55 protein-coding genes (2 of these 55 running past the window's edge) are annotated in these 56093 nt (G+C 71.0%); 43 read left to right on the forward strand and 12 right to left on the reverse strand.

Annotated features, from left to right (window positions below):
* Window positions 1-368: the beginning of a helix-turn-helix domain-containing protein gene (locus AB0B90_RS23545; protein WP_350945469.1), read on the reverse strand. 610 nt of this gene lie to the left of the window's left edge; 368 of the gene's 978 nt are visible here — the first part of the coding sequence; the start codon lies at window positions 366-368; the stop codon falls past the left edge of the window.
* A 96-nt stretch (window positions 369-464) separates the two neighbouring features.
* Between AB0B90_RS23545 and AB0B90_RS23550 the strand changes: the two genes are divergently transcribed.
* Window positions 465-1298, forward strand: coding sequence for a dienelactone hydrolase family protein (locus AB0B90_RS23550; RefSeq protein WP_362924763.1), 834 nt, complete (start codon window positions 465-467; stop codon window positions 1296-1298).
* Window positions 1299-1359: 61 nt separating this feature from the next.
* Here the strand turns inward: AB0B90_RS23550 and AB0B90_RS23555 are convergent, their stop codons facing one another.
* Window positions 1360-2313: a zinc-binding dehydrogenase gene (locus tag AB0B90_RS23555; RefSeq protein WP_362924765.1), complete on the reverse strand. Its 954-nt coding sequence runs from the start codon at window positions 2311-2313 to the stop codon at window positions 1360-1362.
* A gap of 227 nt (window positions 2314-2540) precedes the next feature.
* Here AB0B90_RS23555 and AB0B90_RS23560 point away from each other — a divergent pair, with 227 nt between their 5' ends.
* Window positions 2541-3938: a penicillin-binding transpeptidase domain-containing protein gene (locus tag AB0B90_RS23560; RefSeq protein WP_350945466.1), complete on the forward strand. Its 1398-nt coding sequence runs from the start codon at window positions 2541-2543 to the stop codon at window positions 3936-3938.
* 80 nt (window positions 3939-4018) lie between these two features.
* Here AB0B90_RS23560 and AB0B90_RS23565 read toward each other — a convergent pair whose 3' ends face one another.
* On the reverse strand, window positions 4019-4591 hold the full coding sequence (locus AB0B90_RS23565; RefSeq protein WP_350945465.1) for a dihydrofolate reductase family protein: 573 nt from the start codon (window positions 4589-4591) through the stop codon (window positions 4019-4021).
* A 72-nt stretch (window positions 4592-4663) separates the two neighbouring features.
* On the opposite strand from AB0B90_RS23565, the gene AB0B90_RS23570 reads away from it, so the two are divergent.
* The 4 genes from AB0B90_RS23570 (at window position 4664) to AB0B90_RS23585 (ending at window position 9316) form a co-directional block, all read left to right on the forward strand.
* Window positions 4664-5236 (forward strand): TetR family transcriptional regulator, encoded by a 573-nt coding sequence (locus AB0B90_RS23570; RefSeq protein WP_350945464.1) that lies wholly within the window; start codon window positions 4664-4666, stop codon window positions 5234-5236.
* Between the two features lie 239 nt (window positions 5237-5475).
* Window positions 5476-6807: an AAA family ATPase gene (locus tag AB0B90_RS23575; protein ID WP_362924768.1), complete on the forward strand. Its 1332-nt coding sequence runs from the start codon at window positions 5476-5478 to the stop codon at window positions 6805-6807.
* Window positions 6804-8012, forward strand: a complete 1209-nt coding sequence (locus AB0B90_RS23580; protein ID WP_350945462.1) for a tetratricopeptide repeat protein — start codon at window positions 6804-6806, stop codon at window positions 8010-8012. The genes AB0B90_RS23575 and AB0B90_RS23580 overlap by 4 nt, the downstream gene beginning before the upstream one ends.
* A gap of 164 nt (window positions 8013-8176) precedes the next feature.
* Window positions 8177-9316, forward strand: coding sequence for an NAD(P)/FAD-dependent oxidoreductase (locus tag AB0B90_RS23585; RefSeq protein ID WP_362924771.1), 1140 nt, complete (start codon window positions 8177-8179; stop codon window positions 9314-9316).
* Window positions 9317-9488: 172 nt separating this feature from the next.
* On the opposite strand, the gene AB0B90_RS23590 is transcribed toward AB0B90_RS23585, so the two are convergent.
* Entirely contained in the window at window positions 9489-10364 is an 876-nt protein-coding gene (locus AB0B90_RS23590; RefSeq protein ID WP_350945458.1) for a class I SAM-dependent methyltransferase, read from the reverse strand.
* A gap of 169 nt (window positions 10365-10533) precedes the next feature.
* On the opposite strand from AB0B90_RS23590, the gene AB0B90_RS23595 reads away from it, so the two are divergent.
* Window positions 10534-11487, forward strand: a complete 954-nt coding sequence (locus tag AB0B90_RS23595) for a LysR family transcriptional regulator (RefSeq protein WP_362924773.1) — start codon at window positions 10534-10536, stop codon at window positions 11485-11487.
* A 118-nt stretch (window positions 11488-11605) separates the two neighbouring features.
* The gene (locus AB0B90_RS23600) at window positions 11606-11980 is read left to right on the forward strand and encodes a VOC family protein (RefSeq protein WP_362903663.1); all 375 of its coding nucleotides are present in this window, start codon (window positions 11606-11608) and stop codon (window positions 11978-11980) included.
* Window positions 11981-12028: 48 nt separating this feature from the next.
* Here the strand turns inward: AB0B90_RS23600 and AB0B90_RS23605 are convergent, their stop codons facing one another.
* Window positions 12029-12829, reverse strand: coding sequence for a neutral zinc metallopeptidase (locus AB0B90_RS23605; RefSeq protein WP_362924775.1), 801 nt, complete (start codon window positions 12827-12829; stop codon window positions 12029-12031).
* Between the two features lie 236 nt (window positions 12830-13065).
* Here AB0B90_RS23605 and AB0B90_RS23610 point away from each other — a divergent pair, with 236 nt between their 5' ends.
* Together AB0B90_RS23610 and AB0B90_RS23615 are read left to right on the forward strand one after the other, a co-directional pair.
* Entirely contained in the window at window positions 13066-13242 is a 177-nt protein-coding gene (locus tag AB0B90_RS23610; protein WP_362924777.1) for a hypothetical protein, read from the forward strand.
* A 144-nt stretch (window positions 13243-13386) separates the two neighbouring features.
* Window positions 13387-14937 carry an amidohydrolase family protein gene (locus tag AB0B90_RS23615; RefSeq protein ID WP_362924779.1) on the forward strand — a complete coding sequence of 517 codons (1551 nt, stop codon included), beginning with the start codon at window positions 13387-13389 and terminating at the stop codon, window positions 14935-14937.
* 61 nt (window positions 14938-14998) lie between these two features.
* On the opposite strand, the gene AB0B90_RS23620 is transcribed toward AB0B90_RS23615, so the two are convergent.
* Window positions 14999-15931: a TetR/AcrR family transcriptional regulator C-terminal domain-containing protein gene (locus AB0B90_RS23620; protein WP_350945450.1), complete on the reverse strand. Its 933-nt coding sequence runs from the start codon at window positions 15929-15931 to the stop codon at window positions 14999-15001.
* A gap of 193 nt (window positions 15932-16124) precedes the next feature.
* Here AB0B90_RS23620 and AB0B90_RS23625 point away from each other — a divergent pair, with 193 nt between their 5' ends.
* Window positions 16125-16979, forward strand: a complete 855-nt coding sequence (locus tag AB0B90_RS23625; RefSeq protein ID WP_350945449.1) for an alpha/beta hydrolase — start codon at window positions 16125-16127, stop codon at window positions 16977-16979.
* A 130-nt stretch (window positions 16980-17109) separates the two neighbouring features.
* Here AB0B90_RS23625 and AB0B90_RS23630 read toward each other — a convergent pair whose 3' ends face one another.
* The 5 genes from AB0B90_RS23630 to AB0B90_RS23650 form a co-directional block, all read right to left on the reverse strand.
* Window positions 17110-17655 carry a MarR family transcriptional regulator gene (locus AB0B90_RS23630; RefSeq protein WP_350945448.1) on the reverse strand — a complete coding sequence of 182 codons (546 nt, stop codon included), beginning with the start codon at window positions 17653-17655 and terminating at the stop codon, window positions 17110-17112.
* Window positions 17656-17995: 340 nt separating this feature from the next.
* Window positions 17996-18325 (reverse strand): hypothetical protein, encoded by a 330-nt coding sequence (locus tag AB0B90_RS23635; protein ID WP_350945447.1) that lies wholly within the window; start codon window positions 18323-18325, stop codon window positions 17996-17998.
* The gene (locus tag AB0B90_RS23640) at window positions 18318-19661 is read right to left on the reverse strand and encodes an MFS transporter (RefSeq protein ID WP_350945446.1); all 1344 of its coding nucleotides are present in this window, start codon (window positions 19659-19661) and stop codon (window positions 18318-18320) included. Before AB0B90_RS23640 ends, AB0B90_RS23635 begins: the two co-directional genes overlap by 8 nt.
* 369 nt (window positions 19662-20030) lie before the next feature.
* On the reverse strand, window positions 20031-20879 hold the full coding sequence (locus AB0B90_RS23645; RefSeq protein WP_350945445.1) for an SDR family oxidoreductase: 849 nt from the start codon (window positions 20877-20879) through the stop codon (window positions 20031-20033).
* Window positions 20880-21204: 325 nt separating this feature from the next.
* Complete coding sequence (locus AB0B90_RS23650; RefSeq protein WP_350945444.1) at window positions 21205-21939, reverse strand: FadR/GntR family transcriptional regulator; 735 nt, start codon at window positions 21937-21939, stop codon at window positions 21205-21207.
* Between the two features lie 231 nt (window positions 21940-22170).
* Between AB0B90_RS23650 and AB0B90_RS23655 the strand changes: the two genes are divergently transcribed.
* The 16 genes from AB0B90_RS23655 (at window position 22171) to AB0B90_RS23730 (ending at window position 37901) form a co-directional block, all read left to right on the forward strand.
* Window positions 22171-22932: an SDR family oxidoreductase gene (locus AB0B90_RS23655; RefSeq protein WP_362924783.1), complete on the forward strand. Its 762-nt coding sequence runs from the start codon at window positions 22171-22173 to the stop codon at window positions 22930-22932.
* A 35-nt stretch (window positions 22933-22967) separates the two neighbouring features.
* Window positions 22968-24662, forward strand: coding sequence for an AMP-binding protein (locus AB0B90_RS23660; RefSeq protein ID WP_362924785.1), 1695 nt, complete (start codon window positions 22968-22970; stop codon window positions 24660-24662).
* A complete protein-coding gene (locus tag AB0B90_RS23665) occupies window positions 24659-25354 on the forward strand; it encodes a hypothetical protein (RefSeq protein WP_362924787.1) in 696 nt (231 codons plus the stop codon). Before AB0B90_RS23660 ends, AB0B90_RS23665 begins: the two co-directional genes overlap by 4 nt.
* Window positions 25347-25772: a MaoC family dehydratase gene (locus tag AB0B90_RS23670; RefSeq protein WP_350945440.1), complete on the forward strand. Its 426-nt coding sequence runs from the start codon at window positions 25347-25349 to the stop codon at window positions 25770-25772. The genes AB0B90_RS23665 and AB0B90_RS23670 overlap by 8 nt, the downstream gene beginning before the upstream one ends.
* Before the next feature lie 61 nt (window positions 25773-25833).
* Entirely contained in the window at window positions 25834-27084 is a 1251-nt protein-coding gene (locus AB0B90_RS23675) for a CoA transferase (protein ID WP_362924790.1), read from the forward strand.
* The gene (locus AB0B90_RS23680) at window positions 27081-27893 is read left to right on the forward strand and encodes an enoyl-CoA hydratase-related protein (RefSeq protein ID WP_362924792.1); all 813 of its coding nucleotides are present in this window, start codon (window positions 27081-27083) and stop codon (window positions 27891-27893) included. The genes AB0B90_RS23675 and AB0B90_RS23680 overlap by 4 nt, the downstream gene beginning before the upstream one ends.
* Window positions 27890-29122: an acyl-CoA dehydrogenase family protein gene (locus AB0B90_RS23685; protein ID WP_350945437.1), complete on the forward strand. Its 1233-nt coding sequence runs from the start codon at window positions 27890-27892 to the stop codon at window positions 29120-29122. Before AB0B90_RS23680 ends, AB0B90_RS23685 begins: the two co-directional genes overlap by 4 nt.
* Window positions 29119-29871 (forward strand): glucose 1-dehydrogenase, encoded by a 753-nt coding sequence (locus AB0B90_RS23690; RefSeq protein ID WP_362903696.1) that lies wholly within the window; start codon window positions 29119-29121, stop codon window positions 29869-29871. Before AB0B90_RS23685 ends, AB0B90_RS23690 begins: the two co-directional genes overlap by 4 nt.
* A 97-nt stretch (window positions 29872-29968) precedes the next feature.
* The gene (locus AB0B90_RS23695; RefSeq protein ID WP_350945435.1) at window positions 29969-30847 is read left to right on the forward strand and encodes a 3-hydroxyacyl-CoA dehydrogenase family protein; all 879 of its coding nucleotides are present in this window, start codon (window positions 29969-29971) and stop codon (window positions 30845-30847) included.
* Window positions 30848-30859: 12 nt separating this feature from the next.
* On the forward strand, window positions 30860-31729 hold the full coding sequence (locus AB0B90_RS23700) for a 3-hydroxyacyl-CoA dehydrogenase family protein (protein ID WP_362924794.1): 870 nt from the start codon (window positions 30860-30862) through the stop codon (window positions 31727-31729).
* Window positions 31726-32511: an enoyl-CoA hydratase-related protein gene (locus tag AB0B90_RS23705; protein WP_350945433.1), complete on the forward strand. Its 786-nt coding sequence runs from the start codon at window positions 31726-31728 to the stop codon at window positions 32509-32511. Before AB0B90_RS23700 ends, AB0B90_RS23705 begins: the two co-directional genes overlap by 4 nt.
* Before the next feature lie 49 nt (window positions 32512-32560).
* Window positions 32561-33679, forward strand: coding sequence for an acyl-CoA dehydrogenase family protein (locus AB0B90_RS23710; protein ID WP_362924796.1), 1119 nt, complete (start codon window positions 32561-32563; stop codon window positions 33677-33679).
* 44 nt (window positions 33680-33723) lie between these two features.
* Window positions 33724-34821, forward strand: a complete 1098-nt coding sequence (locus AB0B90_RS23715; RefSeq protein ID WP_350945431.1) for a CaiB/BaiF CoA-transferase family protein — start codon at window positions 33724-33726, stop codon at window positions 34819-34821.
* A gap of 26 nt (window positions 34822-34847) precedes the next feature.
* Complete coding sequence (locus AB0B90_RS23720; RefSeq protein ID WP_350945430.1) at window positions 34848-35831, forward strand: NADPH:quinone oxidoreductase family protein; 984 nt, start codon at window positions 34848-34850, stop codon at window positions 35829-35831.
* Between the two features lie 19 nt (window positions 35832-35850).
* Window positions 35851-37050, forward strand: a complete 1200-nt coding sequence (locus AB0B90_RS23725) for a thiolase family protein (protein ID WP_362924799.1) — start codon at window positions 35851-35853, stop codon at window positions 37048-37050.
* On the forward strand, window positions 37047-37901 hold the full coding sequence (locus tag AB0B90_RS23730) for a 3-hydroxyacyl-CoA dehydrogenase family protein (protein WP_350945428.1): 855 nt from the start codon (window positions 37047-37049) through the stop codon (window positions 37899-37901). Before AB0B90_RS23725 ends, AB0B90_RS23730 begins: the two co-directional genes overlap by 4 nt.
* Before the next feature lie 102 nt (window positions 37902-38003).
* Here the strand turns inward: AB0B90_RS23730 and AB0B90_RS23735 are convergent, their stop codons facing one another.
* The gene (locus AB0B90_RS23735; RefSeq protein WP_362924801.1) at window positions 38004-38666 is read right to left on the reverse strand and encodes an SDR family NAD(P)-dependent oxidoreductase; all 663 of its coding nucleotides are present in this window, start codon (window positions 38664-38666) and stop codon (window positions 38004-38006) included.
* A gap of 64 nt (window positions 38667-38730) precedes the next feature.
* Here AB0B90_RS23735 and AB0B90_RS23740 point away from each other — a divergent pair, with 64 nt between their 5' ends.
* From AB0B90_RS23740 to AB0B90_RS23815, 16 genes are all read left to right on the forward strand, one after another.
* Window positions 38731-39540 carry an IclR family transcriptional regulator gene (locus AB0B90_RS23740; protein ID WP_350945426.1) on the forward strand — a complete coding sequence of 270 codons (810 nt, stop codon included), beginning with the start codon at window positions 38731-38733 and terminating at the stop codon, window positions 39538-39540.
* A gap of 521 nt (window positions 39541-40061) precedes the next feature.
* Window positions 40062-40901 carry an ABC transporter permease gene (locus AB0B90_RS23745; protein WP_350945425.1) on the forward strand — a complete coding sequence of 280 codons (840 nt, stop codon included), beginning with the start codon at window positions 40062-40064 and terminating at the stop codon, window positions 40899-40901.
* 15 nt (window positions 40902-40916) lie between these two features.
* Window positions 40917-41969, forward strand: coding sequence for an ABC transporter substrate-binding protein (locus AB0B90_RS23750; RefSeq protein ID WP_350945424.1), 1053 nt, complete (start codon window positions 40917-40919; stop codon window positions 41967-41969).
* A gap of 13 nt (window positions 41970-41982) precedes the next feature.
* The gene (locus AB0B90_RS23755) at window positions 41983-43461 is read left to right on the forward strand and encodes an FAD-dependent oxidoreductase (RefSeq protein WP_362924804.1); all 1479 of its coding nucleotides are present in this window, start codon (window positions 41983-41985) and stop codon (window positions 43459-43461) included.
* Complete coding sequence (locus AB0B90_RS23760) at window positions 43461-44231, forward strand: hypothetical protein (protein WP_350945422.1); 771 nt, start codon at window positions 43461-43463, stop codon at window positions 44229-44231. Before AB0B90_RS23755 ends, AB0B90_RS23760 begins: the two co-directional genes overlap by 1 nt.
* Window positions 44221-45030, forward strand: coding sequence for an ABC transporter ATP-binding protein (locus tag AB0B90_RS23765; RefSeq protein WP_350945421.1), 810 nt, complete (start codon window positions 44221-44223; stop codon window positions 45028-45030). Before AB0B90_RS23760 ends, AB0B90_RS23765 begins: the two co-directional genes overlap by 11 nt.
* Window positions 45030-46424: an MmgE/PrpD family protein gene (locus AB0B90_RS23770; RefSeq protein ID WP_362924806.1), complete on the forward strand. Its 1395-nt coding sequence runs from the start codon at window positions 45030-45032 to the stop codon at window positions 46422-46424. Before AB0B90_RS23765 ends, AB0B90_RS23770 begins: the two co-directional genes overlap by 1 nt.
* Window positions 46418-46993 carry an ureidoglycolate lyase gene (locus AB0B90_RS23775; RefSeq protein ID WP_350945419.1) on the forward strand — a complete coding sequence of 192 codons (576 nt, stop codon included), beginning with the start codon at window positions 46418-46420 and terminating at the stop codon, window positions 46991-46993. The genes AB0B90_RS23770 and AB0B90_RS23775 overlap by 7 nt, the downstream gene beginning before the upstream one ends.
* Entirely contained in the window at window positions 46990-49353 is a 2364-nt protein-coding gene (locus AB0B90_RS23780; protein ID WP_362924809.1) for a xanthine dehydrogenase family protein molybdopterin-binding subunit, read from the forward strand. The genes AB0B90_RS23775 and AB0B90_RS23780 overlap by 4 nt, the downstream gene beginning before the upstream one ends.
* The gene (locus AB0B90_RS23785) at window positions 49350-50222 is read left to right on the forward strand and encodes an FAD binding domain-containing protein (RefSeq protein ID WP_362924811.1); all 873 of its coding nucleotides are present in this window, start codon (window positions 49350-49352) and stop codon (window positions 50220-50222) included. The genes AB0B90_RS23780 and AB0B90_RS23785 overlap by 4 nt, the downstream gene beginning before the upstream one ends.
* Window positions 50219-50692: a (2Fe-2S)-binding protein gene (locus AB0B90_RS23790; RefSeq protein WP_350945416.1), complete on the forward strand. Its 474-nt coding sequence runs from the start codon at window positions 50219-50221 to the stop codon at window positions 50690-50692. Before AB0B90_RS23785 ends, AB0B90_RS23790 begins: the two co-directional genes overlap by 4 nt.
* A complete protein-coding gene (locus tag AB0B90_RS23795) occupies window positions 50689-51609 on the forward strand; it encodes an OsmC family peroxiredoxin (protein WP_362924813.1) in 921 nt (306 codons plus the stop codon). The genes AB0B90_RS23790 and AB0B90_RS23795 overlap by 4 nt, the downstream gene beginning before the upstream one ends.
* A complete protein-coding gene (locus AB0B90_RS23800) occupies window positions 51602-53515 on the forward strand; it encodes an FAD-dependent oxidoreductase (protein ID WP_362924815.1) in 1914 nt (637 codons plus the stop codon). The genes AB0B90_RS23795 and AB0B90_RS23800 overlap by 8 nt, the downstream gene beginning before the upstream one ends.
* Before the next feature lie 141 nt (window positions 53516-53656).
* Window positions 53657-54004 carry a hypothetical protein gene (locus AB0B90_RS23805; protein WP_350945413.1) on the forward strand — a complete coding sequence of 116 codons (348 nt, stop codon included), beginning with the start codon at window positions 53657-53659 and terminating at the stop codon, window positions 54002-54004.
* 2 nt (window positions 54005-54006) lie between these two features.
* Window positions 54007-55146, forward strand: a complete 1140-nt coding sequence (locus AB0B90_RS23810) for an MFS transporter (RefSeq protein ID WP_350945412.1) — start codon at window positions 54007-54009, stop codon at window positions 55144-55146.
* A protein-coding gene (locus AB0B90_RS23815; protein WP_362924818.1) for an FAD-dependent oxidoreductase crosses the window boundary here: on the forward strand, window positions 55146-56093 show its 5' portion. 633 nt of this gene lie beyond the right edge of the window; 948 of the gene's 1581 nt are visible here — the first part of the coding sequence; its start codon is at window positions 55146-55148; its stop codon lies beyond the right edge, outside the window. The genes AB0B90_RS23810 and AB0B90_RS23815 overlap by 1 nt, the downstream gene beginning before the upstream one ends.

Below are 56093 nucleotides of genomic sequence, written 5' to 3' on the forward strand. Positions count from 1 at the left end.
AGGAGCCCGGCCTCGGCGAGCAGGAACGCGCCGACACAGATCGAGACGACGGCGGTGCCGACGGCGGCGTGTGAGCGGATCGCCGCGATTTCGGGAGCGAGGGGTGCGAGCTTCGCGTCCACGTCGAGGCCTGGCATGAGCTCGAACCCCGGCACGACAAGGACGTCCACCTCGCGCAGCGGTGAGACGTCCAACGCCGCGCCACCCGAGGCGGCGACACGACGACGAGGTGAGACGATCGACACCTCGTATCCGGAGCCGTCCGGTCCGGCGACGTGCGCGGCCATCGTCAAGAGATCGGGTACGCCGAACACCTCGGACGCGAAGCAGCCCGGATAGGCCAGGACACCGACCCGCAGCGCGCTCACGTTCGTCTCCTCACCATCGGCCTCTGGCGAGATTACCCGCGGATATGGCGATCCGGCCTCTCACCCCGCGCCGGGGCGTCGGTACACGCTGTCCCCATGAACGCTGCCGACGACATGATCACGGACTTCTCCCGACGACTCGTGGATGTGGAGGGGGTGGTGAAGACGGTGTACGCCGCGGGCTCCGGGCCGGCCGTCGTGTTGATGCCGGAGATGCCCGGTATCAGTCCTGACGTCCTTCGGCTGGCGCGGTGGGTGCGGGATGCGGGCTTCACCGTCTACGTCCCCTCGCTTTTCGGGGTCGACGGTGCCTATCCCACGGCTGAGGCAGGTATGGAGGTCGTCCGCCGCGCGTGTGTCAGTGCCGAGTTCCGCGCGTTCGCCGGGGGCGGTACCAGCCCGGTCACGGCATGGCTGCGCGGGCTCGCGCGCCAGGCCCACGGCGAATGCGGCGGTCCGGGAGTCGGCGCGGTCGGGCTGTGCTTCACCGGCAACTTCGCTCTCACGATGGCGCTTGAGCCGGCTGTCATCGCGCCGGTGGTGAACCACCCGTCGCTGCCGCTGGACGACCCCGCCGGACTGGAGATCGGCGACGAGGACGCACGCGCGGTCCGAGACCGCATCGCGCGCGACGGACTGAAGATTCTCGCCTACCGCTTCGATGACGACCGCTGGTGCACCGGCCGGCGCTTCGCCGCCTACCGGGCGCTCCTCGGCGATGCCTTCGACGGCCGTGTCCTTCCGGGCGGTTCCGCGAACACCAGCCCGCCACCGTTCTTCGGCGACGTGATCGAGACCCCCCACAGCGTTGTCACCGCCCACCTCGTCGACGAGGAGGGACATCCCACGCTGAAGGCCAGGGACGAGATCATCGCCTTCCTGACCGACCGCTTGAGCCCGTCCGAACCTGCCGGGACGACATCCGACTGAGCGGCACAACGGTTCCGGCCGATCGCGGTGCGTGGTTCGGCGGGGAGGTCTTGAGGTGCTGTCAGATCAGGAGCAGGGTCTTCCCCAGGGCGGTGCGTGACTCGATCGCGGCGTGTGCGTCCGCGGCGCGTTCCAGGGGGAAGGTCTGCCCGATGACCGGCCGGATCCGGCCCGCCACCGCTTCCGACATCACCCGCGTCGTCCACTTCTCCATCCGCGGCCCGAAACCGAAGAGCTGCTCGATCCCGATCACCTCGACCCCGCGCCGTCGCGCCCGCGTGAGGTCGATCGCGGTGACCTGGCCGCTGGAGGCGCCGTGGACGCAGAAGCGGCCGCCGTCCGCCGTCACCTCGAACGCGGCCCGGCCGATCTCCCCGCCGACCCCGTCGAACACCACGTCGGGGCCCGCGCCACCGGTCGCCTCGCGTACCCGGTCCGTCCAGCCGGGATCGGAGTAGTCGATCGCGACCTCCGCGCCCAGATCGCGAGCCAGCTCCAGCTTCCGCGCGCCGCGCGCGGCCGCGACGACCCCGGCGCCGGCCGCGCGGGCGAGTTGCACCAGCAGGCTGCCGACACCGCCACCCGCGGCCTCGACCAGCACCCACTCACCGGGGCGGATCCGGGCTCCCTCGACCAGGCCCAGCGCGGTGCCGCCGTCGGTGTGCAGGGCGACGGCCTCGGGTAGTCCCAGCTCTTCCGGCACCGGGATCAGGTCACCCACCGCGGCCACCGCACGCTCGGCGAAGCCGCCGCTCTCCCCGGTGCCGGCGAGGACGCGCCGTCCGGACCAGGCCGGATCCACGTCCTTTCCGAGTGAGGCCACCCGGCCGGCGACCGTACCGCCCGGCACGTACGGCAGCTCGGGCCTGGCGTGCCATTTGTCGACGCCGCGCCGGATCTGCGTCTCGACGAAGGTGATGCCCGCGACGGACACGTCGACCACCACCTGGCCGGGCCCGGCGACCGGCTCCGGCGCCTCGCCCGCGACCAGCACCTCGGGGCCTCCGAAACTCATCACCCTCACCACTCGCACGTCAGTCGCTCTCCCGTACTCGGCTGTCCGACACCGGCGCGGAGCAGTCTCCAACCTCAACCTCGATCGAGGTCAAGCGACCGCGAGCCATGTCCCCGAACTCGGTGCGGCCAGAGGCCGTCGCCGTCGGTTCAGCCGGTTGCCTGAGCGGTGCCGTTCCCGGATGATCCAGGCGGGGGATCACACACCGAAGGGCGACAATGAGGGCATTGCTGGTTTTTCTGGGGGTCACCGCGGTGGGCGCTCTGGTCGCGGTCGTTCTGCTGTTGCGGAGCCCGGCGGACGGAGGGCCGAGAGAGGAGCGGGTGGCCTCGGATTCCACCGCCACGGCGCCTGCCGCCTCCGTGGCGGGAAAGAGCGTGTTGCTGGACGTCGAGGGCGCCGTCCTTGAGGAGTTCTCCGGCGACTGCGCGGGCGTCGGGTATCCCTACCTGTGCCGGCAGGTCAAACAGCAGCTTCTCGCCCAGGATCCGCAACTGCTCGACCGTGGCGGCCTGACGATCCGCACGACGATCGACCAGCGGCTCCAGCGGGCGGCGCAGCGGGCCATCGACGCCCACGTCCACCGCGACGACCCGCAGGTCGCCGCCCAGGTCATGATCGTCCCGGGTGAGGGCGCCATCAGGGCCATGGCCACCAGCCGCGACGCCGCTGCCGCCGACGCCGCCGATGCTGACGGGGGCGCCGACGGGTCCGTTGCCGACGCCGACGACAGGGCCGCTGACGGGGCCGCCTTCCAGCAGGGTACGACGGCGATGCCCTACGTCCTGGCCGCCGCGTTCGCCGCCGGTCTGCGCTCCGACGACGGCTTCCAGATCTCGGACGAGTATCGTGCCCCGAGCTACGCGGCGTTCAGGAACTGCGCGAACCAGGCCGTCGCCGACCCGGCCCACACCGTCGTGAACCGGGAGAAGGGTGGGGACCGGTTCGTCACCCTGCGCTCGGGCACCCGGGAGGTGGTGAACACCTTCTACATGCGCCTGACGGAGAAGGTCGGGCTGTGCGAGACCGTCAGGATGGCCGAGCGTCTCGGGCTCGGACGCGCCGACGGGACGCCGCTTCTGGAGTTCGAGACGTTCTCGCTGGGCATCAACGAGGTCGGCCCCGTCTCGGTGGCCAACTCTTACGCCAGCCTCGCCGCCCGCGGTCGCTTCTGCGAGCCGACAGTGATCACGGAGATCCGCGACGGCTCGGGGGCGCCACGCCCTTTCCCGCCGCGTTGCCGGCAGGTCCTGGACCCGGCGGTCGCCGACGCGGTCACCGACGTGCTGTCGGAGGCGCTCGCGAAAAGCGCGCTCGGCGGCATCGGCCGCGAGGCGGCGGGCATGCCCGGCACGACCGACGCCTTCACCGCCGCCTGGTACGCCGGATACACCCCCGGCCTGGCCTCGGCCGTCAGCCTCGGCGACTCGCGCGGCGCGTTCCAGCACGACCTGAGCGACGTCACCATCGGAGGCCGCCACTACCCGCAGGTGGACGGCATGTCGCTTCCCAGCCTGGTCTGGAAGGAGGCGATGACCGAGGCGGTGAGAGGGACGCAGGAGACCGGCTTCACCCGGCCGGACGCCGGGCGCTTCGGCGCCTGCCGCGACGCCTGCCCGAACTGACCGCCGCGGCCCGCTCGCTCGGCCACCGCCGTCCCGCCTGCGGCGTCGGACGCGCCGAGGTGTCCGGTCGGCTCGGGGTGCTAAGCCCTGGTGAGCCAGGTGACCTGGGTGCCGTTGTCGAAGGACTCGCGCCGGGTGGGGGTGAACATGGTGGGGCGGAACCGTCCGGAGAACATGGAGATGCCCGCGCCCGCCACCACGGGGTAGCCCTTGAGGATGATCTCGTCGATCTCCGGGAGCAGGGAGGCGGCGAGCCTGCCGCCGCCGCACAGGTAGATGTCCATGCCGGTGTCCTCGGCCTTCAGCCGCCGGACGAGCTCGACCGGGTCGCCGGTCTCCACCCGCACCGTGGGATCGTCGATCGTCAGGGTGCTGGAGACGACGTACTGGCGCAGGTGGGCGTACGGGCTGGTGGTGGGGACGTCCAGGGCCGGCTCGTAGGTGCCGCGGCCCATCACCACCGTGTCGAAGACCTTGTTGGGCGCGTCCTCAAGGCCGACAAGCCCGCGGACATGGGTGGGGAGCGTCTCGGGGTAGCGGTCGTTGATCCAGGCGGCCATCTGGTCCGACACGGGGTAGAAGTCGAACTCGGCGTCGGGGCCCGCGATGTAGCCGTCGAGCGAGACGGCGACGTAGTAGACGAGCTTTCGCATATCAATTAACTCCCAATGTAGTACTCTGCTTGTAGTGGTTGGAACGTAGTACTACAGATGGAGTGGTGTCAAGTGCGGAGGAATCCCGAGCGACGGCAGGCGTTGATCGACGCGGCCATCGAGGTGCTGGCCAAGGAGGGGGCGCGGGGGCTGACCTTCCGGGCCGTCGACGCGGAGGCGGCCGTGCCCCTGGGCACGGCCTCCAACTACTTCGCCAACCGCGACGACCTGTTCACCCAGGTCGGCGGGCGCATCTACGAGCGGTTGCTGCCCGACGAGGCCACGATGGCCCGCAGCCGGGAAGGTGTGCAGGACGCGAACCGCTACGCCGAGCTCATGCACGAACTGGTGGATCGGGTCTCCGCCTTCAACTCCGGCTACCTGGCCCTGCTCGAACTACGGCTGGAGTCCACCCGGCGCCCTGAGCTGCGCGCGGTGCTGACCAAACGCATCCGCGAGGACATCGACGCCAACGTCGGCCACCACGCCGCCTCGGGCCTGCCCGGCGACTCGACCTCGGCGGTGCTCCTCTACCTCGCGCTGAACTGGCTCATCGTGGAACGGCTGACACTGCCCGACATCTTCACCGAGCAGGAGATCCACGAACTGGTGGACGCCGCCGTGCAAAGATCGCTGAACGCCTGACCCGTGAGGCCGCCCGAGGATTCCGGGAGACGATCGTTCCTTACGGGGAAGTGATCTTCTGACTCTCCTGATCCTCATGCGCCGGTCGGCATTCGTTGATCGGAGGCGATGCGCCCACTGCGGTTCGCGCCGAAGAGGGCGGGGGAGCGAACGAACCGGATGTGCGGGGCAGCCGGGTGTGAGCCCGCATGGAATCATCGACGGGTGTTTCCAGTTTTGGGGTGAAAGGCGGGCCTCTTGTGACCGATCGGGGAACGTTGGACGCGCTGCGGCAGGCGGTGCGGGTGTCGCCGGACAATCTTCCGTTGCGGCGCCACCTGGCCGAACAGCTGCTGAGCGCGGGGTTGCTCATGGATGCCGAGGCCGAGTTCCGCGCCGCGCTCGCCCTGGTTCCCGGTGACGCCGAGTCGGCGACCGGGCTCGCCGAGGTGTTCCTCAGGCAGGGCAAGAGCGGCGCGGCCCTGGCGGCGGTCGAACGCGTCGCGGCCGGGCAGGGGCCGCCCCGGGCCGGGGTCGTCGTGGCCAGGGCGCTGGCCGCGGAGGGGGATGTGGCGGCCGCACGACTGCGCTACCGGGAGGCCGTGGCGCGGGACGGCTCGCTCGCCGATCCCGTGTTCGAGGCCGAGCTCACGAACTCCGTGCCGAGGCCCATCCTCGACGAGGCGACGGCGAACGTGGCGTCGCCCCTGAACCCGGGCGCCGACAGGCCGCGTACGAGTTTCGCGGACGTGGCCGGGATGGAGCAGGTCAAGCAGTCCCTGCGGATGAAGCTGCTGCTGCCGGTCCAGCAGCCGGAGATGTTCGCCGCCTACGGCAGGCGCGCCGGCGGCGGGGTGCTGCTGTACGGGCCGCCCGGCTGCGGGAAGACCCACCTGGCGCGGGCCGCCGCCGGAGAACTGGGCGCCGACTTCATCAGCGTCGGACTGTCGGACATCCTCGACATGTACGTCGGGTCCAGCGAACGCAACCTGCACGCGACGTTCGAGAGGGCCCGTCGCAACAGCCCGTGCGTGTTGTTCTTCGACGAGGTCGACGCGCTGGCGGCGCGCCGCTCGGACATGGGGCAGGCGCACAACCGGCAGATCGTCAACCAGTTCCTCGCGGAGATGGACGGTGTGGAGGGCGGCGCCAACGAGGGGGTTCTGATCCTCGCGGCGACGAACGCCCCCTGGTACGTGGACGCGGCGTTCCGCCGTCCCGGCCGGTTCGACCAGCTGGTGTTCGTGCCGCCGCCGGACGCGGCGGCGCGGGCGGCCGTTCTGTCACTGCTGTGCAGGAAGACGCCGCTGGCCGAGGTGGACTTCCGGATGATCGCCGAGGCCACCGAGGGGTTCACCGGTGCCGACCTCAAGGGGGTGGTGGACCGGGCCGTGGAGGCCAAGCTCCAGGACGCGATACGCGTTGGCCGCCTCCTGCCGCTGTCCACCTCCGACCTGCTGGGCGCGGCCCGTTCGGTCCGCCCGACGGCGGTCGCCGAATGGATGGCCACGGCCCGAAACTACGTCACGTACTCCAACGAGAGCGGGGCCTGGGACGACCTGCTGCCCTGGATCGGCGGCAGGCGGCGATGACCTCCTCGGTCGACGCCCGGGTCCAGGCTCTGGCGGAGCGGGCGCGGATGCTGGTGATGCTGCGCCGCGGCCCCGACGCCGAGCGGGAGGCCCGTGCCGCGCTGGCCGAGGATCCGCAGAATCCGGCCGCGCACCTCATGCTCGCCCTCGCGCTTTTTCTCCAGAAGGACATGGACGAGGCGCTCGTGGAGGCGAACCGGGGGACCGGGCTCATCCCCGATCACTGGTTCGGGCACTGGGTGGCCGGGTTGATCCTGGGCAGAACCGGCCGGGAGCGCGAGGCGTTGGGTGCCTTCCAGAACGCGCTGGCACGCGGCCCGGACGAGCCGTTGATCTACGAACTGCTGGCCCGCACCCACTTCAACCTTCGCGAGTTCCCGTCCGCCGCCGGAGCCGCGGGTCGTGGACTGCGGCTGGCGCCGGAGGACGGCGGGCTCGCCCAGATCATGGGGCTCGCCCTGGCCGAGCTCGGCGACGCGGACGGCGCCCGCGAGCACGCCTCGCGGGCGATCCGGCTGGCCCCCGAGAACGCGGACGCGCACCGTGCGTACGGACTGGTCATGATGACGACCGGCGACCACGGGGCCGCCGCCGACGCGTTCCGCGAGACACTCCGGCTCGCGCCCGAGTACGAGGAGGGCCGGAGCCTGCTCCTGGAGGCCCTCAAACAGCGCAATCCGCTGCGTCGTCTCGACGGCTGGCTCGCGTCTCTGCGTCTCCTCACCCGCCGGCGGATCCTGCTGTGGCTCGCGCTGTGCCTGTTCGTCCCCTGGTTCGTCTACATGGTGCTGCTCACGGTGGCGACCTGGGTGAACTGGGTGAGCCAGGCCGTGACCACGCTGGTTCTGCACCGGAACCTTCGCGACCGGCAGCTGTTCGACACCGCCGAGGTGTGGGCCGCCCGGATCTCCGCGGGCCTCTTCTGCTGCGGGATCGTGCTGCTGGTCTCGGCCGCCGTGGCGGGGTCGCCCGGCACCGTGATGGCGGGTGTCGCCGTGCTCGGACTGATCACGCCCGTCCAGGAGACGGCACGGCTCAGTGGGGTGCGCCGCCACGTTTTCGGAGGCGTCACGGGCGCGCTGGCCGCGACGCAGGCGGCCCTGATCCCGATGTCGTACGTCGGCCAGTCGCTGGTCCCGGTGCTGCTCGTCTTCTACGCCTGCCTGGCGTCCACCTGGGCCGCCAACCTCCTGCATCCGCGCTGAACAGGCTGGACCGGGGCACTTCGGCGGGTGTGCGCGGTGCCGACCGGGGCGGGGGGCACGGCTCTCTCGGTAGGGGAGCCGAGTGTGGCGACGGTGTGGAGGTATAGGGCAGGTAGCGTGCAAACCGTCGTACGAGCGAGGCGTCGCCCTTACCGTCACGAGATATGCAGACAGTGGACGTACTGGTCGTGGGTGCGGGCCTGGCCGGTCTGAGCACCGCCCGCCTGCTCGCGCGCCGGGACCTGAACGTGATGGTGGTCGACCGTCGAGGATCGTTGTCGGCCGGCATCCGCACGACGGGGATCTTCGTGCGCCGTACCCTCGACGACTTCGACATCCCCGATCACCTGCTCGGGCCGGGGATCCGGGACGTGCTGCTGTATCCGCCGTCGCGACGGGCACCGATCAGGTTCACCAGTGACCGGGACGAGTATCGCGTGGCCGACATGGCGGCCGTCTACGAGCACGCGCGCGGCGCGGCGGAGTCGGCCGGGGCACGGGTCCTCCTGGGCGTACGGTACGTCCACGCGTCGAGGGGGTTCGTGCGGTTGGAGGGCGCGGAACCGGTGAGGGCGCGGTTCGTGGTCGGCGCGGACGGTGCCCGCTCCCGGGTGGCCCGTGACCTCGGCCTTGACGTCAACCGGCGCCTTCTCGTCGGCGCCGAGATCGTCCACCCGATCGCGTCGGGCACGACCACCCCGACGTTCCACTGCGTGCTGGACCCCCGGGTCGCTCCGGGGTATCTGGGGTGGGCGATCGACGACGGCCGGCACGCGCATGTCGGTGTCGCGGGATATCCGGACGCGATGCGCGCCGGTATCCGCCACCTGCTGGACGCCTTCGTCGCGGACGCGCCCGGCCACCTGGCGCCGGTCGGGCCGGTCGAGCGTCGAGGTGGTCCGATCCCGGTCGGCGGTGTACTGCGGCGGCTGGCATGTCCCGCCGGGCTGCTCGTCGGGGACGCGGCGGGTGCGGTGTCACCGCTCACGGCCGGTGGGCTGGACCCCTGCCTGCGCATGTCCGAGTTGGCCGCGGCGGTCACCGCCGGATACCTGCGTACCGGCGACCAACGGGTGCTGAGCCGGTACGACGGGGGCGCGTTGCGAAACCGGTTTCGGGGCCGCTTGTCGCTGCGCCGCGTCTTCGCCGGTATCCGGTCCCCCGCCGCGGCGGAGGCGGCGGTGACCGTGCTACGCGGTCGCGCCGGTCGCGCCCTGGCGGCGCGGATCCTGTTCGGCGACGGCTCGTTTCCCGACGTCGGTCCGCGGCTCGCGGCCCCGGTGACCGACCGTCCCCGCCGGTGACGAGGCGGACCCGGCCCCGCCCCGTGACGAGAAGATCGGCCGGCGGCCGGGTCGGGCGTCAGGAGTGTCGAGGATCCAGCGGAGTCCGGTCAGCGCGCCGAAGGCGGGGAATTCCCGGGGCTGCTCTGCGGCTGACCGGGGCGAGTGGATCGACGAATGCGAGGTCGGACGGTCACCGTTCGGCGGTGACCAGCCAGAGTTCTCCGCCCAGGTGGACGCCTTCGGGACCCGCGTGAGGTCGCAGCGCGTCCTCCAGAGCGGTTCTGGCGGCGTCGGGTGTCATGACCGCGTCGTCGGGGTCGTCGGGGTCGTCGAGGATCGCACGGACCGGGCCGGTGCCGAGGAAGAAGTCGGCGGCGCTCGCAGCGTCCCGGCCGAAGAACAGGGGGACGTCGGCCGAGGTCGCGGTGACCGCCCGGAATCCGGCCGCGCCGAGTACGCTCTCGATCCTCTCCCGGTCGGCGAGCGAGAACATTCCGGGTTCGTACGCGTTCGGGGACGGCGTGGAAGGCCCGGCCGGAGGGGACGACGCGGGAGGCCCGGCCAGAGCGGAGATCGGAATGGTGTACCACTCGCATCGGGCCATCTGCTGCGGGCACACGAAGACGAGACGGCCCGTGGGTTTCAGGGCGCGGCCGATGTTGGCGAAGGCGGCCACCGGGTCGGCGAAGAACATGATTCCGAACCGGCTGACGGCCACGTCGAACTCACCGTCGCCCAGGGGATGGACCTGGGCGTCCCCTTCCTCGAACCTGAGGTTGACGAGCTCGGCTCGGGCCTGGTCGGCCCGGGCCCGTTCCAGCATCGGCCGGGAGAGGTCGAGACCCACGGCGTACCCGCGGGACGCTTGACGGGCCGCCAGGATGGTCGTCTCGCCCGCCCCGCATCCGACGTCCAGGACCCGGTCCGTTTCCCCTATCGCCGCGGCCTCGAACAACAGCCGGTGCAGGGCGGTGTTGCGGCCCGTGATGCGGTCCGTGCTCGCGGCCCAGTGGGCTCCTTCGGGCCCGTTCCATGAATTCGCCTGCGCGGCGTTCGAGAGGGACATGAATCTCCTTTTCCGGTGGGTCGTTCGTTCGGGATGCTGTGGTCGACGGTCATCGGGCGCCCCCGCGATTCCCAGGATCATCCAGGAGTGATATGCGCACCACTGCGGATCTCCTATGGGAGACATGCACGGCCTGTATGGCAGGCCGGTCGGAGAGGAGGATTCGCCCATGCTTGACCCCTGGACGTTGCAGGTGATGGTCGAGGTGGAGGAACGCGGTTCCTTCTCGGCGGCGGCCGAAGCCCTGTCGATGACGCAGCCGGCCGTGTCACGGCAGATCGGCGGTCTGGAGCGCAGGCTCGGTGTGCCGCTCTTCCGGCGCACCGCGCGCGGCGTCAAGGCGACGGCGGCCGGTGAGATAGTCGTCGATCAGGCGCGGGACGTGCTGGCGCGTCTACGGGCCCTGGAGATGCGGGTGGGCGCCTTCACCAGCGCCGAGGCCGGGCATCTGCGCCTGTCGGCGTTCTCCAGCGCGAACACCTGGTTGATGCCGGAGGTCGTCAGGCGTTTCAGCCGATCCCACCCCGGAGTGCGGCTGAGTCTGGTGCGGGAGGACGCCGCGGGGCCGATGGCCGCGATCAAAGAGGCTCGTGTCGACCTCGCCCTGGTCACCGCCTGGAGTCTGTACGCGGATCCGTCGGCGGCCAAGCACGACCCGTCGGCCGAACTCCTTGAGCCCGCCGACTTCACCGGGGTCGATCTGCTCCCGTTGCTGGACGAGGAGTTCCAGGTCGCCCTGCCCGCCGACCATCGGCTGGCAGGGCTTCGCCGGGTGTCGCTGTCCGACCTGTGCGACGAGGTGTGGATCGAAGGCGGCTACCCCGACTGCCTCGGCCCGATTCCCCAGCTCGCCGAAGCCCTGGGCAGACCCCCTCGGATCGGGTTCTTCTGCGAGGACTGGAACGGCAGGCAGGCCCTGGTCGCGGGCGGATCCGGCATCATGCTCGTGCCCACGCTGGTGCGGGGCGCCGTACACCCGGGGGTGGTGAGGAGGCCGACCGCGCCTTCGCTCCCTTCCCGCCGGTTGTACGCGGCCTCCCTGGCGCCGCCTTTCCGCCTCCCCGCCGTGACCGCGCTGCTGGACGTGATCGCCCGCGTGAGCCGCGAGCAGATCCCGGCCTGATCGACCGGGCTCTCTCGACGTCGCGGTCGGTCGCGGTACGCGGCGACCTCGCTCCGGGTGGTGCGGGCGAGCCGTCGACGGCGAGCGGTTGTCACCGGCACACTGGCATGCTGTCGGTATGATCGGACGCCTCGAAAAGACCGTGATCGACTGCCCCGATCCGCGCGCTCTCGCGGAGTTCTACTGCCGGGTGCTGGGGATGAGGATCAACGAGGACATCGGCGGCTGGGTGGTCATCGGCGCGGAACCGGGCCTTCGGCAGGTGGCCTTCCAGCGGGCCGTCCCGTGGATTCCACCGCGCTGGCCCGACCCCGCGCATCCCCAGCAGATGCACCTCGACATCCGGGTGACCGACCCCGATCAGGCCGAGCGGGAATTACTCGCCCTGGGCGCCACCCGTGTCCCGAGTGAACACGAGTCGGGCTTTCGGGCCTTCACCGATCCCGTCGGTCACCCGTTCTGCATCGTCTTCGGTCGCCACAGCTCAAGCTGAGCCGCTCATCGCTGGGGCGCGCGCCGCGAGGGCGCATTCTCCTCCGTGTCAGGCGACGCGGGACGCCGGTGCGGTCCAGGTGTTGCACGCGGCCGGGGAGGCGCCGGCGAAGCCCCGCTGCAGCCAGGCGGCCCGGTTCTTGCCCGTGCCGTGACTGCGTTCCTTGTTGACCTTCTCATCGCCGCTGTCCCGGTAGTGGTCCACGACCCCCTCCCAGTCCTCGTCCCGGTAGTTCTGTGATGACCAGACACTGGCCACGAACGCCGCTCCCAGGCAGTCGGCCTGCAACTCCAGGCGGCGGCTCTGCGTCAGCGCCTGCGCCTTGGTACGGGCCGGCAGGTGGGCGTGGGCGTTCAATATGCCGGTGAGGTTCTGCACGTGGTGGGCGTATTCGTGTGCCATCAAGTGCAGCATCGACGGGTGGTCCGGTGTTTTGACGGCATAGTCGCTGATCATGATGACCATCCGCTGCCGGCTGGTGCAGTAGCGGCCGGTGTGGTATTTGCCCCATGCCGATCCGCATGCGCGGCCGGGCTTGGTCATGAACTGGATCGTCGGTTTCCTGAATGGCATGCCTGTCTTCTTCAACTGCTTGGACCATGAGGCGTTCAAGCAGCCCAGTATCGCCGTCAGGTGTTTTTTCGCGGCGGCGACACTGCCGGAGTCTTCGGGGTGCCGCGCACAGGGCAGCGTCAGTTTGCCGCTGCGATACAGCGGATTATGGGTCAATGCCTTGGTGCCGGTGGGAACCGGTGCGCCGACACCGGTGTCGGTGTGGGCGTGGGCGGTTCCGGTAAACAACAAGCCGACCAGAACCCCGACAGACAGGGCGATATGGGGGGTACGCATGAAGCGGAACTGTACAGGAGGGACGGTGGACGCCAGGGACCGTCAGTCGCAGGAAAGGGAAACGCCTACGGGTGCCCGTGAAATATCTCTTCACCGTGGAGGGGAATGGAAATGCCGCGGACACTCGTTGGACGCATCCCGTGCCGTTCCGTTTCGGCGACGACAAAACGGCCCACCACTCCCGCCTGTTACGTGATCTGCCGGCCGGACTCAGTGAATGTGTGGTGCACCCGAGTGTGGGCACCCGACAGATCCGCGCGATCGACAGCGGCCGGCTCGTACGACGAACCGACGACGAATTCCTCACCTCGGCGGTCGCCCTCGATCTTCTGCGCCGGTACGACATCACCCTGATCGACCACCGGGTCATCCAGCGGGCTTGGACACGCTCACGGCCGAGGCGTTCCACCTGAAGGACGGGGAAGACCATCAGGTGATCAGGCCGCGGAGCGGGCACGGTAGGGCCCGCCTTACCTGTGATGACCTGCCCCCTTCATCGTGAACACGGCGCGACTCCAGAAAGCTGGTGAAAACCAACGGGGGCAAGGAGTCGCACGATGAAGAAGGATGTTTCCCGGCGAAGTGTGATCGCTGGGGCGGCTGCGACCGCGGTCGGGGCGCTGGTAGGGGGCGGCCGGACCGCGCAGGCGAGCACCAGGGCGGTCGGGGGCGCGGGTAAGGTCACCGCCGTCGTGCGGGTGACGGTCATCGACGCGACGGGACGACCGGCGGCTCGTGACATGACGGTGCTGGTGCGGGGTGAGCGCATCGTCGCGGTGGGCCCGGTCCGGTCGGTGCCCGTTCCCGCGGGGGCGACCGTGGTGGACGGCACCGGCAAATTCCTCATCCCCGGGCTCGTGGACATGCACGTGCACTCGACGGAACTGGAGCGCACTTATCCGCCGCTCTACCTCGCCAACGGGGTCACCACCGTGCGGGAGATGAGCGCGAACCCGGCGATCAGTGCCTGGCGGCGTGAGGTGGAGGCCGGTACCCGTCTGGGTCCCCGGTACGTGATCGGCAGCCGCATGATCGACGGTGCGCCGTCGCTGTGGGAGGGGATCGGGCCGCCCTTCGTCAGCGTGGCCGGTCCGGAGCAGGCCCGTGCCGCGGTACGGCGGGAGAAGGCGGCGGGCGCCGACTTCATCAAGACCTACACGCGGCTCAGCCGGGCGTCCTTTCTCGCCCTGGCCGACGAGGCGCGCAGACAGCGGATTCCCATCCTCGGCCATGTGCCGGATTTCGTCCGCTTCACCGAGGCGAGCGATGCCGGGCTGCGGACGATCGAACATCTGTCGGCGGTCTGGTACAACACCTCTGACCAGGAGCGAAAGTTACGTCAGGCGATCGCCGCGGTGCCGATCGGCCCGGGAGAATATGCCGGCTGGTACAACCGAATGCACCCCGTGGAGTACGCCGCCGCGCGCAGCTACGATCGGCGCAAGGCCGCCCGCGTCTTCGACCGCCTGGCGCGCAACCAGACCCGGTTGACGCCGACGCTGACCAACCACCGGGTCGTCGACACACCGTCGAGTGTGCGCACCGATGACCCGCGTCACCGCTGTTTCCCCGCTCAGATACGGCAGTTGTGGGAGATGACCATGCGGGAGGTGTATCTGAAAGACCGTCCTGCGGAGCAGGCCGCGTCACGCAGGGAGCTTTTCGAACGCCGGCTGCGGCTGGTCGCCGAACTCGATCGCGCCGGGGTGCCGCTGCTGGCGGGCACCGATACGGGCACCTCGTATGTGATGCCCGGCTTCGGCTTGCACGACGAGCTGGAGCTGCTGTCCCAGGCAGGGCTCAGCGGCATGAGCATCCTGCGGGCGGCGACCCTGGAACCGGCGAGGCAGCTCGGGCTGCGTGACCACGGGACCGTCGAGCGCGGAAAGGTGGCGGACCTGGTGTTGCTGGACGCCGACCCGCTGCGCGACATCCGCAACACGACGCGCATCGGCGCGGTGTTCGTTCGAGGCCGGTTGATCGATCGCGCACAGCGGCAGCGCATGCTGGACGATGTGATCACGGCCGCTCGGGAGGCCGTCCCGGCCGCGGCACGGGTGGCCGGCTGCGCCTGTCATCCCAGCGCTTCACCCGCGCTGCATCACTGAACATCCCGGCGCTTCACCCGCGTCTCGTCACCGAACGTTCTCCACCGTCCCGGAGCTCGCGTCAGGTCGCCCGTCCGAGCTCGCGGCGGCGGGCGTCGATGCCGTCGAGCAGGCGTTGCAGCCCGTACTCGAAGACCGCGTCCAGGTTGAAGTCGAACGGTTCCCGCGCGGCGTAGCCGAGTCCGGGATTGCCGGTGGAGGCCCACCGGCGCGGGCCGTCCTGGAAGTTCATCCAGTCGTCCGCCGACATCCCGGTGTCCTCTTCCGCCTGCGCCTCCGCGAGACGGACGAGCGCCATGCCGCGTACGTGCCCGAACAGGTTGATGTGCGTGCACAGCATGTCGTGCGCGCCGAACCCCATCGCGCGCAGTGTGCTGAGCGACCACTCGGCGATCGGCAGCACGTTGGGCATGAGTTGCGGGCGGCTCAGCGAGAACACCTCGGCGGCCCACGGGTGACGGCCGAAGACGGTCCAGAACAGGTGCGCGGCCGCTTCGAGGCGTCGTCGCCAGGCCGTCATCGGGATCTCGGGCAGCCTGGCACCGGCGAACACGCGGTCGGCCATCCGCAGCGTCAGGTCGTTCCTGTTCGGGACGTGGCGGTAGAGCGCCATCGTGGAGACGTCCAGGGCGACGGCCACCCGTCGCATCGTGACGAGCGGCAGCCCGTCGGTGTCGGCGATCCGTACGGCGGCCTCGACGATCTCGCGCCGGGTCAGCCCGGGGCGCCGTGTCCGCTCGCCGGTGGACGGGCCGGTCCTCCCGGTCGCAGGCTCGTCTCGCCGCCGGACGACGGTCCCGCGGCCCGGGACCGCCTCGACCAGGCCCGCCTCGCGCAGGGCACCGAGGACCTTGGTGGCGGTGGCCATCGCGACCCCGCGGTCCCGGACGATCTGCCGGGTGGACGGCACCGGCCGGCCTTCCGCCAGTCGCCCGCTCCGGATGTCGCCGGCGATCTCGTCGGCGATGCGCAGATAGAGCGGTCGGTCTGTCATGACTCTCCAGTGCACTAGTGCGGTCGTGAGCCGACGGGCCCCCGCACTACCCCGCTGTTCTGCGATGACATGCGAAGTGCACTAGCTCGCAGCGGTGCGAGGTGGTGGGGCTTCTTCGTCGCTGCGTACATTGTAAGCATCGCTCGGGGGTGGGTCCGGGCGACGAGAGAAGACGAGAGAAACGGAGAACACCATGTCTGGTCTGGACACTCGGTCGGTGACATCGGCGGACGGCACGCCCGTCGAATACCTCAGTGTGGGGTGCGGGCCCGATGTCATCGTGGTCCCCGGAGCGCTCGCGGTGGCGTCCGACCTCGCCGCCTTCGCCGGACTCCTGGCGGCCCGGCACACCGTGCACATCGTGCAGCGGCGTGGCCGTGGCGGCAGCGGCCCGCAGGGCGATCGGTACGGCATCGCGCGGGAGTGCGAGGACGTCGAGGCGGTACGCGCACGAACCGGCGCGCGGCTGATCTTCGGGCACAGCTTCGGCGGACTGGTGGCCCTGCGCGCCGCGTGCGAGACCTCGGCGTTCGACGCGGTCGCCGTCTACGAGCCCGGGGTGTCGGTCGACGGGTCGGTCCCGGTCGACTGGATCGAGCGAGCACGCGATGAGATCTCCAAAGGCGCGAACTTCGAGGCGTTCGTCACCTTCGCTCACGGGGCCAACCCCGATCAGACCGGACACCTTCCACGCCGGCTTTTCCGGATCATCCTGCGGTACGCGATTCCCCGCGCGGAGAAGCGGCAGAAACTCGCGCTCATGCCCCAGGCGATCAACGAGCACACCGAGGTGGGGCGGCTCGACGGCCGGTTGGCCGACTATCGTGAGATCTCCGCGACCGCTCTGATCATGCGAGGCAAGGGGCGTGACACCGCTCGGCAGAGCGTCGCCCTCGCCCGGTTGGCCGAGACGATTCCGCGCTCCGAGACCGCGACGTTCGGTACGCTCGACCACTTCGCGCCGGAGAAGAAGCCCGGCGAGATCGCGGATGCCGTCCTGCGGTTCTTCGCCGCGTACGTCCGGCCCGGTGTCCAGGCCGAGGGGTGACCCGTGGCTTCGGGGGAGCCGGGCCCGTCGCCCGCGTCGCCGTCTGCGGAGAGAACATCGCCCGTGGAGAGAACGTCGTCCAGGGAGAGAACGCACGCCTGCGACGGGAAGAACGCCGCCTGGCCGGGGGCTATGGCGCGGCGGTGGCCGAGGGAGGCGTGCGGCCCCTGCGTGAGGCGGCGGAGCGGGGCGGCTGGGTGCGCAGGTGGTCTCGGACGCGGTTCATGATGTCGCCGAGGTGGTGCAGGTCGTCGTTCGCCAGCGGGTCGAAGAGCCGGCGGACGATCTGGATGTGGCCGGGCAGGACGCGTTCGACGAGAGCCCGGCCGTCGCCGGTGATGGCGACCAGGGTGGCGCGTTCGTCGTCGGGGCTGGGGCCGCGGGTGATGAGGCCGGCCTTCTCCAGCAGCCCGGCCTGGTAGGTCAGGCCGCTGCGGCTGTAGACGACGCCGTCGGCGAGCTCGGTCATGGTCAGCGGGCCGTCGTGATGGGCAAGGCGGGCCAGCACCTGGAACTGAACGTAGCTGATGCCGCCTTCGGCGCGTAGCTGCTGCTCGACCTGGTGCTGAAGCAGGCTGACAGCCTCCGTGAGCACGAAGTAGGCGCCCAGCTGGGCGGGATCGAGCGGCTGGACGTCCTCGGTTCCCGTACCGGCTTCCGGCTGGCTGTCGTTCATGCCCTCACGCTACATGTCGCGAATTCGAAGCAGTGTGACGATCGTCACACTCATGAATGTATCGCTTTGAATTCGAAGCAAGTTGCCGTTCTTCCTGTGTTTCGACCTCGGTTCACAACCTGTCCTCGCGGGACGGCCGGGGGGTAGGACCATCCGCATCCCCTGACCCGCGCGAAGTGGCTGTCGGTGCCGCTGACGGAACCGTACCGGGTTCTCCGTGCGCAGGATCCGGCCGGGCGCGGGAAAGCGGAGGCCCGGGGCGGTCTTCGCCGCCCCGGGCCTCCGATTCGGTCCGCCTTCCTCGGCTGACGGGCAGCCGGAGGCGTTCATCCGGGGTGATTCACCGCTTCGCGCCCGCCGGTTCGAGGATCTCCCGCGTGCGCACGACCCCTTCCGGCCACCGGGCGTCGAAGTCGTCGAGCAGCGGCTGGAGCGTCGGGGACCCGACCATCCGTACCAGGTCGTCGAGGTCGTCGAACTCGTACTCGGCGAAGTGGACCCCGGGACTGGTCACGCTCCAGCAGCGTCGCCCCGACCTGGCCCCGAGCGTCCTGATCACCAGCGGGAGGTGGTCGGTCTCGTACCAGTGGTCGAAGTCGTCACGCAGGTCGTCGCGGACCTCGGCGCGCACCAGGAACACTCCCGGCTTCGCGGTGCCGATCTCAGACATTGCTCAGGTCCTCCTCCTCGTGGGACAGCCCACGACGCGTGAACAGGATCGTGAGGAACGCGATGATCGAGATGCCCGCGGCGAACAACGAGATCGGGATCGTGCTGTCGTAGCTGTCCATCAGCGCGACGGCGAGCGCCGGCGTGATGCCTCCACCGATGACGGCCGCGATGGTGTAGCCGAACGAGATGCCGGTGTAGCGGACCTGCGTTCCGAACAGTTCGGCGAGCCAGGTGCTCATCGGGCCGTAGAGCAACCCGAGGAAGATCAGGCCGACCGAGAAGCCGATGCCCGCGAACAGGGGGTTGCCGGTGGCGATCAGGGGGAACAGCGCGAACACCCAGACGGCGAAGCCGATGACGCCGATGAGCATCGGAGGCTTGCGGCCGACCTTGTCCGAGATGTGGCCGGAAATCATGATCGCGCTGAAGTAGAAGACGGACGCGATCAGGACCATCACCAGGCCGGCCGTCGCACTGAAGCCCACCTCGTTACGGGCGTACGACAGGGCGAAGATGATGGACAGGTAGTAGCCGGCGTGGATGCCGAGCGAGGCGCCGATGGAGGAGAGGACGCTGCGCGGGTAGCGCTTGAACATCTCCATGAGGGGGATCTTGACGACCTCCGTGGTCTTCGACTGCTCGACGACCTCCTTGAACGCCTGCGACTCCTCCAGGGACAGGCGGATGTACAGGCCGACGATGACCATGATGGCGCTCAGCAGGAACGGGATACGCCAGCCCCACGAGTTGAAGGCGTCCTCCGGCATGAACGCCGAGGTGAGGGCGATCAGTCCCGCGGCGAGGATGTATCCGATCGGTGAGGCGCTGCCCATCCAGGCTCCGAAGAAGCCGCGACGCTTGGCCGCCCCTTCGTGCTCGACCACCATCAGCACCGCACCGCCGTACTCGCCGCCCAGCGCCAGACCCTGGATCAGGCGGAGCGTGACGAGGAGGATCGGGGCCGCGATCCCGATCGAGGCGTAGGTGGGGAGCAGGCCGATGGCGAACGTGCCGATACCCATCATGAGCAGCGCGAGGACCAGCATCTTCTTGCGGCCGTACTTGTCGCCGAAGTGGCCGAACACGATGCCGCCGAAGGGCCGCGCGACGAACGCGACGCCGAACGTCGCCAGGGAGAGCAGCGTGCTGGTGAGCGGGTTGTCCGAGGGGAAGAAGAGCGGCCCGAGAACCAGCGCGGCCATGGCGCCGAAAAGATTGAAGTCGAACCACTCGATCACGGTGCCGACCATGGAGGCGGTGGTGACTTTGCGGATGGAGTTCTTGCTGGCTTGGGGGGCGCCCTTGTTGGTGGCGGCGACAGCGTCTTGTGTCATACCGGATTCCTAATGTTCGACATTCGACCTGATGGACGGACGATACCGGTGGGCCGTGATGAAGGCAACAGTCTTATTTGTCGTGCTCACCGGCTCGCTTCGGCTGTGGTGAGGGGGCCGGCCGGGTTTTCCGGCGGTGAATCGCGGTCTCCTGCCCCCTGCGTGAGGGGGTGGCCGCACTGTGCGGGGGGTGTGCGGTGGCGCCTCGCCCTGCCCGGTCGTCGATCCGGGGGTGCTCTGGGTGTCCGGTCGGAGGCTCTGCGTGAAAGCCCCAGGTCATGGGACTTTACCGCACGGTTTCCGGTTGATGTTCGTTACGAGATGTGATGGATTCGTAACGTTCGATCATGACGTGATGGTGCTGTCGCGCTATCGCCGAGTCTCCGTGGAGCGCAGGCGATCCGCGAAGAGCGCGGGCTGGGGGGCCGAATGGCCGCCGTACTGATCCGCGTGACGCTGCACATGCATCAGCGGGGCGGACAGGAACCCCCCGTCGACCACCAGTTCCTGGCCGTTGACGAACGCGGCGGCGTCGCTCGCCAGGTAGGCGACCACGCTCGCGATGTCGGACGCGCCGCCGATGCGGCGCACCGGGGTGAGCTGGGTGCGCAACGCGAGCAGATCGGGGTCGGCGTAGTGGGCCGCCGACATCTCCGTGCGCACGAACCCGGGGCTCACCGCGTTCGCCCGCACTCCCAGCGGGCCCCACTCCACGGCGGTGTGTCGCGTCAGTGCGACCAGGCCCGCCTTGGAGACGCCGTAGGTGGGGGAGGTGTTCGGCGAGTGCGCGCCCACCGAGGCGATGTTCACGACGGCGCCGCGGCCGTTGTCGATCATGAGGCGGCCCAGCTCGCGAGTGCAGAGCATCGCGGCCGTCAGATTCACCGCGATCGTCTCGTTCCACGCCGCCGTGGAGAGCGACGCCAACGGCCCGGGAGTGCCGAGGATGCCGGCGTTGTTCACCAGCACGTGGCAGGTCCCGAACCTGCCGGCCGTCGCCTCCGCGAGGCCGACGACGTCCTGCTCGTCGGTCAGATCCCCGGCGTGGGCCATGACGCGGTCGGGCAGGCCGAGCCGCAGGGCGACCTCTTCCAGGCGGTCGGCGTCCCGATCAGTGAGCACCACACTCGCGCCGGCTTCGAGGAACTCGCCCGCGATCGAGCGTCCCAGACCTCCCGCCGCACCGGTCACGACCACTACCTGCCCCTCGAAACCCATCACGTACTCCCTGCATCGGCTATTTAAGGACTAGCCGATTATTGTCGGACAGTTCGGAATGCGGCAAGGGGGGAGAAATCGACGCGTTTTCGGCCGCGCGGGCCGGAGCCGGGGTGTGCCGAATCGCCGTACGTGGCCAGGGATCGGAGGCGGCGGGTCGGAGATGCTCCGGGCGGGCCGGAGTCAGGGGCGCCCGGTCAAGGAGGCGCCCCGTGCGGGCCCGGAGTCAGGGTCGCGTGATCGGAGAGGCGCCCCGCGCGGACCCGGAGTCAGGGTCGCGCGGGGGTGAAAGGCGTTCGTACGGGCCTGATCCGGAGGTGCCGGGTCAGCCGTGCTCCGCCGCGGCCACGCGGTGAGCCTGCAGGTAGCGAAGGTGCGTCACCATGGCGTTCTGGGCCGCGTCCTCGTCGCCCGCCTCGATCGCCTTCACGATCTGCAGGTGCTGGAGCACGGTCTCGGCGCCGACCTGCTCGGAGAGGTCGAGGAACCGTACGGGCATCGTCTGCTCGTGCAGGGCCTGGACGAAGGAGCCCAGCACCCGGTTGCCGGACGCGCGGGCGACCGCGGAATGGAAGTCGACGTCGAGCTGGGGTACGGACGGGTCCGTCACGCGGACCGACTTCTGGCGCTCGATGATCCTGTGCATCTGGGCGAGGTCCTCCGCGCTGCGGTGGCCGGCGGCGAGCCGGACCGCGGGGACCTCAAGGTATTCGCGCACCGACTGCACCTCGTCGGCCCCGATGCTGCCGAGGCTGAGCAGGTTCTTCATGGACTCCGAGAGCATCTCGCTGAGTGCCTCGTGGTCCACGGCCCGGACGAAGCTGCCGCCTCCCGCCCCGGGGACCTTCTCGATGAAGTTCTGTGTCGACAGCGAGCGCAGCGCCTCGCGCACCGTCGTCCTGCTCACCTCGAACTGACGTGCGAGCTCGGTCTCGGAGGGGAGACGCTCGCCGCGCTTGAGCTCGCCGTCGAGGATCGCCCGACGGATGCGGTCCTCCACCTGCTGGCGCGGGCGCACGACCGCCTGCCCGAGAGCACGGGGCTCACCGAAGGTCTCCAATGTGGGCCTCTCGTTTCCGGGGGGTTGACAAGTGTCCTACATCAGTCAACCGCCGAAGCAGAAGTCTACTGGCTTCCCGGGGCGGCAGTATGTCGTAGCTCCTAACGGATACTACTTGCCTATGTGGTGAATGTTCGACATTATGCTTACTCGGCACCGCTTCGCGGACGTGGTCGACTCGTTCCCGAGAGAGGGCGGCAAAGACGCCCCCGCGCGATGAGGAGCAACAGCATGTCGGGTTTCCCGGATCTGGCCGGACGAAGAGCCGTCGTCACGGGTGCCAGCAGGGGGATAGGCCGGGCGATCGCGCGAGCGCTGGCCGCGGCCGGCGCGACGGTCGCGATCGGCGGCCGCGACTCCGCGGCGCTGAGCGCGGTGGCCGACGAGATCGCCGCCCAGGGGGGCACCGCCCACCCACACGTCGTCGACGTCTCCGATCACGACTCCATCGAGCGCTTCGTCACGGAGGCGGTGGACGGCCTCGGCGGACTGGATCTCCTGGTCAACTGCGCGGGGGTGCTCGCCTCGGGTTCTCTCCTGGACGCCGGTGACGAGCCGTGGGACGCGGTGTGGAAAACGAACGTCCTCGGCACGGTGCGGGTGACACGCGCCGCGGGGGTCCTCCTCACCGCCCAGGGCTCCGGCAGGGTCGTGAACGTCGCCTCGAACTACGCCTTCAAAGGGGTGAGCGGGCACGCCGCCTACTGCGCGTCGAAGGCGGCCGTCGTCTCGTTCACCCGTAGCATGGCGGTCGAGTGGGCGCGCCACGGAGTCCAGGTCAACGCCATCGCCCCCGGGTTCATCGCGACGGACCTCAACGCGAGCATCCGCGCGGACCCCGAACAGAGCGCCCGTGTGACGAGGGCCGTGCCCGCGCGCCGGTTCGGGACGGTCGACGACGTCGTCGCCGCGATGGGACCACTGTGCGACCCCCACAGCACGTTTCTCACCGGAGCCGTGCTGACCGTCGACGGAGGAGAGACCGCGCGCTGAGCGGTCGAGCAACACCAACCAATGAGGAGCGCATCGTGAGTTCGCAGAACACACCCGCCGCGGGCGAGCACCCGGGCATCCGCCCGGACAGCAGGCTGACCCGGGATCTCGCGACCACCTACGAGACCGGCGGCCAGTGGACCTCGCAGACGCTGACCTCCCTGCTCGCCGACGCGGCCGTCGCACACCCCGAGCTGACCGCGGCGGTCGACTCCGCCGGGCCGGGGGGAAGCCGCCGCGCGATGACCTACGCCGAGCTCGACGCCTACGTCACCGATCTCGCCGTGGGCCTGCGGGCCCGGGGAGTCACCGAGGGTGACTCCGTCGTGGTCATGCTGCCGAACTGCATCGAGTTCGCCGCGCTCATCTTCGCCATCAACCGCGCCGGTGCCGTCTACACCGGTATCCCGGTCGCCTACGGCACCAAGGAGGTCCGTCACATCCTCGCCTCGACCGGCGCGAAGGTGGTGGTGACGCAGGAACGGGTCGCGAGCGCCACCCCGCTGGAGGTGGTGCGAGCCTCGTACGGAGAGGCGGCGCCGCTGGTCGTCGTGCGCGGAGACTCGGGCAGGGGCGAGGGCGAGATCGCGCTCGGGGATCTGGCCGTCCCGGCCGCCGACGGCGCGCGACTCCCGGACGTGCTCCCCACGGTGGACCCCCGCGGCCTGTGCCACATCGGTTTCACCTCCGGTACGACGGGCGCCCCCAAGGGGGTGATGAACACCAACCAGACCCTGATCGCGGTGCTTCGGAACTGGCTGGCCTACTTCGGGGCGGAGAACCTCGGCGCCCCGATGGTGAACGCCGTGGTCTCACCCGTCGGCCACCACAGCGGCTTCCTGTGGGGAGTCCTGATGACCGCCTACCTCAGGGGGACGGCCGTCTACCTGGAGAAGTGGAGCCCGGCGACGGCCGCGACCTTCCTGCGCGAGGAAGGGGCCACGGTGTTCTTCGGTGCCCCGACGTTCCTCCAGGACCTGCTCACCACCGACCTCGTCGGTGACCCGCGCTGCGCGCTGCGCGCCGTCATCACGACGGGATCGCCGGTCCCGCGTGCGCTTCCCGGTGCCGGGCGCAGTGCCTTCGGCTGCTGGGTGGGCTCCGCGTGGGGAATGACCGAGATCGGGATCGGGATCTCCTGCCGGCCGGGTATGTCCGACCCTGAGCTCGCGAGCGACGGCCGGGCGGTGCCCGGCGTCGAAGTCCGCATCGTCGGGACGGACGGCGAGCCCGTGGCCGCCGACACGCCGGGACGGATGCAGGTTCGCAGCGCGGGACTCTTCCTGGGTTACCAGGGCCTGCCCGACAGGACCCGGGAGGAGATCGACGCGGAGGGCTGGTTCGACACCGGCGACACCGCCCGCATCGACGAGAACCAGCTGGTCTACCTCGAAGGGCGCAGCAAGGACATCGTCATCCGCGGTGGGGAGAACATCCCGGTGGTCGCGGTGGAAAGCGTGCTCTACACCCACCCCGACGTCGTCGACGTGGCCGTCGTCGGTGTCCCCGACGAGCGTCTCGGCGAGCGGGCCTGCGCCGTGGTGCACTCCCGCACCGATGATCTGACCCTGGACGAGCTCAACCGGCACCTGCTCGACAGCGGCGTGTCCAGGCACTTCCTGCCGGAGCGCCTGGTGCTGGTGCCGAGTCTGCCCAAGACGCCCAGCGGGAAGATCCGCAAGGTCGAGCTCCGTCAGCGGCTGGCACTGGTGGAGACGGCGCCCCAATGACGGTGACCTGGGACCCCGCTCCGGTGCTCGCCCGGCTCGCCGCGCTGCGTGAGCGCCAGGAGTCGTGGCGGACCCGCGAGATCATCGAGCCCGCCGACGCGCTCGGCCACGCCCGCCTCTGCGACGTTCCGGCCGGCCGATCGGTTTTCGGTGACCGCGAGAAGGAAGGGGTGACCGGCGGCACCCCGCCGGACGGCCCCGACGTCGGTGACCACGGCGGGGAGGATCCCGCCGATGTCGGCGACCACGGCGGGGAGGATCCCGCCGATGTCGGCGACCACGGCGGGGAGGACCGCGCCGGTGCCGGTGACCGCGGCGGGGAGGATCCCGCCGATGTCGGTGACCATGGCAGGGGGGACCGCGCCGACGCCGGTGGCCACGGCCGGGAAGACCTCGCCGGCACTCGGGAGGTGCCGCCCGGCCTGGCAGTCGCTCTCACGATGCGCGCCGTACTCGGCGTACTGCACGATCACCGCCTCGACCTGCCGTTCGACCACAACGTCCACGCGGCGCAGTCCCTGACGTGGCACGCGCCCATCGCGGTGGGCGCCTCGATCGAGACCCGAGCCTGGATCGGCCGTATCAAGGAAGGCGCGCGCGCCGTCTTCTTCGATGTGGAGACCGAGTCCTTCACCGAAGACGGCCGGATGTGCCTGCGCGGCACCAGCACCCAGGCTCTGCGTCATGGGTGAGCTTCCCGTGCCCGTGGGTGAGGTCCCCGTGCCCGCTCCTCTCGTGTGGGAGCCGGCCGCCGACGTGCCTCGCGACTACGCGCGGGTCTCTCGGGACCACAGTGCCGTGCACCTCGACGAGGCGGTGGCGAGCCGCGTCGGCCTGCCCGGTGTGATCCTGCACGGCATGTACGTCTACGGATACGTGGCCACCTACCTCGGGCGTCACGCGGACGGCCACGGAGGCCGTCTCGCCTCGTTCGAGTGCCGGTTCCAGGCACCGATGCTGCCGGGAGTGCCCATCCGGGTGCGGTTCGAGCGTGGTGACACCCGGGAGTCCGTACGCGTCGAGGCCCGCCAGTCGGACCGTCCGGTCCTGTCCGGGGTCGCCGTCCTGACGCCGGCCCTGCCGTCGGCCGGATCTTCCGACGCCTCCTGAGCTCTATGAGGACAAACCAGACGGTGTTGACCAATCGATAAATGTCCAACATTATTAGTAGGTGATTTCATTGGACACCAGCAGTGGGCCTGTGGACGAGCCGTCGGGGCCTCTCGACGGCGTGCGCGTGGTCGACATGACCACCTCCTACGCCGGCCCCACCGCCGCGATGTACCTCGCCGACCTCGGCGCGACAGTGATCAAGGTTGAGCGCCCCGGCAGCGGGGACGACGCCCGGTCCTGGGGCCCGCCGTTCGTCGACGGGGTCTCGGCGTGGTTCGCCTCCGCCAATCGCAACAAGCGGTCGGTCGTCCTCAACCTCAGCGCGCCCGAGGGGCGCGAGGTGCTCCTGCGGCTGCTCGACACCGCGGACGTCTTCCTGCAGAACATGAACCCCGCGAAGCTCAGCCGCATCGGGATCGACGGCGAGACCCTCCGGCGCCGCAACCCCCGGTTGGTGTACTGCGCCATGTCCGGGTTCGGCCTCACCGGCCCCGACAGCGACCTGCCCGGATACGACCTCGTCGCCCAGGCGCGGTCCGGGCTGATGTCGGTCACCGGGGAGAAGGGCGGGGCACCCCAGCGCGTCTCGACCGCGCTCTCCGACGTGGCGACGGGGATGGCCGCGGCGATCGCCGTCAACGCGGCACTGGTCCGTCAGTGCCGTACCGGACAGGGCGACGCCATCGACGTGTCCCTGCTCGACACCGACCTCGCCCTGATGGCGCCGCGGGTCGCCGCGTTCCTCGCCGGCGAGCCGGAGCCGGCGCCCAGCGGCGGCACCGATTCGGTCCTCGCCATGTACCAGCCCTTCGAGGCCGCCGACCGGACCATCGTGATCGCGATCGGCAACGACTCCATGTGGCAGCGGTTCTGCGACGCCATCGAGCTTCCCGAACTGGGCGCCGATCCGGGGCTGTCGGACAACGCGAGCCGCCGTGCCGACCGCTCACGGATCACCGAACTGGTCGCGCGGCGACTCGCCACGCGGCCCGCGGCGGAGTGGCTCCGGCTGCTCGCCGACGTCGAGGTGCCGGCCGCGCTGGTGCAGACCCTCTCCGAGGTCACGAAGGACCCCCAGGTCGTGGCGCGCGGCGCGATCCTTCCCGTCCCGGGGGGCCACGACGACCTCGTCAGCGTTCGCAGCCCGTTCCGCCTCGCCTCGCAGGAGAAACCGCGCAACGAGCGGTTCCCCGCGCTGGGGGCGGACACCCGGACGACCCTGCTGGATCTGGGATACACACAGGAGCAGATCGACGAGCTCGCGGCGGCCCGCGTCGTCGGTCTGGAGGCAGCGGAGATCGCGTCATGACCCCGTCCGAGAGCGTCCTCGTCGAGTGGAGCGGCCCGGTCACGATCGTGACCGTCAACCGGCCGGAGGCGTACAACGCGCTCAACGCCGAAGTCCTGTCCCGGCTGCGCGCCGCGGTCCTCGACGCCGACGCCGACCCCGCGGTCCGCGCCGTCGTCGTCACGGGAAGCGGTGAGAAGGCGTTCTGCGCCGGCGCCGACCTCAAGGAACTCGCCGGGATGGGCGCGGACCGCGCCCACGAGACGCTCCGCACCGGACAGCGGATCCTGCGGGACATCGAGCGGGCGACCGTACCCGTGATCGCGGCGGTCAACGGCGTCGCGCTCGGCGGCGGCTTCGAGCTCGTGCTCGCCTCGACGTTCCCGGTCCTGTCGACCGGGGCCTCCCTCGGGCTGCCCGAGTCCGGGCTCGGGCTGATGCCCGGGTACGGCGGCACGCAGCGGCTGCCCCGCGCGATCGGCGCCCCCGCGGCCGCGCACCTCATGCTCACCGGCGCGCGGCTGGACGCGCAACGCGCCTACCGGCTGGGACTCACCCCGATCCCTCCCGTCGCCCCCGCCGACCTCATGTCCACCGCGACGGCACTCGCGGAGAAGATCGCCGCCCAGGGGCCGATCGCGGTCCGCTCCATCCTCACCGCCCTCGAATGCGGCCGGGACGCCGGGCTCGACGCGGGACTCCAGATGGAGACCGGCCTGGCGGCACTCGCCGTCGCCGGCGCCGAGTCCGACGAGGGGATCACCGCCTTCCTGGAGCGGCGACCGCCCCGGTTCACCGACCCCGCGCCCAGCCCCGGGGAGTCCGCGTGAACACGGAACGACTGGCACGACTCGACCTCGACACCGACCCGAAGGCGTACCTGGCCCTTCACGAGCGGCTCGACGAACCTGTCGCCGACGCGGCACTGAGCGACAGGGAACTGGAGGTGCGCGCCCTCACCCGGGACGTCGTCTCCCGCGAGGTGGCGCCGCGAGCCCACGACCTCGACCGCACCCACGCCTTCGCGCACGACGGCGTCCAGGCGCTCGCCCGGGCGGGCCTGATGGGGCTGATCTTCCCGGAGAGCCTGGGCGGAACCGGGGACACCAACGTCGCCTACGCCGTCGCGATGGAGGAGATCACCGCGGGCTGCGCCGCCACGTCCCTGGTGTTCATGACGCAGACCCACGCGGCGTACCCCATCATGATCGCCGGCAGCGACGACCTGGCACGGCGCCACGTTCCCGGCCTGCTCGACGGATCGGTGTACGGGGCGCTCGGCATCACCGAGCCGAACGCCGGCAGCGACGTGTCCGGCCTGCGCACCACCGCCCGGCCCGTCTCCGGCGGCTACCTGCTCAACGGTTCCAAGACCTTCATCACCACCGGTGACAGGGCCGGCGTGATCGTCTGCTTCGCGACCACCGACAAGACCCTCGGCCGCGACGGCGTCAGCGCCTTCGTCGTCGACGGCGGCTGGGACGGCGTCCGCCCCGGCCGGCCGTTCGACAAGATGGGGATGCACGGCTCAAGCACCGCCGAACTCTTCTTCGACGACGTGCGCGTCCCGGCCGACCACCGCCTGGGCGCGGAAGGCGAAGGCTGGCGCGTGGTCATGAACTCGGTCGTGAAGTCACGGATCAGCGCGGCGGCGCAGGGCGTCGGGCTGGCCAGAGCCGCCTACGCGCGCACGCTTGCCGTCCTGACCAGGACACACGGGACGCGCCTGCCGGACGAGCACGTCTTCGCACTCGCCGACCTGCGCGGACGCATCCTGCAGGGCAGGCTGCTCCTGCACGCGGTGGCCCGCCGGGCGGACGCCGCCGACGACATATCGACCGGGCAGATCGGGATGATGAAGCAGGCGTGCACCGACCTGGGCTTCGCCGCGGCGGTCGAGGCCACCCGGATCCTGGGGCCCTACGGCGACCTCGCGGTCCTGGGCGTCGAACGCTGCCTGCGCGACGCCAAGGTGACCCAGATCTACGACGGCACGAACGAGATCCAGCGAATTCTGATCGGCCGCGAGATCACCCGTTCGATGAAGGGAGCGACATGAGCGACCTGCAGGGCAAGGTCGCGATCGTCACGGGAGCCGGTCGCGGGCTCGGCCGCTCGATGGCGGCGGCGCTCGTCGATGCCGGAGCCTCGGTGACGGTCGCGGCACGCACCGCCGCCGAGCTCGACACGTTCGTCGAGGAGGCCGGGAACGCCGGAGGCCGGGCGCTCGCCTGCCCGACCGACATCACCGACGAGGCGGCGGTGGAACGCATGGTCGCGGCGACCGTGGAGACCTTCGGGCGCGTCGACGTGCTCGTCAACAACTCCGGGATCGTCGCCTCCACGCCGTTGCTCGACCAGCCGGCCGCCGAGTGGGACCGCGTCGTCGCGACCAACCTGCGCGGCACCTTCCTCGCCACCCGGGCGGCCGGCCGGCACATGGTGGCCCAGGGAGCGGGCAAGGTCATCAACATCGCCTCCAACTTCGCGCTCCAGGGCGTCGCCGACCACGCCGCCTACTCGGCCTCCAAGGCGGCCGTGATCGGGTTCACCCGCTCGATGGCGATCGAGTGGGCGCGCTCGGGAGTGCAGGTCAACGCGATCGCGCCGGGATACTTCGCCACCCCGCTCAACGCCGGGATGCGCGAGGACGCCGACGTCCTGGCGAAGGTCGTACGAACCATCCCGGCACGTCGCATCGGCGAGCCCGACGAGCTCAGGCCGTGGCTGCTGCTGCTCGCCGGTAGCGCCTCGGACTTCATGACCGGAGAGGTCATCGTCGTCGACGGCGGCCAGAGCGTCCGATGACCGGCCCCGGCCCCGGCCCCGGCCCCGGTCCCAGCCCGGGCCACGATCCCGGCCCGGGCCGCAGCCACAACCCCGGCCACAGCGAGGAGGAGACCCCGTGAGGAACGAGAGCAAGACCGTCGCCGTGCTCGGCGCCGGCACCATGGGCTCCGGCATAGCCATCGTGATGGCGCGAGCCGGGCACCGGACCATCCTCTTCGACGTCGACGAGAACAACCTCAAACGCGGCATCGAGACCGTGCACGGCTTCTTCGACAAGGGCGTCCGGCTCGGCAAGATGGACGAGGGAGCGGCACGGAGGGCGAAGGACGCCCTCGTGGGCAGCACCGACCTCACCGACCTGGCGCCCTGCGACGTGGTGGTCGAGGCCGTCTTCGAAGACCTGCGGGTGAAGAAGGAGATGTTCGGCCGCCTCGACGAGATCGTGTCGGACTCGACGCTGTTCCACACCAACACCTCGACGCTCTCGGTCACCGGCATCGCGTCCGGGTCACGCCGGCCGGAACGGGTCGTCGGCACCCACTACTGCAACCCCGCGCCGCTGATGAAACTCGTCGAGGTGGCCGACGGACGGCACACCGCCGGCTGGGCGCACAGGGCGACCGAGGAGTTCCTCGGCTCCCTCGGCAAGGTGAGCGTCGTCACCAAGGACAGCCCCGGGTTCATCGTGAACAGGTTCCTCATCCCGTGGGAGAACTCGTGCATCCGGGCGCTCGAGGCGGGCGTGGCCACCAAGGAGGACATCGACGCCGCGGTGCTCGGCGCCGTCGGCCACCCGATGGGGCCCTTCCGGCTGCTCGACATCGTCGGCCTCGACATCCACCAGCAGGTCGCGACGCGGCTGTACGAGCAACTGCGCGACCCGCGCTTCTTCCCGCCGCCGATGGTCGAGCGGATGGTCGCGGCCGGCGACCTCGGTCGCAAGACCGGTCGCGGCTTCTACGAGTACGACGACACCCGGCTCTTCGGATCCTGAAGGAGGCAGACGATGAACCAGTTCCACAGAATCGGAGTGGTCGGCCTGGGAACCATGGGCGGCGGCATCGCCCAGGTGTTCGCCATGTCCGGCCGCGACGTCGTCGCCGTGGAGGCCGACCGGACACGGGCCGAGGCGGGCGTCGCCGCGATCGGCGCCTTCCTCGACGGTGGCGTGGCCCGCGGCAAGGTGAGCGGCGAGGAGAAACGGGCCGCACTCGCCCGCATCACCACCGTCACGTCGCCGGGCGACCTGGCCGGCGTGGACCTCGTCGTCGAGTCGGTGACCGAGAACCTCGAGGTCAAGCGCGAGGTCCTCGCCGCCGCCGCTCTCGCCGTCGGCGACGAGACCCCGATCGTGACCAACACCTCGGCGCTGTCGGTGACCGAACTCGCGGCCCTGCTGCCCAACCCCGCGCGGGTCGCCGGGCTGCACTTCTTCAACCCGGCGCCGGTGATGCGCACCGTCGAGGTGGTCCGCGCCCTGCAGACGGACCAGGGCCTCGTCGACCGGCTCGTCGCGCTCGTGAACAGCCTGGACGGCAAGCAGCCCGTCGTCGTGAAGGACCGCCCAGGCTTTCTGGTCAACGCGCTGCTCCTTCCGTACCTCAACGACGTCATCCAGGAGTACGACGAGGGGCTCGCCACCGCCGAGGACATCGACCTGGCGCTCAAGCTGGGGCTGGGCTACAGGTCGGGCCCGCTGGAGATGCTCGACATGATCGGCCTCGACGTGCACCTGCACGCCACGGAGAACGCGTACGCCGCCACCTCCGACGACCGCTACGCGCCGCCCCCGCTGCTGCGGCAGATGGTCGCCGCCGGCCGGCTCGGCACCAAGAACGGCAAGGGTTTCCGCGCCGGAGAGAAGAGGACTCGATGAAACCGTCGCACTACGAGGACATCCTCATCGACCTCGAAGGCCCGGTCGTCACGATCACGATCAACCGGCCGGAGGCGGGGAACAAGTTCCGCCACCGGACCTGCCTGGAGCTGTTCGACGCGCTCCAGCGCTTCCGCCTCGACCCCGCCCTGCGCGCCGCGGTCCTCACCGGGGCGGGAGAGAAGTTCTTCTGCATCGGAGGTGAGCACGACCCGGTCACCTCCCTGGACCAGTCGCAGGTCCTGCCGATCGTCGACGTCTACCAGGCGCTCGACACCATCCCCAAGCCCGTGGTCGCCGCCGTGAACGGGTTCGCCGTCGGCGGAGGCAACGTGCTCCACACGGTGTGCGACCTCACGATCGCCTCGGAGAACGCGGTCTTCCGGCAGGTCGGGCCCATGGTGGGCAGTTTCGACGCCGGTTACGGATCCTGGTATCTGGAGGACACCATCGGCCGCAAGCGGGCCAAGGAGATGTGGTACCTCAACCAGAAGTACTCCGCCGAGGAAGCGCTGGCGATGGGGCTGGTCAACGAGGTGGTGCCCGCCGACCGGCTGCGCGAGCGGGTCGCCGAGGTGACCCGCGCACTCACTTCCCGCGGTCCGATGGCGATCGCCGGTATGAAGGCCGCGTTCTCGGCTCGCCACAACGGCGTTTCAGGCCAGGCGCGGATGGCCCACGACCAGCAGCTCTCCTTCTACCTGCAGACCCGTGAGGCCCACGAGCTGAGCGACTCGTTCGGCGAGCGTCGCGCGCCCGACCCGGAAAGCTTCTGGTCGTGACGTCGTCTCCGCACCTCACGGCAGGGATCTCCACGCGGAAAGGACCACGATGAGCCGGTTCGGCCCCGCTCTCGACGAGGAGCAGCGCGACCTGGTGGCGATGCTGGACGCCTTCGTCGCCGATCACGACGTGGTGTTGTCCGACGACGCCGACGTCGTCGGCGGGCTCGCGACCGAGCTCGCCGAACTGGGCGTCTGGACCATCGGCACCGACGAGCGGCACGGCGGCGGCGGAGCCGGCCGCCTCACCACCGCGGTGGCGATGGAGCGGCTGGGACGTGCCTGGCCGGCTCTCGGCTGGGCGGCCACCCAGGCGCACGCGGCGGTCGACGTCCTCGGCGGCGACGACCGGTTCGCCGACCTGGTCGCCGCCGTGCACACGGCCGCCGTGGCGATCGCCGTCGTGGACGCGACGTCGCCGCAGGTGCGGCTGGACTGGTCGGCGGACGCGCTCAGCGGTTCCGTGGACCGGATCGATCCGGCCGCCGAGGCCCCCTACCTGCTGCTGCTCGGCGACGACGACACCGCGGTGCTGGTCGGACCGGAGGCGATGACCACCCGGCCGCTGGAGCGGACCGGGCTGGGCGGCGCCCTGACACGATCGGTGCGGCTCAAGGACACCGTTCCCGCGGGCGCGGTCCACCGGATGGGAAACGTCGACGTCGGCGCGGCGCGGACCCGACTGCGCCAGGGGGCCGCGGCGGTCGCCGCGGGAATCGCCGGGGCCGCCGCCGACGCCGCGGCCGCCTACGCCGCGGAGCGCCACCAGTTCGGCGGACCCCTCACCGAGCTGCCGACCGTGCGGCAGTCGCTGCTCGACCAGGCGATGCGGACCTCGGTGGCGCTGGCGGTGGCGTTCGCCGCGGACGAGAGCGACGAGGACGGCGAGGGCGACCGGGGAGACAGCGGCGTCGGGAACGTCGGGGGCGTCGGGGGTTCGGTGCGGACGCTCGCCGCCGTGCGCCACGCCTGCGACGCCGCGATCGAGGTGGCCGCCGCGGCCCTGCAGTCCCACGGCGGCTACGGCTACCTGGCCGAGTATCCCGTCGAACGCCACCTGCGCGACGCGGTCTCGCTGCGCGCGGCGACGGACACCCAGGCCGCCACCGCTCTCACCGCCCGTACCCTCGTCGGTCTGGGCCCGCTCCGTGAGGCCGAGGCGTCATGACACCCCCCGTACCGACCTCGCGGCCTCGGCTCCCCCTGCACGGAGTGAAGGTCCTGGACCTCTCCACCCTGCTGCCGGGCCCGCTCGCGACCCTGATGCTGGCCGACGCGGGCGCCGACGTCGTCAAGCTCGAACGGCCGGGCCGCGGGGACGAGATGCGCACCTATGAGCCGCGCTTCGGCGAGGCGAGTGCGAACTACGCGGTACTCAACCGGGGGAAACGGGCGTACGCCGCGGACTTCAAGGACCCCGCCCAGCGGGACCGCGTGCTCGAACTCGCCGCCGAGGCCGACGTCGTGGTCGAGCAGTTCCGGCCGGGCGTCGCCGACCGGCTCGGCCTGGGGTACGAGCACGTGCGCGCGGTGAACCCCGACGTCGTCTACTGCTCCATCAGCGGGTACGGCCCGACGGGCCCACGGGCCACCCGCGCGGGCCACGACCTGAACTATCTCGCCGAGTCCGCCCTGCTCGGGGTGGCCGTCGACGGCACCGGATCCCCCGGCCTGCCGGTGACCGTGCTCGCCGACATCGCCGGCGGCACCTACCCCGCGGTCGTCAACATCCTGCTCGCCCTGCGACAGCGGGACGTCACCGGTGACCCGGTCCACCTGCAGATCTCGATCACCCACAACCTGCAGGTCCTCGCGTACGGCTACTTCGCCACCCACCAGGCGGGCGGGGGCTGGCCTCGTCCCGGCGCCGAACTCCTCACCGGCGGCAGCCCGCGCTACCAGGTGTACGAGACCGCGGACGGCCGTCACGTCGCCTGCGCGGCGTTGGAGCAGAAGTTCTGGGACCGGCTGGTCGAGCTGGTGGGGCTCGATCCGAGCTTCCACGACGACCGCGGCCAGGAGCGGGCCGTGATCGGCGCGCTGGCCGGACGGTTCGCCTCCGAGTCCGCCGACCACTGGCGGTCCGTACTCGACGGTGAGGACGTGTGCACCGTCGTCGTCGCGACGTGGGACGAGGCGGTCGAGGCGAACCTCGTCGACGTCGACGCGCCCCAGCGGGTGTCCGCACCCGGGACGCGGGACTCGTTCGCGACCCTCCCCAGCCCCATCTCGCCGACGCTACGTCAGGGACCCGGCACCGTGCCCTACCCCGCACTCGCCGATCTGGGCGAAGAGTCGCCCTGGTCCTGACGCCCGACCAACCGAAGGAGACATCCATGCGCGCTGCACTCGTCAAGGAGTTCGGCCCCCCGACCAGCCTCGTCGTCGAAGACGTACCCGACCCGGTGCCGGGTCCGGGCGAGGTCGTGATCGAGGTCGGTGCCGTCAGCGTCAACTTCCCCGACATTCTCGTCGTCGAGGGCAAATACCAGAACCTGCCGGAACGGCCCTTCAGCCCCGGCAAGGAGGCGGCGGGACGCGTCAAGGCGGTCGGTGCGGGCGTCGAACGACTCCGGGTCGGCCAGCGTGTCCTCGCGCTGGTCGAGTTCGGTGGCTACGCCGAGCAGCTGCGCGTCCCCGAGGAACTGGTCATGGAGTTGCCCGACGCGATGTCCTACGAGTCGGCGGCCGCCTCCGGCCTCGTCTACTCCACCGCCTACTTCGGGCTGCTGCGCCGAGGCCGGATGAAGCCGGGGGAGACCGTTCTGGTCACCGGCGCGGGCGGAGGCGTCGGCTCCGCCGGCGTCCAGCTCGCCAAGGCGTACGGCGCGCGGGTGATCGCGCTGGCCCAGGACGACGCGAAGGCGGAGCTGGCCCGCCGGCAGGGCGCGGACGTCGTGCTCACCTCCACCCCGGAGACGTTGCGCGACGACCTGCTGGCGGCCACCGACGGCAGGGGCGTCGACGTGGTCCTCGAGATGCTCGGCGGTGACTTCCTCACCCAGATCATCCGGGCGACCGCCTGGGAGGGCCGCATCGTGATCGTCGGATTCGCCTCGGGCGGCCAGAACCCCATCAAGCCCGGACACATCCTGGTGAAGAGCATCAGCATCGTGGGACTCCAGAGCAGCGACTACCGCGACCGGATGCCGGAACTGATGCGCTCGACCATGGCCGAGGTGTTCCGGTTGTTCGTCGAAGGGAAGGTCGACGCGGCGGTCGACACGACGTTCCCGCTCCAGAAGGCCGGCGACGCCCTGCAGTACGTCAAGGAGGGCCGGGTCAAGGGCAAGGTCGTGTTGACGACGGGCCTGGGCTGAGCAGGAAAGGACTCCACAGGTGACCACCTCGTTTCTCTACGCCGCCGTCCGTACGCCGTTCGGCCGTTTCGGCGGCGCCCTCGCCGAGGTGCGTCCCGACGACCTGGCCGCGGCCGCGCTCACGGGGGTGCTCGACACGGTGCCGGCGCTGGACCCCGCGCTCATCGACGATGTGATCTACGGCAACGCCAACGGCGCCGGAGAGGACAACCGCAACGTCGCGCGCATGGCGGTGTTGCTCGCCGGGCTGCCCACCTCGGTGCCCGGCTCGACGGTGAACCGGCTCTGCGGCTCGTCGCTGGACGCGGCGATGACGGCGTCCCGGATGATCGAGGCGGGCGACGCCGAGGTCGTCGTGGCCGGCGGTGCCGAGTCGATGACGCGGGCGCCGTGGGTACTCCCCAAACCCAAACGCGGCTATCCCGCGGGTGACCTCAGCGCGGTCTCCACGACGCTGGGGTGGCGGCTGGTCAACGCGCGTATGCCGAAGGAGTGGACGGTCTCCCTGGGCGAGTGCAACGAGCAGCTGGCCGACAGGTACGGCATCACCCGCGAGCGGCAGGACGAGTTCGCGGCGCGCTCGCACCGGCTCGCCCACGCCGCCTGGGAGGACGGGTTCTACGACGATCTGGTCGTTCCGGTGGAGAACACCGGGCTGCACAGGGACGAAGGCATCAGACCCGGCTCGTCCCCCGAGACGCTGGCCGGGCTGAAGCCCTCGTTCAGGCCCGACGGGTCCATCACGGCGGGCAACGCGTCCCCGCTCAGCGACGGGGCGGCCGCCCTGGTCGTCGGGTCGGAGGAGGCCGGATCGCTCATCGGCTCCGACCCGGTGGCCCGCTTCGCGGGCCGGGGAGCGCACGCGCTGGATCCGCAGGACTTCGGATTCGCACCGGTCGAGGCGGCCGGGGTCGCCCTGGCGAGGGCGGGGATCGGCTGGTCCGACGTCGGCGCGGTCGAGCTCAACGAGGCCTTCGCCGCGCAGTCACTCGCCTGCGTCGACGCCTGGAAGATCGACCCCGGCATCGTCAACACCAAGGGCGGCGCGATCGCGATCGGGCACCCGCTCGGGGCCTCGGGCGCGCGCGTCCTCGGCACGCTCGCCCGGCGCCTCGCCTCGGAAGGGGAGCGCTGGGGCGTCGCGGCCATCTGCATCGGCGTGGGACAGGCCCTCGCCGTCGTACTGGAAAACGTCACCGACACAGGGAAGTGGTCATGATGCGGTCCACCAGCGCTCCGTCGACGGTGGGGGTGTACGGAGGCGGGCGGATGGGCGCGGGCATCGCGCACGCGTTCCTGCTGGCAGGCGCCGACGTACGGATCGTCGAGACCTCGGACGACACCGTGCGGGCCGCCCGTGAGCGGGTGGAGGGCAGCGTGGCGAACGCCGAGCGGAGGGGGAAACTCCCCGCGCCCGCGGCCGAACTCCTCTCACGGCTGGTCGTCACCGTCGACCGCACCCCGCTGGGGGCGTGTGCCCTGGTGATCGAGGCGGTCCCCGAGGATCCCGACCTCAAGCGGCGGGTGCTGCGCGACGTGGAGGAGGTCGCGGCGGACGCCGTGCTCGCCACCAACACCTCCAGCCTGTCGATCGACGACCTGGCCAGGGAGCTGGCCCGGCCGGAGCGCTTCGTCGGCCTGCACTTCTTCAACCCCGTACCGGCCAGTGAGCTGGTGGAGGTCGTCGTCGGCACCAAGACCTCACGGGACCTCGTCGCGGACGCGCAGACCTGGGTGACCGCCCTCGGCAAGACCGCGATCACGGTGAGCGACTCGCCGGGTTTCGCGAGCAGCAGGCTGGGGGTGGCCCTCGCCCTGGAGGCGATGCGGATGCTGGAGGAGGGGGTCGCGTCGGCGGAAGACATCGACACGGCGATGACGCTCGGCTACAAGCACCCCCTGGGCCCCCTGAAGACGACCGACGTCGTCGGGCTCGACGTCCGGCTCGCCATCGCCGAACACCTCGCCCGCGAACTGGGAGCGCGCTTCGAGCCTCCCCGCATCCTGCGCGAACTGGTCGCCGCGGGACACCTCGGGCGCAAGACGGGCAAGGGCTTCTACGACTGGTGAGCCCGTCCCCGTGGGGACGGCTGGGCGAGCCGGTGGGCGATGTCGGCGGCACCGGTGAGCCCCGTCCCCGTACGGGGCTGCCGGGCGAGCCGGTGAACGGGGCTAGCCCATCCACATGCCGCCGTTGACGTCGATCACCGCCCCGGTGACCGAGGCGGCGGAGGGGGAGCACAACCACTCGACCGTGCCGGCGATCTCCTCGGGACCGGTCACCCGGCCGAGGGGGATCTGGCGTCGCAGGGCGTCCATCTCCTCCTCGGACAGGCGGGTCAGCATCGGGGTCGCCACCGGGCCGGGGGCCACCGCGTTCACCCGGATCCCCCTCGCCGCCTGGTCCTTGGCCAGGTGGCGGGTGAGGCCGATCAGCCCGGCCTTCGCGGTGGCGTAGGCGGGTCCTGACAGGCGGTTGCCGCCGTGGCGGCCGTTGACCGAGCTGAACAGGACGACCGAGCCGCCCTCGCCCATCAGGGGGAGCGCCGCCTGGGTGACGACGAGGGCGGAGGTCAGGTTGTCGTCGAGCACCCGGCGCCACTGGGCCAGGTCGAGGTCCTCGATGCCGCCCTCGCCGACGGAGCCGGCGGCGTGGACGACGTTGTCCAGGATCGGGGTGTCACCGAGTGCCTCACGTACCGAGGAGGGGTCGCTCGCGTCGTGGCCGAGGGCTCTGTCGATGACGATCAGGTCGTGGCCGAGGGCGCGCAGGCGGTCGGCGCAGGCGCGGCCGATGCCACCCGCACCCCCCACCACCAGGGAAGTCTTCGCCATCCGGACATTTGTATCAGGGATGGGTGAGGCCGGACGACCCGGGGGCGGGCTATGCTCTGAGCTTGTGCGGGCGGAGGAGAGTACGGCGAACGGGACCCCTGCCGACGACGGGCAGACCAGCAGCGGTGTCGAGAGGGCACTGCAGGTGATCTTCGCGGTCGCGGCGGCGAAGGAGCCCGACATCGGCGTCTCCGAGCTGGCCAGGTCGCTCGGGCTGAGCAAGGCGGTGGTCCACCGGGTGGTCCGCACCCTCGTGGCGGCCGACTTCTTCTCCTTCGACGAGCGCACCCGGCGTTACCGCCTGGGGCCCGGCGCGGTGAGCGTGGGCCTGGCGGCGATGGCGCAGATGGAGGTGCCGAGGATCGCCCAGCCCTACCTCGAACGGCTGGTCGCCCACACCAAGGAGACCGCGACCCTCTCGGTGCGGTACGGCACCCAGCGCATGTATCTCACCCAGGTGCTCTCACCGCAGGAGATCCGCATGTCGGTGCAGCTCGGGCGGCTCTACCCGCTCCACGCCGGCGGGTCGTCGAAGGCGATCCTGGCCGCGATGGAGGCCGAGGAGATCCGCGGTTACCTGTCCTCGCAGCCGCTTGAGGCGCTGACCGGGATCACGATCCAGGACCCGGCCCGGCTCGCCGACGAGCTGGAGACCATCCGGCAGCGCGGTTACGCCGTGAGCCTCGGCGAGCGCCAGCAGGGGGCGGCGTCGGTCGCGGCGGCGGTCCACGAGGCGACCGGCCGGGTTTACGGCTCGATCTCGGTCTGCGGGCCGGTGAGCCGGCTCAGCGTCGGCAACATCGAGGAGTACGGCCGCCTCGTCCACGAGGCCGCCACCGAGGTCTCCCGCCAGCTCGGTTACCGTTCCTCCTGACTTCGCCGCCTTCCTGGCTCCGTCCTCCACCTCGCGACCACCTCGCGGCCTTCCTGGCTCCGCCGCCCTCCCGGCCTCACCGCCCCTGGCTTCGCTGTCTTCCCCGCTTCGCTGTCCTCCTGCCCTCCTTGGTCTCACCGCCCTCGGCTCCGTTGCCTTCCCGGCTTCGCCGCCCGGTTTCCTGAGCGGAACGCGGTTGATCCTCGGGACCGGCCGACTGCGGGGCCCGCTCACCGTTCGGGTCGGCCGCCCCTGAGGGCCGACTGACCGAAATCCCGGACAGGCGCCCGCCGTCGACACGACGGCGGCTCTTTTACCTGCTGTTATCACTCTGTGTAGCGATCGATTGTGCACCGGTCACCCTCAGATATGGTGATAAAAGCGTCAAATCGCCCCTGCGTGTTACAAACTCGAAAAACAGTGATGGATCCCTTGACCTGCTTTTGGTGGCGCGCCTAGCATCACGGTATCCGGTACGGCGTTCCGCCCAGCGATACACCGGGAGCCTGGAGGGCAAGCACATGTCGACCTCAGTCCGCACTTCGGAGGAGATGCGGCCCCGCGCGCCTCGACGTAAGTGGACCGATTCCTCGTTGATGCTGTGGATCACCACCCCTCTGCTGCTTCTGGTCTTCATCGGGGCGTGGAAGGCCTACACCGTGCTGTTCGGCGTCGGAGAGCTGATGCTTCCCCCGCCCGAGACGGTCGGCGCGGCCCTGGTCGAGCTGATGCAGGGCTCGCTCATCTACGAGGCGATCAAGGTCACCCTCTACGAGACGCTGGTCGGGTTCGCCCTCGCCGCCGTCGTCGGGGTGGCCCTGGGCATCATCCTCGGCAAGGCCCGCAGACTGGAACGGGTCCTGTCGCCGTTCCTCATCGCCACCCAGGTCGTACCGAAGGTGGCCATCGTCCCGCTGTTCCTTCTGTGGTTCGGTTTCGGACCCACATCCAAGATCTTCATGGCGGCGATCATCGCGTTCTTCGTGATGATGCAGAACACGATCCTCGGGATCCGGTCGATCGAACCCGGTCACCGCGATCTCATGCGCGTCATCCAGGCACCCTGGTGGAAGCGTGTGATCTCCCTGGACATCCCGTCCTCGCTGCCCTACGTGCTCACCGGCGTGGAGCTGGGCATCGTCTTCGCCATCACCGGCGCCGTCGTCGGCGAGTACCTCGGTGGCGACGAGGGCCTGGGTGCCCTCGCGACGATGATGCTGGCCGGTCTCCGCACCGACATGCTCTTCGCGGTCGTGATCGTGATGACGGTGCTCGGTTTCCTCCTCTACGCCGTCACCGCGGCCATCCGGAGGTTCGCGATCCCCTGGCACGAGTCGTCCGGCCGTCCCACGTCTCTCTAGAACAGGAACACCTACATGGACCGCCGCAACTTCCTCCGTGGGGCCGGGCTGCTCGTCGCCACCGCCACCGGAAGCCAGTTCCTCATCGGGTGCTCGTCGGACGGCTCCGGCGGGGACACCGCCGCCAGCACCGGCCCTTCGGGCGAGCAGCTGCGCAACCTCGTCTACATGACCCCGTTCCAGCACATCATCGCCCACTCCGACGTGTACGTCGCCCAGGCCCAGGGGTTCTTCGCCGAGGAGGGCCTGCTGATCACGTCGATCGGCGGCACCGGCACGGCGAGCTCCGTCTCCCAGGTGGCGGGCAAGCAGGCCATGTTCGGCAAGGCCGCCTCCGTCATCACCTGCCCGCTCATCGCCGACCAGGACACCCCGATCGTCACGGTCGGCCAGAAGGACCAGGTCAGCCAGTACAGCGTCGCGTCCCTGCCGGACAAGCCGCTGACCAGCCCCGAGCAGTGGCAGGGCAAGACCATCGGCGTCATCTCCAAGGGCGGCACCACCGAGTTGCTGCTCGACGCGATGTCGGTCGCCGCGGGGCTCGACCCCACGAAGGTGAAGAAGGTCGTCACCGGCGCCGACGTCGGCTCGCTGGAGTTCCTCAACCGGGGCGAGGTGGACGGCTTCATCACCTTCATCGGTTCCGAGACGGCCTTCAGGCAGCGCAACATCGAGCTGAACTACCTGAACACCGACCTGTTCGCGCCGCTCCCCGGCGACTCCTACTTCGTCACCAGGGAGACCGCGCAGGCCGAGGGCGAGGCGATCACCAGCTTCCTGCGGGCCTGCCGCAAGGCGTGGAAGTTCATGGCGGACACCGCCAACACCGACAAGGTGCTGGAGGCCGTGGGCGTGCTCAACGAGATCGAGGTCTCCGACAAGGCACTGGCCGCCGCGAAGGTCGCCGCCGAGGTCAAGGTCAGCACCGCCAAGAGCGGTGACTTCCTGTCGATGGACACCGCCGTCTGGGAGAGCGGGATCGAGCTGATGCGCAAGTCCGGAATGATCAAGGACACCAAGCGGCCGGTCACCGACTTCATCGACACCACGTTCATCGACTCCGTGTGAAAGGCCGCTCCTGATGCAGCGCACCACGACCACCGACCTCGTGGTGGTCGGCGCCGGCACCGCCGGGTTGCCGGCCGCGATCGAGGCCGCGGCACACGGTCTGCGGGTCACGGTCGTCGAGAAGGGCGACCGGCCCGGCGGCACCCTGTGGCGGTCCTGGGCACAGCTCTCGGCGGGCGGCACCGCCCTGCAGCGCGCCAAGGGCATCCGTGACAGCCCTGACCTGCACTTCGACGACGTGATGCGGATCAGCAGGAACACCGCCGATCCGGAGCTGGTCCGGCTCGCGGTGGACCACGCGCCCGCGACGATCGAATGGCTGATGGCCTCGGGTTTCGACATGGACCCCGACGCCCCGGCGGTGCTGCACTTCCACGAGCCCTACCTGCTGCCGCGCACCTACTGGGGGCGCGACGCGGGGCGGTCGGTGCTGGAGGTGCTGCTCCCGGCGTTCGAGAAGGCGTGCGCGGGATCGGTGACGTTGGCGCTCGGCACCGAACTGGTGGCGTTCCGGACCGCGGAACGCGCCGTGGAGACCGGAAAGCCCGGGGAGCCCGGGGAGGTCAGGGTGGCCGGGGTTACGGTCCGAGACCCCGATGGAACGTTCCGGGAGATCGACGCGACGAACATGATCCTCACCAGCGGCGGCTACGCGGGCAACCCCGAGTTGTTCCCCCGGCTCACGTCGGGGGCGCCGCTCGCGGGCCCCGCCTCGCCGGGCGCCGAGGGTTCCGGCATCCTCGCCGCCGTCGACGCCGGTGGCCGGGTGCGCGGTCAGGACCGCTTCCTTCCCACGTACGGCGGGGTGCTGCGGTCCGGCAGCACCTGGGAGACGGTGGGGCTGGACGACTATCCGGCCCTCACCCCGCAGGCGCGGGCCCCGTGGGAGATCCACGTGAACACCCGCGGCGAGCGGTTCGTCGCCGAGGACGCCCCGAGCGTCGACGACCGGGAGAACGCCCTGCTCGCCCAGCCCGAGCTGAAGTTCTGGGTGGTGTACGACGCCGCGATCCGCCGATCGGCGCCGGCGCTGTTCCCCACCTGGGACGAGACGGAGCTCGACCGGGCCTTTGACGGCCACCCGTCGTTCGTCACCGCGCTCGACCTGACGACGCTGGCGCGGGCCGCCGGGATGGATCCCGGCGTCCTGGCCGACACCGTGGCCGCCTACAACACGGCCGTCGCCTCGGGCGACGACCCCTTCGGCCGGGCCCACCTGCCCGCGCCGATCGCAGAACCGCCGTACTACGCCGTACTGAACCACGGCACCACGCTGAAGAGCCCGGCGGGGCTCGCCGTCGACAGCCGGCTGCGTGTCATCGGACCCGACGGCCCGTTCGCGAACCTGTGGGCCGCGGGCGAGGTCATCGGCGGCAGCACCTTGTCCGGCAAGTCGTTCGTGAGCGGGATGAGCGTCACTCCCGCACTCGGGTTCGGCCGGATGCTCGGACGCCGGGCGGCCGGCGCCACCACCGATCCAGGGAGCATGTGATGTGGAACAGGCCTGACGTCGACTTCGTCCAGACCCAGGACGTGCCGTGGCAGCCCGTCCAGGACGGGGCGTTCGGCGCGGCGCAGGGCGGGCTCAAGCGGTTGCTGAGCCGCGACGCCGGCACGGGCGCGGAGACCGCGGTCCACCGGCTGACCGGCCGTCACCAGGGTGTGCTGTCCGCCGGGGTGGATCTGTTCGTGGTCGCGGGGGAGGGGTTGCTCGACGGAGAGCCGCTCCGCACCGGCGACTACGTCTACGCCCGGGCGGGCAGCGCGATCGACCTGGTCGCGTCGGTACGCGGCCTCACCGTCTACGCCGGATTCTGGGGCGAGCCCGGCTTCGCCGCCGGCGTCGGCTCCGGTGAACCGCTCCTGCGGATCACCCCCGAGAGGGAACCGTGGATCCCGGCCGGCTGGAGCGGCGAGGTGGAGCTCGAGGTCGGGGCGATGTCGAAGACGCTGCGCTCAGACGGCGAGGTCTACATCTACCTCGCCGCGATGATGCCCGGTTGGAAGTCGCCCATGGCCGAGGCCCACCCGGTCTACGAGGAGTCGTTCAAGATCTACGGCGACGTGCTGATGGGCCCGCTCGGCGTGATCCGCGAGGGTGGCTACTTCTTCCGCTCCCCGGGCGTCTTCCACGGCCCGCTCTACTCACGCGGCGGGACGATGTCGTTCATCCGCTCCGACGCGGCGCCGACCACCGAGTACCGCGTCCCCGAACCCGGCAACACCTGGGACGAGCTGTCGGAGCGTGCGTATGTCCGATGAACGGATGATCGACGGCGGGGCGGCGATCTCGATCAAGGGCGTCGGCAAGGAGTACACCACCGACGCCGGACCGGTCCGCGCCCTCGTCCCGACCGACCTGGAGATCAAGCCGCGCGAGTTCGTCGTGCTGCTCGGCCCCTCCGGCTGCGGGAAGACGACGCTCCTGCGGATGCTCGGCGGGCTCATCGCGCCGACCGAGGGCACGATCGTCATCGGCGACAAACTCCTGTACTCGGAGGGCGACAACACTCCTTCGCGGGAGGCGCTCGGCTCGCTCGGCTTCGTCTTCCAGCAGGCGACGCTGATGCCGTGGCGGAAGATCTGGAAGAACATCGCCCTGCCGCTGGAGGGCAAGGGCGTCGGCCGTAAGGAGCGCCGCAGCAGGGCCGAGGAACTCGCCGACATGATGGGCCTGGCGGACTTCCTCGAACACTTCCCGCGCGCGCTCTCCGGTGGCATGCAGCAGCGGGTCGCCATCGCGCGGGCGCTGATCCACCGGCCGTCGATCCTGCTCATGGACGAGCCCTTCGGCGCCCTCGACGCGATGACGCGCGACCGGATGAACTCCATGCTCCAGCAGCTGTGGATGGACACCGGGAAGACGACCGTGCTGGTCACCCACTCGATCTCCGAGGCGGTCTTCCTCGCCGACCGGGTGGTGCTGCTCTCGCAGCGGCCCGGACGCATCCAGGACGTCGTCGAGATCGACTTCCCCCGCCCGAGGTCGCTCGACATCGTCAAGACGCCGCAGTTCGGGGAGATCGTCCAGCACCTGCGCTCCCAGCTCGGTGAGATCTGATGGGCGGGACGACGGACGAATCGACCGGCGGGGCGACGCGCGGGGCGACCCGCGCGCTGGCCCGCTTCGTCGCGGAGCTGACCTTCGACGACCTGCCGGAACCGGTCGTCGCCAAGGCGCGCCACCTGCTGCTCGACTTCTTCGGGGCGGCACTGGCGGGCGGCCGGGTCCCGGAGGCGGCCACCATCACCGAACTGGTCCGCGCCAGGGGCGGCACCCCTGAGGCGACCGTGCTCGGTGCCGGTTTCTCCACCACCCTGGCGGACGCCGCCTACGCGAACGGATGCGCGGCCGACGTACTGGAACACCAGGACGGGTACCGGTTCGGCGGATTCCACCCCTCCCACGCCCTTCCCGCGCTGCTCGCGGTGGCCGAGTCCCGCGACGCCGACCTGCGCGCGCTGCTGACGGCGGTGGTGGCGGCGTACGAGGTGGCGAACCGGATCGGCCGGGTCATGCACCCCGGCGCGACCGTCGCCGGATGGTTCCCGGTGGCCGCCGGGTACGGCGCCGCAGCCGGATGCGCGAAGCTGCTCGGCCTCGACGAGGACGGGATCGTCTCGGCCGTCGGCGCCGCCGGGTTCTTCGTGCCCGCCGTCATGATCGAGGAGATCTTCGCCGGGTTCACCGTGAAGCCCGCGTTCGCCGGGCAGATCGCCCGCGCCGGGGTCGAGGGCGCCCTGCACGCCCAGGCCGGGCTCACCGGCTGGGACGAGGTCGTCGAACACCCGAGAGGGCTGGTCGCCCTGTTCCGCGGCGACCCCACGGACTCCCGCCTCACCGACGGACTGGGCGAGGAGTGGACGGTCCTGGAGGTCCACCAGAAGCGTTTCGCCGGGTGCCGCCACACCCACGGCGCCGCCCAGGCGTGCGCCGAGCTCGCCGCCGAACACGACCTCGACGTGGCCGAGGTGACCGCCGTCGACGTCGAGACCTACGACGTCGCCAAGGTCCTGGTCGACCGTCCCGCGGGTGGCTCGGTGGTGCCGTGCACGTTGAGCCTGCCGTACGTGGCGGCCGTCGCCCTCGCCGACCGCGACGTCACCGCCGCCCAGTACGCCCCGGAGCGCACCTCGGATCCGCTCGTCAACCGGGTGGCCGCCTCGGTCCGCATCCGGGTCGCCCCCGACCTCGACGCGCGCTACCCGGAGTACACCGCGACCCGCGTCACCGTCACGACCGGGAAGGGGACGCACACCCGCCAGATCGACCTGCCCGCAGGAGACAGCCGCAACCCGCTGACCAGCCAGGAGCTGCTCGGCAAGTATCGGGGCTCTGCCGTCCCCGTCGCCGGGGAGGAGGCCGCCGACCGCGCCGCCGAGTTGCTCCTGACGGCGGAGGACACCCCCGTACGCGCCCTGGTCACGATCACGACAGGAGGACAGCCATGCTGAGCCCGGACAGTCCGCAGCACGTCATCACCCCGCAGCCGCTCACGGCCGCCGACTTCGCCCCCTACGGCGAGGTGATGTCGCTGGAGGCCACCCCCCGGTTGCCGATCGACTTCTACTCCGGCAAGAACGCCGTGCACGGGCCGATCCGGATCGACTCCGACACCCCGCCGGAGTTCCTGGTGTTCCGCGTCGGCATGCGGGGCGACAACCTGCGCTACCTGGAGCGCCACGTCGAGATGACGCAGACGATGATCCCGCTCGGCGGCAAGCCCTACGTCGCCGTCGTCGCGCCGCCGGACGTGCCGCTTGAGCACGGTTTCCCGCCGCTCGACCAGGTGAAGGCGTTCGTGGTGCCGGGCGACGTGTCGATCAACCTCTACCGGGGCACCTGGCACGAGCCGCCGTTCCCCTCGGTCGACGGCCAGCTCTTCCTGATCACCAGCCACGAACGGCTCACCCAGGGCCTGCAGTGCCGCCTCGACGAGAACGGCGAGCTCGACAAGTTCGACGTCGAGAAGCGCAATCCGTTCCACCGCACCGGCCAGCGGGTCAGGGTCCGGCTGCCGTGACGGCGATCGGCACCTCGGTCCGCAAGGCGGACGGCGAGGTCCTGCTGACCGGGCGGGGCCGGTTCGTGGACGACTACGTCCTGCCCGGCATGATGCACGCCGCGATCGTCCGCAGCGACGTCGCGCACGCGCGCATCACCGGGATCGACACCTCCGAGGCCGAGCGTGCCCCGGGTGTCGAGCTGGTGCTGACCGGGGAGAGGGCGGCTCGGCACAGCGGGCCGATCCCGCACTTCATCGACCCGGCCGCCCGGGGCGGACGCCGCGCCGAGGTGCGCTGCCTGGCCGTGGACAAGGTGGTCCACGCCGGTCAGGCCGTCGCCGCCGTGGTCGCCCGCACCCGCCGCGAGGCCGAGGCGGCGGCCGGGCTGGTCAGGGTCGGCTACGAGCGGCTGCCCCACGTGCTCGACGCCGACGCCGCGCTGCGGCCCGACGCGCCCCGGTTGTACGACGACTGGCCCGACAACGTCATCCTGCACAACCACTACGGCACCGGCGACGTCGACGCCGCCCTCGAAACGGCCGACCTCGTCGTCACCGAGACGATCCGCATCGGCCGTAGCACCACCGCGCCCATGGAGCCGCGCGGCTACCTCGCCTCCTGGGACCGCTTCGACGAGTCGCTGACCGTGCACGGTTCCGTCCAGAACCCCCACCAGCTTCGCTGGATGCTGGCCCGCAGCCTCGGCCTCGACGAGACCAGGATCAGGGTCGTCACCGCGCGGGTCGGCGGCAGTTTCGGGCTGAAGATGCAGGGACACCCGGAGGAGACCCTGATCTGCCTGCTCAGCAGGCTCACCGGCGCGCCGGTGAAGTGGATCGAGGACCGCCGCGAGTGTTTCCTGTCGGGGGCCCGCGAACAGGTGCACCGTGTCACCGTCGGCGCGATGCGCGACGGGCGCATCGTCGCGGTCAGGGACCGGATCGTCGCGAACGCGGGCGCGGTGACGGCCCAGCCGGGCTGGGCGATGCCCAACATGTCGGCGACCACGCTCGCCTCCGGTTACCTCGTACCGAACGTCGAGGCCGAACTGCACGTGATGGCGACCAACAAGCCGCCGCTGAACGCCGCGAGGGGTTTCGGCAAGGACGGCGCCCACTTCGTGATGGAACGGGTCGTCGACCTGGTGGCCCGCGGGCTGGGGGCCGATCCGGCGCGGGTGCGGCGGGTCAACTTCGTACCGCCCGACCGGTTCCCCTTCCGAACCGCGACCGGCCTGAACATCGACAGCGGCGACTTCCCCGGCCTGCTCGACAAGGCGCTCAAGGCGCTGGACTACGACGCCCTGCGCGACCGCCAGCGCGAGCTGCGCTCCCTGGGCCGGCACCTCGGGATCGGGCTCGCCTTCGAGCTCACGCCGGAGTCGGCCGACGGTCCCGGCACCTTCGTCTCCGGGTTCGACGTGACGACGGTCCGGATGAACATGAGCGGCGGCGTCACCGTGCTGACCGGGGTGACCAGCCCCGGCGGCGGCAACGACACCGCGATCGCGCAGATCGTCTGCGACGAGCTCGGGGTGCCGCTGAGCTGGATCCAGGTCGTCCAGGGTGACACCGACCGCTGCCCGAGCGGGTTCGGCAACTTCAGCGGGCGCGGCATGGTCGTCGGCGGCGGGTCCGCCGCGCTCGCCGCCCGCGACGTACGGGCCAAGATCGCCACGGTCGGCGCCCGCATGCTGGGCGTCTCCCCCGACGAGGTCGAGGTGACCGGCGGCGTGGTGCGGGTCTCCGGTGAGCCCGACCGGTCGGTGCCGGTGCCCGACGTCGCGGCGGCCGTGCTCACCCGCGCGTTCGCCGTGGCCTCGGAGGTCGAGCCGGTGCTGGAGGCCACCCGCGCCTTCAAGCCGGGCAACATCAACCACGTCCCGGACGAACGCGGACGTATCCAGCCTTACCCCACCTACTCCAACTGTCTGCACGCCGCCGTCGTCGAGGTCGACGCCGACACCGGCCTCACCGAACTGGTCGACTTCGTGATGGCCCACGACTGCGGGGTCGTCATCAACCCCGCCCTCGTCGAGGGCCAGGCCCACGGCGCGATCGTGATGGGCCTCGGCGCGGCGCTCACCGAGGAACTCGTCTACGACGACGAGGGCCGCCTGCTCAGCGACCGCTTCAAGTCCTATCTGCTGCCTCGCGCCGGAGACCTGCCGAAGGTCCGCCTCGAACACCAGGTCACCCCGAGCCCCTTCACCATGTACGGCAACAAGGGCGCGGGCGAGGCCGGGGTCGGCGGCGCGCAGGCGGCGGTGGCGAACGCGATCGAGGACGCCCTCGCGCCCTTCGGCGTCACCGTGACACAGGTGCCGCTGCCGGCGCCGGTCGTGCTCGACCTCATCGAACGGGCCCGCTCGAAATGATCACCCAGAACTTCGCCTACCACGCGCCCACCGACCTCGAAGGGGTGGTGGCCGCGCTCGCCGGGCACGACGCCGTGATCGTGGGCGGCGGCACGATGGTCGTCCCCGACCTCACCCACGGCCGGACCTCGGCGGACGTCGTCGTCGACCTGTCACGGGCCGGACTGTCCGGGATCACCCGGGCCGGCGACACCGTGGTCGTGGGCGCGACGACCACGTACACCCGTCTTCTGCGCGACGGCGGCGAGCAGGTGCCACCGCTGCGGCGAATCGCGGGCGGGATCACCGGCGGCCCGCAGATCCGCAACCGGGGCACCGTCGGCGGGTCGGCCTGCTACGCCAACCCGTCCTCCGAGGTCCCGGCCGTGCTGGTCGCCCTCGGGGCGGAGCTGCGGCTGGTCTCGGCCGCCGGGGTCCGCGAGGTCGCGGCGGCCGACTTCTTCACCGGCGCCTTCACCACCGCGCGGCGGCCGGACGAGGTGCTGGCGGCGCTCGTGCTGCCCGGCCCGGCCGGCCCCTTCGGCTACCACAAGCTCAAGCTCGCCGAGAGCAGCTGGCCCATCGCGACGGCGGCCTGCGTGCGCCTGCCCGGAGGAGGGCTGCGGCTCGCCCTCGGCGGGGTCGCGGCCACACCGCTGCCGGTGCACCTCGAATCAGACGACCCCGGGCACGTGCGCGCGGAGGTCGGGCGGGTGCTCACCGAACCGTGGAGCGACGTGCTCGCGGACGGCGACTACCGCCGCCGGGTCGCACCGGTGGCGGCCCTGCGGGCCGTCCGGGAACTGCGGGCCGTCGAGGAAATGCGGGCCACCGAGGAATCGCGGGGCATCCGGGAACCGCGCTCCGCCCAGGAAGGAGAACCGCGATGACCAGGGTGAACCTCACCGTGAACGGCCGGGCGCGGGAGATCGACGTCGAGACGTCGAAACTGCTCGTCCACGCCATCCGCGAGGACCTCGGACTGACCGGCACCCACGTCGGCTGCCTCACCGGGGACTGCGGCGCCTGCACCGTGCGCGTCGACGGCGCCACCGTCAAGTCGTGCTCGGTGCTCGCGGTCGGCGCGGAGGGCGCCGACCTCACCACGATCGAGGGCCTCGCGGGCGAGGACGGGCTGCACCCGGTGCAGCGGGCGTTCTGGGACGAGTTCGGCTTCCAGTGCGGCTACTGCCTGCCCGGCATGCTGCTCACCGCCTGTGAGCTGCTGGAGGACGACCCCGACCCCGACGACGACGCGATCGTCGAGGCGATCAACGGCAACCTGTGCCGCTGCACCGGCTACGCCGCCATCGTGCGCTCGATCCGCTGCGCCGCCGACCGGATGAAGGACACCCCATGAGCACCACCGACGCGGCCATCGCGATCGTCGAGGAGTTCCTGGCCGCGGTCGGCCGGGGCGATCTGGAGTCGGCGGGGGCCCACCTCGCCCCCGACGCCGTGATGATCTTCCCGGGCGACCGCCGCTACACCACCCTGCGCGACCTGGCGGACGCCTCCGCCACCCGCTACCGGCACGTCGACAAGCACCGCACCGAGTACGAGGCGTTCACCGAGTCCTCGGGGGACGTCGTCGTCTGGTCGATGGGCACCCTGTACGGCGAGAACAACCAGGGTGTCGGGTACGACGGCGTGCGCTACGTGGACAGGTTCCGGTTGAGCGCGGGCCGGATCGTCGAGCAGCGGGTCTGGAACGACCTGGAGATCAGCGGCGTGCTCCGGGCACGTACCGCGGAGGAGATCGACCCGCGCTGGCGCACGGCCGCGCCGACGGCGGCGACGGCGGCGACGCCGACCGCGCCGACGACGACCGCGACGGTACGCCGTGTCGCCACCGCCGCCTGGGACGGCGCGCTGCGCGGCGGAGCCGGCCGTCTCGCCCTCGCCTCGGGCGCCACCGATCCGCTGCCGATCTCCCTGGAGAGCAGGAAGAACAGCGTCGCGCCCGCGACCTCGCCCGAGGAACTGCTCGCCGCCGCGCACGCCGCCTGCTTCGCGATGGCCCTGCGCGGCGCCCTCGACGCCGTCGCCCCCGGCACCCCGGAACAGGCCGTCGAGGTCACCGGCACGTGCGTGCTGCGCATCGACGCGGCGGGCTGGACCATCGACGCCATCCGTCTCGACGTGACCACCAGGGGCGTGCCGCGCGACGCGCTGGAGACCGCGATCCCCGTCGCCGAACGCCGTTGCGCGATCTCCAACGTGGTGAAGGGCAACGCCGTCGTCACGGTCACCGTACGGGAGCAGCGGGATGACTGAACGTCACCCGCACGTGTTCGCACCCCTGAACCTGGGCGGCCTGACCCTGCGCAACCGCGTCTTCGTGTCGGCCCACACCACCAACTTCGGCGTGGACTTCCTGCCGACCGCCCGCCACGTCGCCTACCACAGGGAACGGGCGAGAGGCGGGGCCGGGCTGATCATCACCGAGCCGCTGCGCGTGCACGACACGAGCCTGGGCCGCGTGGGCGGGCTGAGCGCCTCCCGGGCCGCGCTGCCGGGCCTGGCCGACATCGTCACCGCCGTACGCGACGAGGGTGCCGCGATCTTCACCCAGATCACCCACACCGGGCGCCACAGCGACAACCTCTTCCGGCGGGCCGCGTCGTGGGGGCCGAGCGCCGTGCCCTGGCACACCACCGGCCAGGTCCCGCACGTGATGACCGCCGCCGACAGGAAAGAGGTGCGACGGGCCTATGTCGCGGCGGCGCTGCTCGCGGTGGAGGCGGGGTTCCAGGGGATCGAGGTGCACTTCGGGCACGGGCACCTGCTGCACCAGTTCATCTCACCCGCCGCGAACACGCGGACCGACGACTACGGCGGCACCGAGGAGAACCGGCTGCGGTTCCCGCTGGAGGTGCTCGACGACGTGCTGGACGCGGTCGGGTCGTCGGCGCTGGTGGGGGTGCGGATGAGCGCCGACGAACTGCTGCCGGGCGGGCAGGACCTCGCCGAGGGGCGGCGCATCGCGGAACTCCTGTGCCGGACCCGGCCGATCGCGTTCCTCAACGTGTCGGTCGCCTCCTACACGGTGCCGTCCATCGGCCACCACGTCGCCGACATGAGCGAGGGCCGGACGCCCTACCTGCCGGAGACGCTCGCGATCGCCGAGGTCGCGGGTGACGTTCCGGTCTTCGCGGCCTGCCGGTTCGTCGACGTCGACGACGCCGAACGGGTCCTCGCGGGCGGCGAGATCGCGGCCGTCGCGATGACCCGCGCCCACATCGCCGACCCCCACCTGCTCGCCAAGACGGCCGAGGGGCGCGAGGGCGAGGTACGGCCCTGCGTGTCGTGCAACTTCTGCATCGGCGAGATCGCCGGGCACCGCGCCATCACCTGCATGATGAACCCCGCCGTGGGACGCGAGGCCGAGTGGCCGGTTCTCCCGGAACCCGCGAGCCCGGCCAGGACGGTGCTCGTCGTCGGCGGCGGCCCGGCGGGAATGGAGACCGCGAGGGTCGCCGCCGAACGCGGCCACCGGGTGCGCCTGTGGGAGCAAGGCGACGAGCTCGGCGGTCAGGTGCGGGTCGGGCGGCGGGGGATCGGACGGCACGAACTCGACCTGCTGCGGACCTACGAGGAACACGAGCTGGACAGGCTCGGGGTGACCGTCAGGACCGGGGCGGGGGCGGTGACCGCCCAGGAGGTGGTCGCGGCGGCTCCCGACGTCGTGGTGATCGCCACCGGATCGGCCCGCCGCCGCCCCCTCGCCGCCTTCGAACGTCGTTCGTGGGAGGGACGGACCGTCGTCGTGGTCGATCGGGAGGGCACCTGGACCTGCGCGTCCGTCGCCGAGACCATCGCCGGGTCCGGCGGGACGGTGCACGTGGTCACCCCGGCGACGTCCCCGCTGTGGGGGGTGACCGAGTACAGCCGGATGACCGCGCTCGAACGGCTCAGGAACCGGGGCGTCGACATCTGGACCGGCGCCGTCGCCGAGTTCGGTGAGGGACGGGCCGTGGTGCGCTCCTCCCTCGTCTCGGCCGAGACCGTGATCGACGGGGTCACCGACGTGATCGAACTCGACCCTCCGGACGCCCTCGACACCCTCGCCGCCGACCTCGCGGGGAGCGGGCTGACCGTGCATGTCATCGGTGACGCGGTGGCGCCCCGATCCCTGCTCGACGCCATGTACGAGGGCCACGCCCTCGCCCGCGCCCTGTGAACCCATGAACCCGCGCCCCGTGAACCCGTGTCCGATGAACCCGCGCCCCCGTGAGAACGACGGCCCGCGCCCTGTGAACCCCACCCCCCATGCCCCGTGAAAACGACCGTGGACCCGACAAAGGACAAAGGAGGCGCCGCCATGGCGCGCAAACTGGTACTGCTCACCTACGACATCCGGCCCGGATCGGACCTGACCGAGTACGCCGACTTCACCCGCTCGGTGGACTACCCCGCCTTCCGCCAGAACCCCGGCATCCAGGACTACGCGAACTACGTGGTGAGGAGGAACGTCCGGGGCGAGGAGAGCTTCCGGCACTTCGACCTCATGTTCGTCGACGACCTCGACGCCTTCCACGCCGACGGGAAGCTGCACTTCGGCGACCCGGTCATCCTCGACCACGCCGCTCGCTGGCGGGCCAAGTGGGGGCAGGACGAGGCCACCGGCTGGCGTGCGAACGTGAACATCAGCTACGCGGACGAAATCTAGGGGTGAGCGACTCCCCGACGTCGCGTCGGGCGGTCGTCCTGGCCGTGCTGCTCGGCATGACCTATATGTATCCCGCCTACCTGGTGGGCACCCTGGGCGTGGCGATCCGGCACGACATCGGCCTCGACAGTGCGGGCCTCGGCCTCACCGTCAGCGTCTTCTACGTGGTCGGCGCGGTCGCCATGTCCCCGGGCGGCCGGATCGCCGACCGCGTGGGCCCGCGCAGGGCCCTGCGGTTGTCGGCGGTCATGACCGGCCTCTGCCTCGTCGGGGTGGCCGTGTTCGGCGGGTCATGGGCCGGTCTGCTCGCCGCGCTCGCCGTGGGCGGGATCGGCTCGGCGGTCGGCGCCTCGATCGGCACCGTACTGATCGTCGAAAACGTGCGGGCGTCTCGGCGGCCGATGGCGTTCGGCCTCGAACGGTCGTCGATCCCGGCCTCGACGCTGGTCGCCGGGCTGTCGCTGCCGCTGCTCGCCACCGTGATGCACTGGCGGCTGGTCTTCCTCGTGGGTGGTGTCGCGGTCGCCGCGCTGCTGCTGATGCGGGTGCCCGGCACTCCTGCTCCGGCCTCGGCGGGACGCCCCGCGCGGGTGAAGCTGACGCCGCTGATGCCCCTGTTGCTGGTCACCGGCGCGTTCCTGCTGGGTTCGGCCGCCGCGACCGCGCTGAGCAGTTTCTTCGTGGACTACGGCGTCACGCTCGGCCTGTCCCCGTCCTTCGCGGGCATCGCGCTCGCCGTGAGCAGCGCGGTCATCATCGCCGTGCGGCTGACCCTGGGCCGTACCAGGTACGGCCGTCTCACGGTCGCCGCGATGATGGCGCTCGGCGGGGTCGGGTTCCTGCTGTTCATTCCCGGCGACCGGGGGTTGTTCCTGGTCGGCACGCTGGTGGCCTGCGGCGCCGGCTGGGGCTGGACCGGCCTGGTCGCCCTCACCGTCGCAGAGACCTACGCCACCATGCCGGGCGCCGCGTCCGGCGTCGTGCAGTCGGGCGGCGCGGCCGGGGGCATTCTCGGGCCGCTGCTCGTGGGAGCAGTGGCGCAATATCACTCGTACGCCGCCGGCTGGTTGCTGGCGGCGGCGTTCTGCGGGCTGGCCGCACTCCTCGTGCTGGTCAACCGGGCCGCATGGGAGGCGACCTGATGAACTTCACCACCCTCGATCATCCGCCGACGTCGTGTGACGTGCTGGTCGTCGGCAGCGGCGCGGCCGGGCTGACCGCCGCCTGCAGGGCCGCCGACGCCGGACACCACGTCGTCGTCGTGGAACGGGCCTCCGTGCTCGGTGGCACCACCGCCGTGTCGGGCGGCGTGATCTGGGCGCCGGGCAACCACCTCGCCGACGCCGACAGTGCTGCCGACGGTGCCACAGACGGTGCCGCCGACGCCCTGCGCCACCTCGTCGCGGTCACCAGGGAGACCGTGCCGCGCGCTCGCCTGGAGTGGTTCCTGCGCACGATCGGGGAGGCCGTACGCTACCTGTGCGACGAGACCCATGTGGACCTGTTCGCCCTGGAACGCCCCGACTACCGGGCCGATCTGCCCGGTGCCAGGCGCGGGGGCCGGGCCCTGGACAACCGGCCGTTCGACGTCACCGCGTACCCGGGACTGGAGCGTCTGCTCCGGCCGCCCACCTATCTGCCCTGGCTCACCATGGCCGAACGGGAGCAGGACACCGGCGCCGACCTCGCCGCGCTCGACCGTGAGCGCCGCGACCGGGGGGTGCGCACGCTGGGCGGGGCGCTCGCCGGTTCGCTCGCCGTCTCCGCCCGCGCCCGCGGTGTGGAGTTCCTGCTCGGTGCCCGCGCCGTCGGCCTGGAACGGTCGGGCCGGTCGTGGGACCTCACTTTCGAGGACTCCGGTCACATCACCGCGCGCCGGGCTGTCGTGCTGGCCGGCGGCGGCTTCGAGTGGGACCCGGCGCTCCAGCGGGCGTTCCTGCCCGCCCGGCTCACCCCGATCGGGGCGCCGGGCAACGAGGGGGACGGCCTGCTCATGGCGTTGCGCGCCGGGGCGGCGGTCACCGACCTGACCGCCTCGTGGGGGGTGCCCGTGTTCTGCGACCCCGAGGCCCGCTACGACGGACTGCCC

It is taken from the genome of Streptosporangium sp. NPDC049078, assembly GCF_040648855.1.
Classification (GTDB): Bacteria; Actinomycetota; Actinomycetes; order Streptosporangiales; family Streptosporangiaceae; genus Streptosporangium.

Excerpts from the sequence above, each read along its gene's own strand:
- AB0B90_RS23550 (WP_362924763.1), top strand. The coding sequence starts at position 465 with ATGAACGCTGCCGACGACATGATCACGGACTTCTCCCGACGACTCGTG.
- AB0B90_RS23555 (WP_362924765.1), bottom strand. The coding sequence starts at position 2,313 with ATGAGTTTCGGAGGCCCCGAGGTGCTGGTCGCGGGCGAGGCGCCGGAG.
- AB0B90_RS23565 (WP_350945465.1), bottom strand. The coding sequence starts at position 4,591 with ATGCGAAAGCTCGTCTACTACGTCGCCGTCTCGCTCGACGGCTACATC.
- AB0B90_RS23580 (WP_350945462.1), top strand. The coding sequence starts at position 6,804 with ATGACCTCCTCGGTCGACGCCCGGGTCCAGGCTCTGGCGGAGCGGGCG.
- AB0B90_RS23585 (WP_362924771.1), top strand. The coding sequence starts at position 8,177 with ATGCAGACAGTGGACGTACTGGTCGTGGGTGCGGGCCTGGCCGGTCTG.
- AB0B90_RS23590 (WP_350945458.1), bottom strand. The coding sequence starts at position 10,364 with ATGTCCCTCTCGAACGCCGCGCAGGCGAATTCATGGAACGGGCCCGAA.
- AB0B90_RS23595 (WP_362924773.1), top strand. The coding sequence starts at position 10,534 with ATGCTTGACCCCTGGACGTTGCAGGTGATGGTCGAGGTGGAGGAACGC.
- AB0B90_RS23600 (WP_362903663.1), top strand. The coding sequence starts at position 11,606 with ATGATCGGACGCCTCGAAAAGACCGTGATCGACTGCCCCGATCCGCGC.
- AB0B90_RS23605 (WP_362924775.1), bottom strand. The coding sequence starts at position 12,829 with ATGCGTACCCCCCATATCGCCCTGTCTGTCGGGGTTCTGGTCGGCTTG.
- AB0B90_RS23615 (WP_362924779.1), top strand. The coding sequence starts at position 13,387 with ATGAAGAAGGATGTTTCCCGGCGAAGTGTGATCGCTGGGGCGGCTGCG.
- AB0B90_RS23620 (WP_350945450.1), bottom strand. The coding sequence starts at position 15,931 with ATGACAGACCGACCGCTCTATCTGCGCATCGCCGACGAGATCGCCGGC.
- AB0B90_RS23625 (WP_350945449.1), top strand. The coding sequence starts at position 16,125 with ATGTCTGGTCTGGACACTCGGTCGGTGACATCGGCGGACGGCACGCCC.
- AB0B90_RS23630 (WP_350945448.1), bottom strand. The coding sequence starts at position 17,655 with ATGAACGACAGCCAGCCGGAAGCCGGTACGGGAACCGAGGACGTCCAG.
- AB0B90_RS23635 (WP_350945447.1), bottom strand. The coding sequence starts at position 18,325 with ATGTCTGAGATCGGCACCGCGAAGCCGGGAGTGTTCCTGGTGCGCGCC.
- AB0B90_RS23640 (WP_350945446.1), bottom strand. The coding sequence starts at position 19,661 with ATGACACAAGACGCTGTCGCCGCCACCAACAAGGGCGCCCCCCAAGCC.
- AB0B90_RS23645 (WP_350945445.1), bottom strand. The coding sequence starts at position 20,879 with ATGGGTTTCGAGGGGCAGGTAGTGGTCGTGACCGGTGCGGCGGGAGGT.
- AB0B90_RS23655 (WP_362924783.1), top strand. The coding sequence starts at position 22,171 with ATGTCGGGTTTCCCGGATCTGGCCGGACGAAGAGCCGTCGTCACGGGT.
- AB0B90_RS23665 (WP_362924787.1), top strand. The coding sequence starts at position 24,659 with ATGACGGTGACCTGGGACCCCGCTCCGGTGCTCGCCCGGCTCGCCGCG.
- AB0B90_RS23670 (WP_350945440.1), top strand. The coding sequence starts at position 25,347 with ATGGGTGAGCTTCCCGTGCCCGTGGGTGAGGTCCCCGTGCCCGCTCCT.
- AB0B90_RS23680 (WP_362924792.1), top strand. The coding sequence starts at position 27,081 with ATGACCCCGTCCGAGAGCGTCCTCGTCGAGTGGAGCGGCCCGGTCACG.
- AB0B90_RS23690 (WP_362903696.1), top strand. The coding sequence starts at position 29,119 with ATGAGCGACCTGCAGGGCAAGGTCGCGATCGTCACGGGAGCCGGTCGC.
- AB0B90_RS23700 (WP_362924794.1), top strand. The coding sequence starts at position 30,860 with ATGAACCAGTTCCACAGAATCGGAGTGGTCGGCCTGGGAACCATGGGC.
- AB0B90_RS23705 (WP_350945433.1), top strand. The coding sequence starts at position 31,726 with ATGAAACCGTCGCACTACGAGGACATCCTCATCGACCTCGAAGGCCCG.
- AB0B90_RS23710 (WP_362924796.1), top strand. The coding sequence starts at position 32,561 with ATGAGCCGGTTCGGCCCCGCTCTCGACGAGGAGCAGCGCGACCTGGTG.
- AB0B90_RS23720 (WP_350945430.1), top strand. The coding sequence starts at position 34,848 with ATGCGCGCTGCACTCGTCAAGGAGTTCGGCCCCCCGACCAGCCTCGTC.
- AB0B90_RS23730 (WP_350945428.1), top strand. The coding sequence starts at position 37,047 with ATGATGCGGTCCACCAGCGCTCCGTCGACGGTGGGGGTGTACGGAGGC.
- AB0B90_RS23735 (WP_362924801.1), bottom strand. The coding sequence starts at position 38,666 with ATGGCGAAGACTTCCCTGGTGGTGGGGGGTGCGGGTGGCATCGGCCGC.
- AB0B90_RS23745 (WP_350945425.1), top strand. The coding sequence starts at position 40,062 with ATGTCGACCTCAGTCCGCACTTCGGAGGAGATGCGGCCCCGCGCGCCT.
- AB0B90_RS23750 (WP_350945424.1), top strand. The coding sequence starts at position 40,917 with ATGGACCGCCGCAACTTCCTCCGTGGGGCCGGGCTGCTCGTCGCCACC.
- AB0B90_RS23755 (WP_362924804.1), top strand. The coding sequence starts at position 41,983 with ATGCAGCGCACCACGACCACCGACCTCGTGGTGGTCGGCGCCGGCACC.
- AB0B90_RS23760 (WP_350945422.1), top strand. The coding sequence starts at position 43,461 with ATGTGGAACAGGCCTGACGTCGACTTCGTCCAGACCCAGGACGTGCCG.
- AB0B90_RS23765 (WP_350945421.1), top strand. The coding sequence starts at position 44,221 with ATGTCCGATGAACGGATGATCGACGGCGGGGCGGCGATCTCGATCAAG.
- AB0B90_RS23770 (WP_362924806.1), top strand. The coding sequence starts at position 45,030 with ATGGGCGGGACGACGGACGAATCGACCGGCGGGGCGACGCGCGGGGCG.
- AB0B90_RS23775 (WP_350945419.1), top strand. The coding sequence starts at position 46,418 with ATGCTGAGCCCGGACAGTCCGCAGCACGTCATCACCCCGCAGCCGCTC.
- AB0B90_RS23785 (WP_362924811.1), top strand. The coding sequence starts at position 49,350 with ATGATCACCCAGAACTTCGCCTACCACGCGCCCACCGACCTCGAAGGG.
- AB0B90_RS23790 (WP_350945416.1), top strand. The coding sequence starts at position 50,219 with ATGACCAGGGTGAACCTCACCGTGAACGGCCGGGCGCGGGAGATCGAC.
- AB0B90_RS23795 (WP_362924813.1), top strand. The coding sequence starts at position 50,689 with ATGAGCACCACCGACGCGGCCATCGCGATCGTCGAGGAGTTCCTGGCC.
- AB0B90_RS23800 (WP_362924815.1), top strand. The coding sequence starts at position 51,602 with ATGACTGAACGTCACCCGCACGTGTTCGCACCCCTGAACCTGGGCGGC.
- AB0B90_RS23805 (WP_350945413.1), top strand. The coding sequence starts at position 53,657 with ATGGCGCGCAAACTGGTACTGCTCACCTACGACATCCGGCCCGGATCG.